The organism is Bacteroidota bacterium (assembly GCA_018266835.1).
In the GTDB taxonomy this organism is placed as follows: Bacteria; Bacteroidota; Ignavibacteria; order Tepidaquicellales; family Tepidaquicellaceae; genus JAFDZO01.
Map to the genome: position 1 here is coordinate 1,637,875 of JAFDZP010000002.1, position 57,671 is coordinate 1,695,545.

A 57,671-nucleotide genomic window follows, 5' to 3' on the forward strand; every position below is an offset into this window, starting at 1 on the left:
GGTTTATAAAGTTTTTATGCTCGATTATAAACGCGAAGAAAAAACATATTATGATCTGAAAGAAATTGCTGTCAATGAATATAAAGATATTCCTGATGTAATAAGGCGTCACATGTTTGAATCACTTGTTGATGTCGGATACAAAATTGTAATTAGCGGTAACAGTGAGTTTTATAAGGAGCTTTTTGATTATTACAAATTTTTTGTGGATAAGTATGATGAGGTCTTCGGCGATTCCTATCTTGACCACTCCAGGTATTTTTATATTACAACTCCCGCGCTTCATCTTAAAAAGTTTGAGTGGGCTAAAAATTTCATAGATAAGTTTAAAGAAAAACTGCCTCCTGTTCAGGAAGATTATCAGTATTTATATACTCTCGCAAATTATTATTTCAGTACTAAGGAATTTACTCATGCGCTGGAAGTCCTTGCAAAAATTAAGGATAATAAAAATCAGCATGCTCTCATTGCGAATAAACTTAAGATGCAAATACTGTACGAGCTGAAAGATTTTGAAACATTAATATATCTGATAGATTCTTACCGCCACTTCCTTAAAAATTATTGCAAGATTTTTATCGAGACAAACCCGAAAATTAATCTCAATTTTGTAAAATACTTAAAGAGACTTGTAGATATTCAGTCAGGAAAAAAAATAAAACCGGATGAACTGAAATTTGAAATCGAACATGAAAAAGTAATTACAAGCAGAAACTGGCTTATTGAAAAAGCAAAAGAGCTAATCTGATTTAAACGGTAAATATTAATTTGAAGAATTTAAAAAACATAACACTTCTGGTCATTCTTCTTTTAGTACCTGCAATTTATTTTATGAAGAAACCGGATAAATTTAATCCGATGCAAAACAACATAGAAAACAAATTAAATTATCTCGCGCTCGGCGATTCATACACAATAGGTGAATCTGTTCCGGATTCAGGGCGATTCCCTGTGCAGCTTGTAAATGCATTACAAAAAAACGGAGTTCTGTTTAACACTCCTGAAATTATTGCCACTACCGGCTGGACAACGGACGAACTTGCCGCTGCAATCAAGAAAAAAGAATCGCAATTATTAACGAAATATAATTTAGTCTCTCTTCTTATAGGAGTAAACAATCAATACAGGGGAAGAGATGCGGAAGAATACAGAGCACAGTTCAAAGATTTACTGAAGACGGCAATTGTGTTTGCCGGCGGAGATAAATCAAGAGTCTTTGTTGTTTCGATTCCTGACTGGGGAGTTACTCCTTTTGCCGAAGGAAGAGACAGAAAAAAAATCGGTGAGGAAATTGATTTGTATAATAAGATAAACAAAGAAGAGACACAAAAAGAAGGAATTGCTTACGTTGACATCACTCCGGAATCACGGAATGCTGCGACTGATAAAACCTTAGTTGCTTCAGACGGATTACATCCATCTGAAAAAATGTATAAGGAATGGGTTGATATGATTCTTCCACACGTTAAAAAAATGTTTTAATAAATTTACTTATGGATTTAGAACAACTGCGTCAATATTGTTTGTCAAAAAAAGCATGCGAGGAAACAACTCCTTTTGGTCCTGAAAATCTTGTGTATAAAGTAATGGGAAAGGTTTTTGCTATTACATCATTTGCAATTCCCTGCACTGTTAATTTAAAATGTGACCCTGAGTATGCTGCAGAACTGCGTGAGCAATATGAAGATATAGAACCTGGTTATCATATGAATAAGAAACACTGGAACACAGTAAGAGTGGATGGCAAACTGAACAAAAAAATGGTTGAGAAGTTAATTGATCACTCTTATGATTTGATATTAAAAAGTCTTCCGAAAAAACTGCAAGAGGAGTACGAGAAGTTATAGCATGTGAATTAACCACAGATAGCACAGATTATATTCACAAATTACACAGATAGTTTTAAAGGATATTTATACTTTATTAAGTCCTCTGTGAGCTCTGTGTGAAATCTCTGTGTAATCTGTGGTTAAAAAATCAGTCCAACAGTTTTCTGTCTTCATCTCTCGGGAAGTTAATCCACAGATAAAGCAGTCCGACGCCAACCCCAACAGAAGCCATCACAAGATTTGCATTTACAAAAAGATTAGTAGTAACGGAGAGCAGCGCTCCCATATCGCAAAGGACAAATGCAGCGATGTGAGCATTAAAGTAAGCAGCAACGAAATTATCCTTATTAACTTTCTTCAGCATATTTTTTCTTACATACAAAGAGCCTGTACATAATATAATTCCTGCGATTGTGATAGGTGTATTTAAAAAAGATTTTTCCGAATGCACATTGCTTGATGAAACAATCATACCGATAATATAAACTAAGGCAAGTCCCGTAATAATAACATAACCGAGCAGCTTTATTCTTCTGCTTACAATTATAAAATCAATTTGTTTAACCATTTCTGATTTTTCTGCCATAGTTCTTCTTTTTACTAAATTGTTTATCTATAAAATTAGCATTATTTTTATTAACATTTAATTCCATATTATAATACTTTTTGCGAGAGAATTCATTAAATACATCCGAAATTACCGATACAGATAAAGACTTCATTACTATCGTACGTCCACAGAATTTTTCAGAATTTTTAGGACAGGTTAAAGTAAAAGAAAATTTAAAAGTATTCATCGAGAGCTCAAAAATTCTCGGCGAATCGCTTGACCATGTTTTATTTACCGGTCCTCCCGGACTTGGTAAAACAACGCTTGCAAATATAATTGCAAACGAACTTAACGCAACCATTGTATGCACTTCAGGTCCCGTAATTGAAAAGCCCGGCGATCTTGCAGGGATGCTTACAAAACTAAGAGCAGGTGAGATATTATTCATAGATGAAATTCACAGAATACCAAAAGTAGTTGAAGAGTTTTTATATTCGGCAATGGAGGATTTTAAGCTTGATATAATGATTGATTCCGGTCCCGCTGCGCGAAGCATTCCGATCAAATTAGAAAAGTTTACATTAATAGGAGCAACAACCCGTCAGGGACTGCTTTCATCTCCGATGCTGGATAGGTTTGGTATCAACTGCCATCTCGATTATTATTCTTCAAACGAGTTAGTGAATATTGTTAAACGTTCTGCACGCTTAATGGGAATAGAAATATCGGACGACGGCGCAGAGGAAATTGCGCAGCGCTCACGGGCAACTCCGCGAATTGCAAACAGATTATTAAGAAGAACACGCGACTTTGCAATAGTAAAAGAAGACGGCAAAATCTCGAAATCAATTGCAGACTATGCGTTGACTTCGCTCGATATTGATAAATACGGTCTTGATAAAATGGATAAAAAAATCCTTGAGACAATCATTGTAAAATTCAACGGCGGTCCGGTGGGACTTTCTACTATAGCGGCATCTGTCGGTGAAGACCCCGGAACAATAGAAGATGTATATGAACCGTTCCTTATGATTGAAGGATTTATTAAGAGAACTCCGAAGGGAAGAGAGGCTACGCCGCTTGCATTTAAACATCTTGGGTTGAAATCAAATTCAAAAAAAGAATTGCCTTTATTTGATAATTAGTCTTATCAATTTTTATAATAACAATGAAAAATTTTAAATTCATAACTGCGCTTTTAGTATTGTTTGTACTGGCAACAAGCTGTTCTTATTTTAAAAGCACTACAACTAAGTCCAACGAAGAGTCACATAAAATAGAAGGCGAGGGCACGAAAGAAAAAGTACTTGAGAAAACTTCACAGGCAGATCTGAATTTTTACAATAAATATATAGAGGTTTCAAATAAGATTTCAGAAACAGCGGATGAACTGAATAAAAATTTCTTAACAACGGTTCCTGACCCATCAACGATTTCAAAAGGTTCTTTTATACTTGTAGTAGGAATGGATATACAGGTTAATAATCTGGAAAGGTTGTTGAAGGAATACAGACGTTCATATTATGAGGGCGGCGAGTTATCAAAACTTACCTCTGATAATCCTGCTATGAAAGAAGAAATTGAAACTTCTTTCAGAGAGTTATTGAAAACACTTGAATCGTATTATTCTATATCATCGCGGGTGACAAAGTTCTATAAAGATAAAGAATACAAAGATAACGTTTCAAAGGCAGCAGGATTTGATAAAGAAATGAAAGACTCGTACAAGCAGTATGATTCATTGTACACAAAGTTTAAAGAAACCGTTAAGAAGTATAAACCTGTAAAGGTAAGAAAGAATCCAGATGATTATACAAATAAGGATGAGAAAGCAGTTATTATAGTTCAGAACGCGTTAGAAAATACAATGGACGGCGCAGAAAATTTTTACAGCAAGTTTGAAAGCGTTAATAAGAATTCAAATGTTGACGGACTTCAGGCAGATATAGAAGAGTTTCAGAGAAAGTTCGACGCAGAGAAAAAGAAGATTGAATCAACGGAGTTTTCCGATAAAAGCCGTTATGTAAAATTCAGCTTTGAAGATTACTTCACAAAAATGACTCAGGGATTTATTGACGGAGTGATGAAATTTAACAAAGAGATGAAGAAGGGCAAAATGAACGACAGGGATTTCGGGCTTAGCTACGATAATGTTATAAGAAGCTATAACTACATGATTAACGCATATAATTCATCCATTACAACTGTAAATACTTTTAAAGTTTATTGATTTTTTTCGTGAACTTTAACGAAAAAATTTAAGTTATTTTCATTAAACAATTTTATGAATAAAAAACCTTCCGGTATTGCCCAGGCAATAATGATTTTTATAGTAGCTCTCGTAGTAGGGCTTACAATAAATGCCACGAGTGAAAAACGTGTTCCGTTGTTTACAAATTATACAGAGAAACTGAAAGCAGATAATACGGACAGTTTAACTAATTCTATAAAAGCCACAGGTGATTTTAAAAATAATCCGTACGATACAACTCAAAAGAAAACACCATTAAGCTACAGCAATAATCCAAATCTTACCAAAGAAGGTTTTATAAAACCTCAGAAAATAAAACTTGAGCTTGCCAAACTTCTTTATGATAAAAATGCTTTAATGATTGATGCAAGAAAGCCGGAAGATTATGCCCAGGGACATATAAAAGGCGCAATTAATATTTCGTACGAAGATTACCATTTTAAAGATAAGGATAAACTTCCTGAAAGACTTAAGGGCCTTAATAAAGACGGAATCATAATCTGCTATTGTAACGGAGGCGACTGCGATATGAGCATTGACCTTGCCTATGATATAGCGAAGCTTGGTTTTAATGCTATGAATATTTATCTCGGCGGTTATAAAGAGTGGGAAGCAGCGGGATATCCCGTTGAAAAATAATTTTAAAGTTAAATTTTAAATGAGAGATTTTCTTTCTTCTAGATATGTTCAGTTCGCGCTGCAGTTTATAATCGGTGCAGTATTTTTATATGCGTCATATAATAAGCTGTTCGACCAGGTGGGTTTTGCAAAATCGGTTTATGCTTATAAATTTCTTCCTGACTTTCTCGTAAACATTACAGCCATTATTGTTCCTTCATTGGAATTCATTGCTGGACTTTTTTTGATGTTCGGTTTGTTTAGAAAGGGGAGTTCGCTTATTATAATAATACTGCTAAGTGTGTTTTTAATTGCGCTTGTTCAGGCATATTTAAGGGGATTGGATATCGATTGCGGCTGTTTCGGCTCAAATCCGGAAGATAAAGTTACTTCTGCGGATTTATTAATCAGAATATTCGAAGATATATTGTTATTGCTGGGAGCAATTATTATTTTTAAGTTTAGCCGTTCAAAATACTATAAAAACGTAAATTATACGGATACTGAAATGAAAGTATCCCAAAATCAGGAGATATAAATATTATGAAATCAAAGGGTTCAAAAATATCGTTCTTCATGCTGGGACTTGTTGCGATATTTGCAATTATGTTTTCAGTCGTGAATAATTCCAAACTTGCTGCATCAATCAACGGACCGAGAATTGTGTTTGAAGAATCAAAACATGATTTCGGAAAAATCCCTTCGGGACCGCAGGTTGAATATATTTTTAAGTTCACCAATAAAGGTAATCAGTCACTTCACATCGAAAAAGTTCAGGCATCATGCGGATGTACAGGAACTGCAATGGGTGAAAAAATGGATTATGCAAAGGGTGAGTCAGGTGAAATAAAAGTTACATTCAATACTCAGGGAAGAGAAGGCAAGCAGGAAAAAACAATTATGGTTTACTCCAACGATGCAAAAGAGCCTCAAAAAGTTCTTAGCTTCACTGCTGAAATAGATCCTAACATGCAGTAAAAAATAAAATTTTAGTTTTACATTTCAGAGGCGGAGAAATTTTTCTTCGCCTTTTTTATTTTATAAAATTACTCACCTTCAACAAGCTTTAGAATATTTTCTTTCTTACTGCTAAGCTCAAAATTTCTTTCCTTCCATTTGCCCCGATAGAACCAATATGTAAGTACAAGACTTTTCAGTGCAACGGAGAGACATATTGCAATCCATATTCCGTTTAGTCCCCATATAGGCGCAAAGAGTGCGCACAGTGGAATTCTTAAAGTATTAAATATAAGTCCGATTGTTACCGGAGGGATGGTATCTCCCGCTCCCGAAAATGCTCCGTTTAATATTACATCAGCTGCGGAGAAAATCATAATCAGAGCATTGATTTTATTATAAGCTTCGGCAGCATCTATAACTGCAAGATCAGTTGTAAAAAATGTTGCAATGGTGCGGGCGAAAATAAAAAGAAGTATTCCATAAACTGACATTGCGGCAGTTCCGATTCCGCAAATCCTCCAAGCCAGCCGTTCGGCTTTATCTTTATTCCCTGCACCGATATTCTGCCCGATCAAAACTGTTGCAGCAAGTGAAAGACCTACACATATCTGATATGAAATTGACTCGGAACGATGACCGATACCCAGAGCTGCAAGTCCCGTTGTTCCAAACTCCGCAACAAATCTTGAAACGATTACATATATAAAAGAGAAAGCAAGACCGTTCAATGAAACAGGTAATCCGATTTTAAATGTATGCTTTAAAATCTTTTTATCAAATTTATACTCTCTGAATTTACCTATAAGATTTCTTTTTCTGAGTAAAATATATCCTATTATAAAAGCGGTTAAGTATGAAACTAAAGTTGAAAGCGCAGCGCCTTCCATTTCGAACCGGAGAAATCCGTTTACTCCGAATATAAACAGCGGTGCCAAAACAAAATTTAACGATACTGCCAGACTGATGAGATAGAACGGAGTCTTAGTATCACCCGTTCCTCTGTAAATAGCTGCAGTTGTTGAAAGTAAAGTAACACAAGGCATTCCTATAAGAAACGTAAGCAGGTAGTCATTTGTAAATCCTCTTTGTGCTGCATCGAGATTTATTATATCATATAGAAACGGCAGTACAGGTATTAAAAGAATTGTAATAAGTAATGTTTTGAAAAATGTATTGATGAGATTTTCAGTAGCAATTTTTCTTCCGGTATCACTTTCCTGAGCGCCGTATGACTGCGCAACAAGTGAGTTTGTACCTGTGGCTATTAGTTCACCTAAAGCAAGCGCTCCCCATACTAAAAAATTTGCAACAGTTATGGATGCAAGCTGAGTACTGCCGAGCTTTCCCACCCAGTAAGTATCTATTAAGGAGAAGGAGGATTTTACCAGTGTTTGTAAAACAGCGGGACCTGCGATTGCGAGTATTAATCTGTTATCTGAAAGCTTGCTTGTCAATTTATGAAAGATGAGGCTGTTAAAAATATCAAACATCTAAAATACCTCAATTAAAAACATTTGTAAATCTAAATTGATAATTGTTTTTATTCTTCTCATTTTTCGGTTAATGAATATTCTTTACCTCTTATCGCAGGTAGAGATTACGGGGGCGGAAACCTACGTAGAATCTCTGGCAAATTATTTATCCAAGTACGGCAATAATATTTTTATTGCTTCGGATACCTTTTCCCGTAAGGCAGAGGCAAAGATATTTAAAGTCCCGCTGCACCAGAGGGATTTCAGCACACGCCGAAACAACATCACTGAGATACAGAAAATAATAAAAGAAAATAATATTGATATAGTGCATGCAAACTCTCGCGCATCGGCATGGGTGGGACACTTTGCATGCAAGAGAGAGAAGATTCCTTTTATAGTTACCATCCATGGACTTAGCGGAATGAGGTTTTCAAAGAAGTTAGTACCTGCTCTCGGAGATAAAACGATTGCAGTCTCCGAGTATATTCGAGAAGTAACGATGAAGGATTTTAAAGTAAAGAAGAGCCAGATTGAACTGATACGCAACGGGCTTAACATTGATGAAATTATTGATAGAAGCAGGGAAGAAGTGAAGACTGTTTATAAAGACGAAAAGGATTTTCTTTTATCATATATAGGAAGGGGAACGGGTCCAAAAAAAGATATAGTTCTTGCTCTGGTGAATGAAATTATTCCTAAAGTAAAATCTGAGATTAAAAATTTAAAATTTCTTTTCATATGCCCCGGCACTCTGCACGATGAAATATTAAAGAGCATAGACAAAAAAAATAAAGAAGCGGGAGAGGAATATATAATAATTGATGACCATAAGAATGATGTTATGGCGACTCTTAATCAGACTGATATGGTAATTGCTGCAGGCAGAAGCGCAATTGAAAGTGTGCTGTTGAATAAGCCCGTCATTTTCTGGGGCGAGTCTTTATTTGGGGGAGTATTGAATGAACAAAGTCTGCCGCTTGCCCTTGAATCGAATTTCGGTGACAGCCGTGATGTTGAAAAAGTCCGGACTGATAAAATTGCAAAAGAAGTAACGAGCGCTATTAAAGAAAATATTAAGCTTCAACCGGCTGTTAAAGAAAAAATTGAAGAAGAGTATGGATTGACCGGCAATGCGGAGAAAGTCCTTACTTTATATAAAGCGGAAATCCTCAGTCATAATAAAAATATACTTGAAAAACCGCTACCGATTGTTCTTTATCACCGGGTTGTAAAAGATAATATTAAAGATAGCGTTGTCGGGATTTATGTGACGGAAAAAATTTTTGAAGAGCAGCTTGCGCATCTGCAAAAGAGTAAATTCAAAACAATTACATTTATAGATGTAAGTAAGGCATTAAAAGGGAATAAGACTCTTTCAGAAAAAAATATAATACTTACATTTGATGACGGATACGAAGATAACTATGATTCGGCTTTTCCTTTATTAAAGAAGTATAATTCAACTGCTGTAATTTTTTTAGTGACAGGTCAGGAAAGCAATGTTTGGGATTCGCATAAAAATGAGCCCGGAGCAAAGCTGCTTTCAAAAGGACAAGTTAAAGAAATGTATGAATATGGGATTGAATTCGGCGCGCATACATTAAATCATGCAAAACTGACAGAAGTAAAAAAAAACCAACTCTTAAAAGAAATATATAATTCCAAAGTATTCATTTGCAGAGAATTGCAGATTCCGGCCATTTCATTTGCCTATCCTTACGGTGAGTGTAATCAGATGACAAAAGAAGTCGTGAAGTCGTTGGGCTTTGAGTTTGGAGTTGCGACTGATTCCGGTCCTTTAAATTTCCTCAAAGATTTATACCAAATCCGCCGCCAGATTATTTTTTCACACACATCTTTATTCCAGTTCAAGAAGAAAATATCTAAGTGGTATCCCGCTTATAAAAAATTCAAATCAAAAAAATAGTTGTAAGACTTTCTTTATTTCCTTTCATTCTAAAACCTGTTTATTGAATCTTAAACATCGTTTAATTTTGCAGATTTGCAGTTAAAACATAGTCTGTTTACTAAAATCTCTAAGTAAACTATTTTCTGCAAAATAAAGTAAAAACTTTTCAAATCTATACAACCATTATATAAATATAATGGTTGTGCGGCGGCATATAAAACTTTCCTGCAAAATTATCCTGCAAATTAGTACTTGCTTTATATATATAGTCTTTACATATTGTATGCAAATTAACACTGCAAAATAATCTGCATAATAATTAATTCTGCAAAATAAGAATTCATGAAAGTAAGCAAATACTTTAAGATCAAAAAAATACCCGGCATCATTAAAAAACTGACCGGAGTAAGTGTTGAAAAATTTGAGGATCTCTTAAAGCACCTCACACCAATCTTTATTGATCTGGAAAAAAAGAGACTCTTCAAAAAATCCCGCAAGAGAGCCTTTGGCGGCGGAAGAAAACAGGACCTTGACCTTGACGACAAACTATTAATGCTTCTTATGTACAACCATTTATTTGTAACTCATGAATTTTTAGGCGCTCTCTTCAATCTGCATAACAGTAACGTAAGCAGACAGATCAATCATCTAGAGCCGTTACTTTCAAAAGTATATCAGGTTCCTGAAAGAAAGATAAAGCTTGCAGACTCTGTTTTATCTCAGTCACAGATTTTAGAAATTTTTGTAAATCTTGATGAAGCTGATAAGAAGGAAATGAATTACAGTCCTGTAGGAACAGATTATCCGCCGGTAAAATCAACCGGAACAGGCGGCAGTGATTTAAGAATTAACACTGAAGATAAGATAATCACACAAATAAAAGTTATACCAATAAAAAAATAAGAACTGAACTTATGAACACACAGAATACCATAGTGCACAAAGATTTACCGAATAAAGAGAAACTGAAAATAAATATTTAGCAGATAAAAATTTTATCAGGAAGTGTTAATAAGCTATATATAGAGTCGATGCTAAAAAAATTAACTCACATCTATAAAAAATGAACAAAGATTCTTTAGTAAGCAAAGTGGCAAACTCCAGCAGCTTCAGCCGTCACAGAAGCGAGCAGATATTCGACAGAATATTCGAGTTAATAAAGGAATCCCTTGTAAAGGATAAAGAATTCTCTGTTGATAATTTTGGAGAGTTCACGGTAGAGCACCGCGAAAGCATGAAGATTATGAATACGAAAGAAAATCAGGAAGTTTTGCTTCCCCCTAAAGACTATATAAATTTTACTCCATCAAAAAATTTATTAGACATAATAAATAAAAAATGACTAAAGAGCAGATAATAAGGAGTATCTCCGATGAGTTTAAGATAAGTGAGCTGGAATCCATTCAGTTTTATGAGAATGTATTTCAGTACATCGAAGGCTCTTTCCGTAAGAGCAAGAACTTAAACATTTCAGAATTCGGTAAATTCAACGTGATTGAAAGAACCGGGACTGACGGAGGTAAAGTTAATTCTGTGAAGTTTTCCCCATCAAAAAAACTTGCCACAGAGGTTAACTATAACTACAATAATCTCGCCAAAATTCTGTTTCGTGATATTGAAAGGAACATGAACAAGGAAAGAATTCTCTCTTTAGGCGAAGAAAATATTTACAGAGAAGAAGCTCCGGTTGAATCAGCTGAAGTTTTTGACAGATATACAGAAGAAGAAAAAGATTTTATTGAAGAGCAGGTTAATTTAACTTCTGCGAATAATAAAAATGCGGGTTTAAGTGATTTAGAGCAGCGCGTAAGAAAAATTGAAGCGTTCATAAATGTAATAAAGAAATTTTTTGAAGACGAAAAGCTTGGCGAAACATTATCAAAAGCAAAAACAGAAATAGTTCCGCCGCAGGCAGATTATGTAAAACGCGCAGAAGAAGATAAATTAAAAGATGAACAGTACAAAGCATCTATTTCGTCGCTTGAAGCAAAAATAAAAGAACTTGAAGCAAAGTTCAAAGAGTCCGAAGCTAAGAAAGTTGAGACAAGAACAGAAACAAAAGTTGAGACTAACACTGAAGAAAAGATTGTTGCCAGAGAAGAGAAAAAAGAACCTAAGATAGAGCTTCCGCCGATAGACGTTGTACCTCCTGTAATAGAAAAGACTATTGAGCCTGAAGCAAAAATTACACCTGAACCGATTGTTGAAGAGCCGAAAATTGAAGCTGAAGAAAAAACAGTAGCACCTGACTTAGGAAATTTAGTTGTAGAATCAGAATATACCGAAGAAGTAAAAACCACTGAAGAAGATAAGCCTGAGTTTGTTTCTGCCATAGATGTAATCGAGGAAAAAATTGCACCAGTTGAAGATTTTAAACTACCGGCTGAAGATTTTACAAAGCCGATTGAGGAATCACTTGACGCACCGGCAATTGAAAAGAAAATTGAAGAGAGACTTGCAGAGATAGTTAAAGCTCCGGGAAAGAAAACTCCTAAGGCAAAAGACCCGTCTACAAGCAATATTGATGATCTCTTAAAAACATTAGGAGTAGCAGATGAAGAAGAATACGAAGAAGAATACGAAGATGTAATAGAAGAAGAGCTGGTACAGGAAGTAAAGACAGAAGATATTGCAGATAAGTACTTTATTAAAACTGAAGCACCTGAAGAAGTTCTTCCTGAAGTTATTGAAGAAAAAATTGCTCCGGTTATTGAAGAAGAAGTTACACCTGTAATAGAAGAAAAAATTACACCTGTAATTGAAGAGAAAACGGAAGAAGTTGTTCCTGAAATAGTTGAGGGACAAAAGCTACCTGATACTCCTTTGGTAAGTGAGATTACTGATACAGAACTTCATGCAAAGGTTGATTCGCTTATACAGGAATTCAGAACTGAATCTTCAAAAATAAAAGAAGAAGAAGAGGAAAAAGAAAAGCAGCAGGAAATTGAAGAAAAGAAAGAAGCAGAGCCTGAAGTAATTGCACCTGTACCTGCAATGGATTCTGAAGAAGCACAGCTTTCAACAGCTTTATCTTCTATCTTCAATTCGATTCTTACCTCTGAAAATATTAAGAAGGAAGAGCCGAAGCAGACACCTATAATAAAAGAAGAAGTACAAAATCTTCATAATGAAATAGTAAAAAGTGAGAAACATCCGGAAACAACTGAACCAACTATAGAAGCTTCACAGCCTCCTGCAGAAGAGAAGAAGGATTTAAGCAATTCTTCTATCAGTGATATTTACTCAAGCGCAAAAAGCTTTAATGATATATTCGAACAGAAATCTGAAACAAAAGAAGAGAAAGAGCATGCAGAGGATTTAAACCAAATCCGTGAGATGCATGAAAAAACCGATACGAACGGCCACGATTTAACCGATACTTCAAACGGTCACAATTTACAAGATACCACAAATGGTCATAACTTAACTGATACAAACGGTCACGGTTTGAAAGATACAGCAGGTCTTGATATGTACGGACCGGGACTTACAGAAAGCGGAAAAGAGCACGACGTAAGAACATCAAAAATTTACACAAACGGTAATCCGCTGAAGCCATACGCAAACGGCAACGGAAAGAACGGTAACGGTGCATCAACATTAAATCAGGTACTTGAAGATAACGGTCTTCATAAAGAATCCAAGACGAGCATTTTCATAATTGCAATTATTATTGTAATAGCGCTTGGACTTTTATTCTTCGCGATTTTCAACTCAGGTATTATGGGTAAAGAAAATCCTTCATTAAAAGAAAAGAACTACGGACTGGTAAAGGTGAAAGATGTAAAGAATGAAAAATATTTTTACGATAACGGAAAAGATAAAGTTTACTTCCAGACAGAAAACGGTTTTACAATTCAGGCAGGTTCATTCAATGAAAAGGAAGCCGCAATAGAAAAATCTAAAATGCTGGCTGATAAGAAAATTGAAAATGTAAGAATTGAAGAACTTGAAAAAGACAATACAACATTTTTCAGAGTGAGAGTAGGAATGTTCAAAACTCTTGAAGAAGCAAAAAATTATTCAGAGAAGTTCTAATCTAAATTATTATAAGCTATGAAATATTTATCGTTAAAAGGCTTGGCAGTTTTAGCAGTAGCAATTGTTCCGATTGTGCTGAAGTTTAAATTGCATAAAAAAGATACACCGGTTGTGAATACACCAAGTATTCTTGTTGAGGCTGTTTAACTAACATTCAGCATTTCAACTTTATACATCAAAGCCGCAGTGGGTTAGCTGCGGCTTTTTTGTTTTATAAACCCAATTACAAAACAAGCAAGCACAGCTCCGCTGCTTATCCATAAGCATATCACACTGAACAAATCTCCGTGCTCAGTATAAAAAGTTTTCTCTTTTATAATGCCGATCTTTCCTGCGAAAGAAGCTCTCGTATTTATTTCCGTCTCTTCATATTTATTTCCGTAGGGGTCAATAAAATCTGAGATACCTGTATTGGCGCTTCTGGCAATCCATCTTCTGTTTTCCACAGCGCGTAAAATTGCAAACTGATTATGCTGATAGGTTCCAAATAGTTTTCCCCACCATGCATCGTTTGTTATTATGGTACAGAAGTCCGCTCCTTTTTTTACAAACTTGGAAAAATACTCCGGGTACACTGATTCATAACAAATTGCAGTATTAAACTGCACTCCGTTTTCCATAACAAAATTTACAGTGTCTTTGCCTATCTGCCACTGGCTTATACCGACACCCCAGGTAACAAAATCTTTAAGGAAGCCAAGAGTTTCCTGATAAGGAATTCTTTCCGCGCCGATTACTAATTTATTTTTTTTATAAATCTGGTATTCCTGCGGAGTTTTGTTTTTTTCAAAAAGCGCAGCTGCATTGTATGTGTCGTAAAAATTTCCTGAGCCGCCTCTCTTAGCATCGGGTGGGGCTTCAAGTGAGTCTTTATAAAATTTTACATAGGGTAATCCAATGAGTAACGGGGTGTTAATTGAATCAACAAGATTTTTAAATTTAAGATATTTTTCTTTATAGCTCTCCTGAAAAATTAAAAACGTAATTGCAGTCTCAGGCAAAATTATTAATTCCGTTTTAGGATTTTTATCCTTAAGTGTTTTAATCATATCGGTATACTCATTCACAAACTGCATTTGCTTACTTCCCCATTTTTCCCATGGGTCTCCGTTAGGCTGAACAACTCCCACGTTTACTTCTCCGTTTGTAAAAGCGTTAGAATATTTTGCAGGGCTTTTCATTATAAAAGTATATGCATCGGGAGCAAGATAAACTACTATGATTAAAATTATCAGTAGATAGCTTTTGATATTAAAATTCTGCCATCTTGCAGCGCGCTGTTTCTGAGCAAAATAAAACAGTAATATGCCTACTGTACAAATCCAGAACGTTAATCCGTAAACGCCTGTGTACTCTATAAACTGAATTTTAGCAAGGTTATATGTTTGAGAGTTACCGAACGTAAGCCAGGGAAAACTCAGTTGCGTTTGAGTGTGAAGATATTCGAACGCTACCCAGATGAATGGAAATGAAAGGAGATATAAATATTTATATCTGAAATTCTTTAACGAGCGGTAAACTTTATAGAAGGCTGCTGCAGGAAGCCAGAAGAACATAGGATGAGCTATAAGAGTAAGAACTCCCGCAACGATTAAAAATCTATCGGCATTGTGACGGAATCCGCTGAGGCACAACCACGAAACAGCTACAAGATTAAACCAGAAGAAAATTGCGTATGTTTTTCTGAGGACTTCGTTGTATGAGTTACACGTAATAATTTCTTTTATTAGAAGAATTATTCCTATGTAAATCAAAGGATAAAGATTGATAGGCGGAAAGGCAAGCCCGAAGCAAACCCCGCAAATGACTCGCAGCCAGAAGTCTTTAGTCTTAAATCTGTTGAGGAACTTTTTCAAATGTAACTTTTTTCATTCCCGCAAAGCTATTTGCTTGTTAAGGAGGCGGGAATCCATAAACATCAGAAATTAAAATATAATTATGTAAGAAGGGATTGAAAAATTTATGGGGAATTATTTAAAGGAATCTATTTGCAATATTTATTGTAAAATGTTTCCATAGCTGAATATGGGACAATGGGGTACTTTTCTCTATACATTCTTAAAAGTTCGGAATCAAAAAACGGTCGTCTTTTGGTAATTAACTCTCTAAACATTCTTTCTTTACAGTAAACAACTCTGAAAAAATAACTATCGTCATCTTCATTTTGAGTGCCATCATCGTATTTAAACCATGCTTGTATGGTATCTTGAGTTCTAACTAAAGACAAAGTATCTAAAAAAAACTTCACTTTTTCTTTTCCATTTATTTTTTCATCTAATAGAATCCATCTGCTCTCATTTCTATTTTCTTCCTTTAAGAAATCCTTACTTAATAAATCACTATCCCGTATTATAGGTTTTTGCAGTTCTTTTTTTTCTTCCTTATTACAACCGAAACTGATCAGTAATAACATTAAAGAAATTAATGAAAGAATTTTAAGATTTATTTTCATAGACTTTTATTTTGTAAAAAAAGTATTCATAAATCTCTTTGATTTACGGAAGTAGCTACTCCAGATTACCCAATAAACAGTTAAAGTAATAATATTTATTATAGTACTACTTAATATATTTGAAGAAGTGTCACTTAACTTTTTGTAATAAATGCTAGAGGTGATGGATGAATAAAGCAATAAATTTGAAAATATTACAGCAAGAATTGTAAAAAAAATATATTTATTAAATTCTTTTCTGAATTTAATATTTTTTGAAAAGAAAAGATAATGTACATATGATAAATATAAAAAAACTATTATTCTCACCATAAATGCAATATTAAGAAAAATGGAATTATAAGGGACTGAATTTTTATCAAGGTTGTCCTGAAAAATAGAAATTTCTCCTAAATTAGCAAAAGCACTCATTAGACTTAATACTAAGCATATAGAAAAAAATAAAAGCCATCCCTTTATACCTACTAAAGTTTCGTCTACAACAATTATTTTGTTAGACGCTTTACATTCACTACAAATAAAGTTTTTGCTTGCAATATCTTGATTAGTTATTTCAAAAGTTTTTTTGCATTTGAAACAAGTTCCTAACGAACCATTGAGAACGCATGTTCCTTCCCACTCGGCTGTATTTTCAAACATATATTTATTTTTTATCAAATTAGTTATAATTAATATGTTTTAAAATAGAAAACATTTTTATCTTAAATTTTAACTTTAATATCTCATCCATTCTGCTTATTTCTATTTATAACAAAAATTACTTATGAATAAATTTTCAGTCTCAGGCAATATTGTCGATGTTGTTAACAATAAAATTTTTCCCGGAACGATAAACGTATCGGGTGAGAAAATAGAATCAATCACAGAAACTCCCAACGAAAAATATAATAATTATATCATTCCGGGATTTGTAGATGCGCATGTTCACGTAGAGAGCTCAATGCTTATCCCTTCAGAATTTGCAAGACTTGCCGTTGTGCAGGGTACAGTTGCAACAGTTTCCGACCCGCATGAAATAGGAAACGTGCTCGGCATTGACGGAGTGCGTTATATGATTGCGAACGGGAAACTTGTTCCTTTCAAATTTTACTTCGGAGCATCGCCGTGTGTACCTGCCACAACTTTTGAAACTGCCGGAGCACACATTACACCTAATGACATAAGAAAATTGTTTGCAGAAGATAAGCTTGTTTATCTGAGTGAGATGATGAACTTCCCTGGAGTTCTTTACGGCGATAAAGAAGTGATGGAAAAGATTGCAATTGCTAAAGAGTTTGGCAAGCCGATTGACGGACACGCTCCCGGCTTACGAGGCGAAGATGCAAAAAAATATATTGAAGCTGGCATATCAACTGACCATGAATGTTTTACAATTGAGGAAGCGCATGATAAATTAAAATACGGGATGAAAATTTTAATACGCGAAGGCTCGGCTGCAAAAAATTATGATGCACTGCATACGCTTATTGATACTCACACGGATAAAACTATGTTCTGCAGCGATGATAAGCATCCGAACGATTTAGTCGTAGGGCATTTGAATCAGATTGCGGCGCGCTCAGTTGCAAAAGGTTATGACGTTATGAAGGTCCTTCAGTGCGCATGTGTAAATCCCGTGAAGCATTATAATCTGGAAGTGGGATTATTACAAGTTGGCGATTATGCTGACTTTGCCGTAGTAGAAGACTTAAAATCATTCAAAGTTGAACAGACTTATATTAATGGAAAACTTGTTGCTGATAAAGGAAAAACATTGATAGAACGCGTGCCTTCAACAATTGTAAATAATTTTAATACTGAGTATAAAAATCCCAATGACTTTCAGGTTAAAGCCGTGAAAGAGAATATAAGAGTTATAGAAGCGAATGAAGGACAGCTTATTACGAACGAACTTCACTATCCCATGAAATCAGAAGAAGGTTATTTAGTATCGGATGTTGAAAATGACGTGCTTAAGCTTGCAGTGGTTGAGAGGTATGGCAACACTCCGCCTGCAGTTGCATTCATTAAAAATTTCGGATTGAAGAAGGGAGCGATTGCATCGTGCGTTGCCCATGACTCGCATAATATAATTGCAGTCGGCGTTACGGATGAAGATATCTGCAATGCTGTGAACGGAATTATAAAACACAAAGGCGGTGTATCTGTTTCGCAGGGCGGAAGCACGGAAGTGCTCGGCCTGCCCGTTGCGGGAATAATGTCAAACGAAGACGGTTACACTGTTGCAGATAAATATACGGAGATTGATAAGCTCGCAAAGGAGCTTGGCACGCAGATGTATGCGCCATACATGACGCTTTCGTTCATGGCGCTGCTGGTGATTCCTGCATTGAAGCTCAGCGATAAAGGATTGTTTGACGGAAGCAAGTTTGAATTTACGCCGTTACAGTTTTGATAACCACCCCTAACCCCTCCTTGAAAAGCCGATCATTTATCAAAAGTCCCGCTTTAGCGGGAGAGGGGGACATTCTATAAAAAGTAGAGCTGCATTACATGCGGCTTTTTTATTCATAAAAAAATAATTCCATATACCTACTAATAGGGAAGATTCGTTTGAAAAGGAATTCATGATTCATTATTTTTGAAGTGTTTGAGTTGATGAACGTGGGCTCTCGAATAAAATTCATCTCAGACGAAAAATAAAAAACACCAGCATTGTAAAAACAATACTGATGGAGAGAAAATCCGTCAAAAACCCGTCATTTCAAAAAATTTTCTTTAACATCAATCTGAAGACGAGACAAAGATCCTTCAAAAAAGTTACTTTTTTATTACAGTCAAAATCTGAAATTAAAAAGAATCCGACTATTTCCCGACTTTGTAATAACGTTCCAAAGCTGGAGCATCGGAACGAGAGAATGAAAAAGCTCCGACTAACTTAATTCATCATTCATATTTCTGAATTCATAATTGATATCCATAAGCCCTTATGATAACTTTTGTTGTCCCGTTCCGTATCACTTTTTAACAGTAATTTTCAATCTTAAAAATTCACATGAAAAAAATTTTAATTATCGGCGGAACAGGATTCGTCGGCAGAATGGTCTCCGAACAGCTCTCACAGGATTCCAATTATGACTTAACTTTATTCAATCGCGGAAAAAGAAATCCCGACATCTTCCCGAATGTAAAACATATTCAGGGTGACAGGCTTACCGATGACATAAAAAAACTTGAAGGATTAAAATTCGATTGTGTAATAGATTTTGCAGGCATGTATCCTACAAATATAAATAACACTCTTGAAGTCCTAAAAGGAAACATCGGCAGATATATTTTTATTTCAACCTGTTCAGTTTATGATTTTGAAGCAGTTAACGGAATCATCAGTGAGGATTCGCAAGTTTACGGATGCACAGACGAGCAGCGTGACAGCAAGGACCTGCAATTCTACGGTCACAACAAAGCGGAGTGCGAGAGAGTTATTTTAAGCAAGGACTGGCTTGATGCAATTATTTTCCGTCCTGCGCTAATCTGCGGAAAGTATGACCCCACGGACAGATTTTACTGCTGGCTGTACAGAGCGAAGACACAGGATAAAATATTAATGCCGGAATCAGCAAGCTCACTTACCCAAAATACTTTTGCTCCTGACTTTGCCCACTTAATTATTAAGGCTATAGAGGCAGACGGTCATAGAAAAATTTATAATGCAGTTACACATGACCCTGTCAGTATTTTTGATGTTGTTAATACATGTTCGAAGTTAGTCGGCACGAATCCCGAGCTTGTAGTTAGGTCAGATAAATTTTTCGAAGAGAATAACCTACAGCCATGGATGGATATAGCAATGTGGCTTGGTAAAATGGATTTTGTATTCGATATGAAAAAAGCGCATGAGGATTTCAAGCCGCAGTTTCATTCGTTTGAAGAATCAGTGAAAGATACAATTCCTTTCTATGAAGAAAGAGGATGGCCTGTTCCTAAGTACGGACTGAGCATCGAGAAGGAAAAAGAGTTAATCGAAAAAGATTAATTTTTACCGGGAGGGAGACAGTGCTGAGGAAAAATATACTTTGTGTTTTCGTCTTTCATCCACTCAATTATTTTTATTATCCCAAAGTAGTTGAAAATAAAACCAAGCAACAAACCGATTATGTAATCAAACGGCGATGCTAAATTACTTTTAGATATGAAATAAAAGAAGTAACCTGCTCCGGGAAGAAATAACAAAATACTTGTTAGCATTCCCGGATTATAAATTGTTTTTGCTTTTATGTTGAACATTATTGTATGAGCAAAAAAATTACCGACTGAAATAAGCGTCACACCAATAGCAAACCAGATGTATTTTTCTCCAATGAAAATTGCTATAAAATAAACGGTCCATCCTAAGCACACGTTTACAATAAGAGCTGAATTTGTATTCAAAGGAAATCTATCTGGCATTCTGCTGCTGAATAATTTTTCATTTATCAATCCCGGAAAATAACCCGGATACCTGTACTCTTCAAACTGATGAAAGAAAAGTGATGCGAAATTGAACCACAGAATAAATTTCAGACTTCCAAAAAATTCCGGGTTTAGAATTAGATAAAACGCAGCAGAACAGCCGAAAATAAATCCGATATCGAACCAATGATTTCTGAGAAAATTCATTGAAGAAAATAGTTCTCTGTATTTGTATAATCAATAATTGTATTTTTCACTTTAGAAAAGAATCGGACTTTCCATACCTTTTTTACCCTTTTATTTATTATAGAAAATATTTAAAGTTGAATAATTCACCCTACTCAATTCGATTCACCAAGGTTTCTTTTTTCTAAACTCTAAACGGAGGTAAAAATGAAACGTCTTTCCTGCTTGGTACTTTTCTTACTTACGGCGTTTTCCATTTCCACAACATTTGCACAAACCCCGCAATATTATAATTATAATGTTACGGGTAATACGAACTCTTTTCCGTTTAATATACCCGGCGGTAAAGAGGTACAAGTATTATTTCTCCCCGGAGATTTTGCACAGCCTACTCCTGCACCGGCAGGAAACATAACTGCAGTTTCATTCAGACTTGCAGCGAATTTAGGTCCTTACACTTATACTAATTTTTACATAAAAATGGGTCAGACAAGTCTTACGACTTTTGATGCAGGTGTATGGTACTCCGGTCCGATGACACAGGTTTACCAGAGAGCATCTGTCAGTCTTGGCGGAAATGCTAACGAATGGATGACAATTAATTTAGATACGCCTTTTAATTATAATCCGGCGCAAAGTCTGGTTATTGAAGTAAATCAATGCGGTGCTGCCGGTGCTTCCGGATTCAGTACAGGTACAACAACCCTTACAGGATTCAGAAGAAACACTTCATTAACTACAAGTTCATGTCCTTTTGTATGGGGACAGCAAAGCGGTACGATGCCACATATGGGAGTAAATATTTCTTCAGGTCCGGTAATTTGTACTAAATATGCAAACACATTTTGCCCTTTAGCAACTTATCCTGTACTTCCTGCAATAACATATTTTAACTGCGCAGCCTGGATTGGTGATACATTATATGTTCAGGCACCAACAACAGCCGGGGCAGCTGCTACAACAATTTACAGATATACAGTAGGCGGCACATGGACAACAGGTGTTCCTTGCCCCGTTGGAGTAACTGCTGCATCAATGAACTCAGTCGGCGGAAAATTGTATCTCATCGGGGGAGGAACTACATCGGCAACTACGGGATCAAACAATGTTCAGCGATATGATCCTGCAACAGGAACATGGACTGCTATGGCACCATTGCCTGCTGCCTTATCGGCACACGGTTCTGTAGTTTGGGGCGATAGCGTAATATATGTTGTCGGTGGTCCTTATACAGGCGCGGCAACAAATCTTGATGTTCATTATTACAGAGTAGCTGCAAATACATGGGGTACAATCAGCGCATCTTTACCTTCCGGACAAGGAAGAAGAACTTTTGCCTTAAGTCTTGCTGCCGGAAATAAAATTGTAATGACATGCGGATTTAATACTGTTTATTTAAAATCTACTTATATCGGAACTATCGGTTCTAATGCCACTCAGCTGACATGGGCAGCGGGTCCTGACTTCCCTGTTGCACTAAGCAGACCATCAGGTTTTGCCTATGGAAACTACTCATTCTTATTGGGCGGTGATACAAATACTACAGCTGTTAAAAATGATAAGTTGTGGAGTTATAATGCTACAGGTGGTGCGTGGACACAAATGATAACTGCTAATCCTAGTCCTGTCTCTAATATCATGAATGGAGTAACTATAAAATGTGTTAACGATACTGTAAAGGTGTTTCAACCCGCAGGATATAATGCGGCATCTCTTGGTACAAATAATCTGATTATTACAGGCTGCGGTACAGTAACAGGGGTAGGTAATTCAAGTACAATCCCAAAGGAATATTCATTATCACAAAATTATCCTAACCCATTCAATCCAACAACAAAGATTGAATTCTCATTGCCAAAGGGCGAGTTTGTTGAGATGAGATTATATGATATACTTGGCAAGGAGGTTGCTATACTGGCACAAGGTGCGTTTGAACCAGGAAAGCATACTTTAGATCTGAACTTGTCTTATTTATCCAGCGGTACTTATTTCTATAGAATAACTGCAGGACAATTTACCGATACAAAGAAATTAATGCTTACTAAGTAATAAAATCTAATTTTTATCTATTGAGTTAATAAGGGGAACGAATAGTTCCCCTTTATATTTCTCTGAAAATTTTGTTAAAAATTGTTTATAATTCGTAAAACAAGTAAATCAGTTCTAATCCCTTATTCTCAAAACTATAATAAAAAACACTATGAGAAAAAAAATCACAATGTTGTTATTTGTAGTATTTATTGTCTTACCATTTTTATCTGTTAATGCGGATACAAAAAAAGGAATGCAGAATAGTCCTGTCTCGGATAGCTCTGCAACTCCTGATGCATACGGCTATAAATGGAAAGATAATACAGATGCAGGCGGACCTGCATATACTTTCAGAGATACTACATCTGGCCCAAGCGCAAACTGGACAAGAGTCACAGGACTTAGTGACGATAATAACGTGGGACCGTTTCAGTTAGGTTTTAATTTCAGATACTATTATTACAATGTATCCAGATTAAGAATCGGTTCGAACGGATATTTATTACTTGAATCCGGTTCAGATGTAAATACAAGTCCGCTAAATTCCGGTTTTCCTACAATTCCATTACCAACTGTACCTAATAATTATATAGCAGTATATGGAGCAGATTTAATTTTTGGTGTTGCAGCACAGCCCGGAAAATGCTACATCTATAGAAATAATGTCGACAGCGTTATAGTCACATGGTATGACGTTCCTTTATGGCAGCAGGCAGCCCCCGGATATAACGGAAGCCATACATTCCAGATTGTAATGACAAAGTCAGACTCTTCCATTACAATGCTTTATAAAAACATAGCAGGTACATTACAGCCGCCATCAAGCAATAATGCGCTTGTAATAGGTATTGAGAACATCACGGGTAATATCGGACTTCAAAGATATGCAGGCGTGGGACCAACACCTATTACCAATAGCATGGCTATAAAATACTATTATCCTCGTACAACAACTTATACAGTTAAAGATGCTGCAACATCATGGGTAGATAATGTTACAACGGGAGGTATATTTAAGAGGACAAATGATACTGTTACCGTAAATACAAGAATTGCAAATAATGGTAACGTACCGACAGGAGGCACTTTCCTGGCAAGTCTTTCTATAAAGAATGCATCGAATGTAGTAGTGTTTACGGATTCACTTACTGTTCCTGCACTCAATGCCGAGAAGGATACCCTTGTTTCCTTTGCAAAGAAATTTATTCCTACTACGGCAGGTAAGTACAGTATATCAGTAACAACTTTATTAACTGGAGATGCAGTTCCCAGCAATGATACAAAAACTCTTGAACTTAACGTTGTAACAAGAAGCTCACCATGGTACACTCTTGCCTATGATAACGGAACAAATACAGGCGGTATTTCATGGTCAGGCGGTACAGGCGCAGTTGCAATGTACTTTGTGCCACCGGTTTATCCTGCAAGAATTGATACGTTAAGATTCTTCATACCATCTAACGCAAGCAATGTTTCATTCTTCGGAAAAATTTACAGAGATGACGGACCGGGAGGATTACCGGGAACAGAACTTTATTCATCTTCTGCAATTACTCCAACGCTTAACGTATTCACTCCGATAGTTGTACCTGGAGCAATTACAATTAACAGCGGCGGCTTCTATGTTTCATGGGAAATGAACGGAGCAAGCATTCAGATTGGCGAAGATATTACAGCGCCTATTTCTAACAGAAGCTTTGAAGGACTTGGCGGTTCATTTGCACCTTATAGAAACGGTTCGACAAATGACCCGATGATAAGAGCTGTAATGAAGAATCCAAGTGTAAACGTTGTTAACATGAACACAGGTATTCCTGAGAAATTTTCATTATCACAGAATTATCCTAATCCGTTCAATCCTGTTACAATGATTAACTTTAACATTCCTGTTAATTCATTTGTGAAGTTATCTGTTTATGATATTCTTGGAAGAGAAATAAAGCAGATTGTTAATAACGATTTAACTCCGGGAAGTTATAGCGTAGATTTCGACGCATCGGCTTTAACAAGCGGAGTTTATTTCTATACATTGACAACAAACGGATTTGTTGATACGAAGAGAATGTTACTTGTAAAGTAAAAGAAGTAATAATAGAAGTATAAACAAAAAAGGGAGCGAAGAGCTCCCTTTTTGTTTTACATTAATACTAAATTAATACTAAAAATTTCTTAATTGAAATCCACACTGAATAAAATATCGCTGATTGTTTTTTCATTCTTAGCGAAGTTTGCAGTTGGTGTGTAAGCATAAACAACGTAGTTGCCATGGCTGCTTGCATCAATTGCGGACATAATAAGCATTGACATTTCCTGTCCGTTGATTTTTCCGACAGCGCCTACATAGTAAGCTTCGATGTCACCGATTTGTACAAAATGTGCTTCCCCTTCAGGTTCAAAATCGAAATCACCTAATGCCATTTCAAGTAATTCATCAGCAGAAATTTTATTGTTACCGAATACAACTGCAGTAGAGCCCATTGTTTTATCGGGACTCATGGTTGCTAATTTTGTATCTGTGTTTTCTGTTATTGTCCAGTCAGATGGAAGGCTGAAAGTCATTTTTCCGTCTGTAGATTTTAATTTTGTCCAGTCCGGTTCAGAAGGAGGTGTAACTTCTTTCTTTGGTTCGGATGATTTTTTTACTTCTTTCTTTTTTGTGGTTTCTTTTTGTGTTTCTGTGGTTTTTTTATCTTTCGATTCTGTGGTTGATGTTTTGTCTTCTTTTTTGCCGCAGCCGGAGATTAAAAATAGAAATAATACTACTAGTGCCAGAGTAGAATTGAGTTTCATTCTATGTTAGGGTTTAATTTATAAAAAGTAAATGAAAATAAGATATTCTGCAGATTATTGAAACTGTGTTCCATATCCGCAAGTCATATTTGTTTCGTTTTTTGTTCTACATTATTTCTGTATTTTAGTTCCGTTCAAAATTATTTTGCAGTTTTCATTCAAAAAAAGTTTAAGATATTATGAAACTTCTTTTTGTGAGCAGAGTTATATTAAAAAAACAAAAAATATACATGAAAAAAATCCTACTATCTCTTTTTGCTCTAATTCTTTTTTTAAATTTTTACTCAAACAGTTATTCTCAGAGTTTCGCGGTGGGTTACCGGGTCGGTTCAGGTTCATTTAAACCATTGGATTTTGTTATAGGCAGATATAATGATACCCGCACAGCCATTCTTACAAAAAAAATGGACAAGATATCATCTATATCCGGAGTTGTTTACAGCGTTGGGTATAATTTTGGCGAGGGAGGATTTGAACTCGAAATTCCGAACCTGAAATCCGAAACTGTGAGCTCTGAAACTTCAACTCAGATAAGAGAAGTTTACATGAAAATGACAGGTCTGGAATTTAATTTCTCCTATGGAAAACAAGTGTTTCAGGAGGGTTCACTATTCGGATTTATCGGCGGTGCATTAAGTGTCGATAAAGCTGATGCTTCAGTTTTCACAAGAATCTATGATAAAACAGGGACTGCCGGAGAATTTAAAGAAGTAAAAGCAGATGGCTCAGTAAATATGGGAATAGGACCTTTTGTCGGAGTTCACTTATTATTCCCGTCAGTCATTATTTTTGGCGAAGTAAGACCATTTTATAAATTTTCTATTACAAGCGCAGATTTCTTTGATGTAAATGCTGCATTAAATCCTAATACTTGGTATAATGACGATATAGATGATACCAAAGGAAGCATGAATTATTTAGGTGTGAACGCTAAAATTGGTATTACCGTAGCAATTTTTTAAATAAAGATAGATTTGTTTATATTTTAAAGCCGGTCAGGTTAAGCCTTTCCGGCTTTTTTATTGTAAAACCTATCTCCTGCTATTCCGTAGATATTAAAAATAAAATTCAAAAAATTTTTCATTAGTCTGTCCCCATTTGTAAATCTCAATCGTTAATAGTATATAAATCATCTAAATGATTTAAAATTTTTCAAAATCTAAACATTTAACCAAAATGACAGCAAAAGATAATTCCCTCAACTGGTTTGAAATCCCTGCAACAGATATCAATCGTGCAGCAAAATTTTACGAAACAATTTTTTCAGCAGAAATGCCACGAATGGAAATGGGCGGCTCAATGGCATTCTTTCCTGCCGATATGATGAACGGGAAAGTCGGCGGTGCAGTTGTTCAAAGTGATATGCATAAACCTTCTGCAGACGGCGCAGTAATTTATCTTAATGCAAACCCTGATTTGGATATTGCATTAGGCAAAGTAGAAAAAGCCGGCGGTAAAGTTGTAATGCCAAAAACTAAAATCACTGATGAAATCGGCTTCATGGCTTTCTTCATAGATACAGAGGGAAATAAAGTCGGTATGCATTCAAATAAATAAATGCTAAAATCATGAAAGAATTTTTATTGCTCTTCAGAGGAAGAGATACTCAGCCGGGAGCATCACCCGAGCAAATTCAGGCACAGACACAAAAATGGATGGACTGGATAAACGGTGTTGCAAACGACGGAAAATATAAAGGCGGTCATCCATTAACTGATACGGGAAGAACGATATCCGGTACAAAGAAGGTCATTACTGACGGTCCGTTTATGGAAGGGAAAGAAATGCTTGCGGGATACATTATGGTTTCGGTGAATGATTATGATGAAGCTGTTGCAATTGCAAATAACTGTCCCATACTCGACGGAGAAACCGGAAGTGTGGAAGTGAGAGAAGTAAGAAAAATGTAAAACTAATTGGAAGCTTCGTCTGAAAACGTAAACAAATTAACCGACCATCTTTTTCGCCATGAAGCGGGAAAGATGGTTGCTGTTTTAACGCGTATCTTCGGTCTCTCGCAGATTGAAATTGCTGAAGATATCGTGCAGGATGCGTTTGCCCAAGCGCTGAAAGAATGGAAATTCAAAACTCCTCCCAATCCATCCGCATGGCTGATGATGACAGCCAAGAATAAAGCAATAGATTTATTAAGACGTGAGAGATATAAAGAAAATTATACATTAGAGTCAGCAGCACAGCTTCGTAATGAATATACATCTGTTCCCATAATTGAAAACCTTTTTATGCATAATGAGATAAAAGACAGCCAGCTTAGGATGATTTTTGCATGCTGTCATCCTTCATTAGCTGAAGCGGATCAGATAGCATTCACGCTGAAAATCTGCTCAGGTTTCAGTGTGGATGAAATTGCTGCAGCATTGCTTTCAAATACCGAGACAATTAAAAAGAGAATCCAAAGGGCAAGAAAACTGATTTCGGAAAAAGATATAAAATTTGATATTCCTCTTGGAAATAAATTAAAGAAAAGATTGGATGTAGCTTTACACTCAATTTATCTTTTGTTTAACGAAGGTTACAACTCAAGCAATAAGAGTGATCTGATAAGACAGGATTTGTGTGAAGAAGCAATCCGTCTGGCATTAATGCTTTCTGAAAATGAATTTATAAATCAGCCAAAGTGTTCGGCTCTTGTTGCCTTAATGAGTCTGCTGGCATCAAGATTTGAATCGCGTCTTGATTCTAACGGAGAGATAATTCTACTGGAAGAACAGGACAGGAGTAAATGGAACACAGAATTAATTAATATAGGATTGTACTATCTGAATAAGTCTTCAGAGGGAAACGAAATAAGCGATTATCATATCGAGGCTGCAATCGTAGCTGAGCATTCAATCGCAAAAAGTTTCAATGAAACGAACTGGAATAGAATACTTCAGCTGTATGATATATTAAGTAAAATTAATTCCTCTCCTGTAGTTTTACTTAATAGAGCAATTGTTATTGGGAAATTATCGGGAGCGGCTAAGGCAATAGAGGAAATAAATTTAATTCCCGGTGTTGAAAAATATCTTAAGTCAAACCACTTATTTTCTGCGGTTCTGGGTGAAATGTATAAACAGGAAAACAATTCAGAGGAAGCAAAAAAATATTTTGAAATGGCATATGATTTAACAAATTCTGAAACCGAGAAGAAACTTATTCAAAAGAAAATAAATTTATTACAATAATTTATTCAACCAATTCTTCTTTATCTCCGTTTATTACAATTGCCTGCCCGTCCTTTAAAGTTATGTACTTTATATTATTATCAATGTAATACATTACTAATTCATCGATTAAATCAGTTTCGGGATGGTTTGATTTATAGTGCGGCGCAATTGAATAGGGAAGTATGCCAAGCCCGTTCCATATTGGTTGTTCATTATACATTTTCTTGACATACTTTATATCATCTACAATATCCAGACCTTCGAGTGTTTCTGAAAGCACAACTATTCCGGCACTGTAACCGCCATAAGCTATCTTATCTTCTCTGATAAGCTGCACAAGTATTTCATCGAAGCCGCTCATTTTCATTGCATGACGCAGAAGAAATACGTTTCCTCCGGGAATCCATACGGCATCAAAATCATTCATAACAGTTTTTAATTCTTCTTGTCTTCCAAAATATTTTCTCAGATCAATTTCACTTCCTTTGATTCCAATTCTATTTAGGTTCTCAATCTGTTGCAGTCTGCCGGCTTCTCTATCTTCCGCAGGAAAATAATCTCTTGCATTCAGAATGATTGCAGTATTTTTATCACCTTGAATCATTTCGGCAAATTTTGCCGGGTGATTCCCTAAATGAAACGAAGATAAGTAAAGTCTCATAAGCTCTAAAGTATAATTTCTTCTTTATCTCCGTTAATTACAATTGCCTGCCCGTCCATAAGAGTTTTATAATGTATGTTTTCTGCTATGAAATACTCTACAACTTTATCCATCGATTCAGATTTTCCATGCTGTGACTTGTAGTGCGGCGCAATACAATATGGAAGTACATTTAATCCTTCATATATACATTGTTCATTATAAGTTGATGAGACTTTTGTATCATCATCGGCAATTTCAAGTCCCCGAAGCGATGGAGCCAAAACAACAACTCCCGCGCTGTAACCGGCATAAACAATTTTATCTTCGTTTAACATATTTTTGATAATCACATCAAAGCCGCTATCGTACATTGCCCTCCGAAGAAGAAATGAATCTCCGCCCGGAATCCATAGAGTATCGTATTCCATCAGCTGTGCTTCAAGACTTTCTTTATCGCCGTAATATTTTCTTAAATCAATCTCTTCGGGAGTAAGTCCGATTTTTTCTAAATCGTGGAATTCCTCATGAAGCGCGTGATGTCTTTCTTTTTCGTGAAAGTAATCATGGGCATTTAATATAACTGCAGCACGTTTATTTCCTGTTACTAATCCAGAAAATTTTTCCGGTTCATTACCGAGACGAAATGATGATAAATATAATCGCATATTTTAAAATAGAAAGGAATTTACTCTTAATAAATGGTATTAATTCCATTTAGCGTTTTGCATCTTACTTGTTTTTACAAAAGAGAAGTAATATTATTTTATAAATAAAAATTATGCAAACATATATTGAAATCCGTTCAACAAAAATTCCTGCATTAGGTTACGGTACGTTCCTTCTCCCGGGAAAAGAATGTCTCGACGGAGTTGCCGATGCATTGAACATTGGCTACCGGCATATCGACACTGCTCAGGCTTATAAAAACGAAGAAGAAGTTGGTACTGCTATAAAAAATACATCTGTTAAACGTGATGAAATATTTGTAACAACAAAAGTGACTCCGCGTAATTTTTCGGTTGAAAATTTTCTTCCTTCAGTAGAAGAAAGCCTTCAAAAATTGCAGATGGACTCTGTTGACATGCTGCTTCTTCACTGGCCATCGGATGATGAAACAAACAAAATAGCTGTCGAGCAGTTAGCAATAGCTCAGCAGAAGGGTTATGCAAAACTAATCGGGGTAAGCAATTTCACTCTAAGCCAGATGTATACTGCATTAAAGCAGGCAGATATCTGCTGCAGTCAGGTTGAGTATCATCCGTACTTCGCTCAGAAAAAAGTTCTTCCTTATGTTCATAGCCACAATATGTTTCTCACTGCATACAGACCTTTGGCTGATGGAAAAATTCTCAAAGATGAACTTATCATTTCATTGGCAGAAAAATGTAATCACTCTCCTGCACAGATTGTTTTACGATGGTTCCTTCAGCAGAAAGATGTTGCTACAATTCCGAAAGCTTCCGATGAAAAACATCGCAGAGATAATTTCGATATCTTTGATTTTGAACTAAGCGATGATGATATGAAAGAAATAACCGGACTTGATACAGGCAAGAGAATGGTTGACCCTCCTTTTGCTCCCAAGTGGGATGATTAACCTATCTGCTTAGTTTTGTGAATGAAGAATTTTCGTCGGTAACACCTTTATCCATAATTATATAATAAGGGATATCAGCAGGAAGTTTTTCTTTCCCGCAGATGAAAAGAATCTTTGAAAGCATTACGCCTTCTTCGCAATTTTGCATGACCACTGTTGCGCTTTGGCAGTCACGGGCAGGGAAGCCGTTCTTCGGATTAAATATGTGATGATACCTTATTCCGTTTATTATGCTGTACCTTTCATAGTCACCGCTTGTAAGCACAGCACAGTCTTCAACTTCAATTCGCTTTACAATGTTTAGGTTTTCACGCGGGTCTTTCACTCCAATTATCCATTTACTGCCGTCACTTTTTCTTCCGCTTGCGTAAATATCGCCGCCGCCGTTAATCAGGAAATTTTTAACTCCTCTCCCATGTAAAATCATTACTGCTCTGTTCAATGCATAACCTTTCGCTATTCCACCCAAATCTATTTTCAATCCTTTTTTAAGAAATGATATTGTAGTATCATTGGGATTCAGCGCCAAATTTTTGTAACCGACGTATGTAAGAAGATGTTTTATAAGAGATGAGTCGGGCGGAGTTTTTAACGGATGGTCAGAATTAAATCCCCAGTAATCTGTCAGCGGTCCCACTGTAATATCAAAGTAGCCGTCGTACAGTTCGGAGTATATAATACTTCTCTTTATTAATTCGTAAAGTTCAAAACTGATTTTCACTGGGAAGGAAGCAGCGTTGTTGTTCACGTAACTCATTTCAGTTGAGTCTTTGTAGTTGCTTGCAAATTTTTCTATGCGTTCAATTTCTTTGAAGGCATAATAAATTGCCTTCCTGCATGAATCTATGCTTCCGTGAATTGCAGTTATCTCAAACTCCGTTCCCATCAGCTGCTTGCTTGCAGACATTTCAAATGATACAGCAGTATCCTGAGAAAATGCATATGAATAAAATGAAATAAAAAATAAAATAAAAAATAATATTGCGGACTTCATAGGTTACTCGGCAAAAATATGAAGCTCGTTTGGAATGCATGTAAGAAAATCACCGGCTTTGGTAATAGCTTTCATCTTACTGCAGATTTTATGTCTGCAATCAGAATCCATTATCTTAACGCCGCTCTCTGAAATATTTATTTTTGTAATTCCTGCTTTACCTGTAAAACTGTAATTACCATAGGAGAGTGGGTCAATTTGTTTTATGATCTGTCCTTTTTGCATAACGAAAATCTTCGATGCATTATTATCAGATTTTGTAAATAGTCTTACCCGTACAGGATTAGAAATTAAAGAAGGCAGCTTCAGTGTACTTCTTATTTCTTTCAATCCTTGACTTAAATTATCATTTGAATTTGTAAAATCTATGAGTCTTCCGTTTTTTACTAATACAATATCACCGACTGCATTTCCTGAGACAGAATACTCCGCATATTTTAAATTTGTAGTTTGAAAGTTTCCTTCCTTTGCAAATTTTTCCAGCATGGCAGATGCCTTATCGGGGTTATCAGTTATTACTTCAAGAGAAAAATTTTCTTCAGTTGAAGATGTTATTCCTGTCTTTGTTAATGCTTTTAAAGCAGAGGGCAGGATTGTCCCCGCAGCAACTGCCATTGATGATGCTATTAAAAAACTTCTTCTGTTCATTTTTATAATTAAAATCTTTATAGTAAAATTTTAAATCCTATTGAAAATAAATATGCATACATCTCACTGAGACGTGTTGCCCAGTCAGGTGAATCTGTATGTCTGTGATAAAATCCTATGCTGGAAATAAGAGAAACTTTCTCGTTATTTAAAAAAGGAAGATCCAGACTTTTGTTTCCCTTTACTTCAAGATCGAGTGAGAGCTGATTAGTATTTCCGGAATTCAACTTTCCGTCTACTGTCATCAGTTCTTCGGGAGCGGCGTACTCAGGCTTAAAGAAATATGCTTTCGTCTGAAAATACTGTCTGAAGCCCAGTGAAATATTTGTGTAGTTGCTTACATGGGTTTTGTATTCAATATCGAATGTATGCGACTTTATATCCCATGTATCCCAGTAATATCTGTAACCGAGAAGCAGTGTCGAGAGCTTTGTAACTCCAAAGTTCATTCTTAGCCCGGCAGCCTTGCGAACTCGTACATCCGGTTCAATAGGTTCAAGAGTTCTTAAAGTACTTCCGTCAAGAATTCTTACAACCTGATAGCCGTCAAGCATGTAACCGTTTACGTTTATATAGGAGAAATCAAGCTGGCTTATAATTTTCTTCGAGAGAATTTGCGTCACTCCTAAATTTATTGTTGTTGTATTTCTATCCTTCGTCCATGTTCTTGTCTGAGGAAAAACTTTATCCCAGTTGCCTGCGTAGCCGATCTGAAAAATTGTGTTCTTCTTTGCAAATGGCATTATAAGATTTGCGGCAAAAGTTTTTGATGAGTAGTCGTGCTCTGTACTATACATACCGTCAACTGAAACCGTCGCTCCGAAAACATCTCTTGTTAATCCTAAGTTAAGCTGATGCCTTAATTCATCGGGAGTGTTATCGCCGCCGCCTGTTGTTGTCTTTGTTGCAGAGGTTACTCCATCGACTCTGAAAAGCATTTGCATCGTTGCCGAACTTATTGCATCTACTAAATAAGATGCATTCACACTTGTTTTGCTATCCAGATTTTTAGTGATACTTATAGAAGGGTAAATTACTATCAGTCTGAAATTATCGAAGTATGAATTCATATTTACCTGCAGTTCATCCTCAGTTGGCTGCTGCGCAAAAAGAAATACGGGCAAACATAAAAATAATATTACAGCAAACCATTTACCCACAGCCGCATCCTCCGCCTTCAGTACCGTTTCCTCCTTCCGAGCCTTCACGGATATTTATATAGTGGTCTTTGATTCCTTTCCGTATCGGGTTCTCATCGAATATCATATTCGGGTCAGCAAGCCTTTCTCTTTCATATGGCTGAACCACTACACAGCCTGAGGTAGTAAAGAGTAATGCTATGATTATAAATAAAATTGTTTTCATTTTGTAATGTCTCATTTTTAATTCCCTCTGTCCCAAAGTTTTCCGTGGCATTGATAGCATGAGTTTGCCCATGTGTTCACTCCGTTTATAAGAGTGACTTTACCTGCTAAATCTAATGAGTGGCAAGTAAGGCAGTCATCGATATTATTATTTCTTCCAACTGATTTATGAAGAAATCCGCCGTAAGAAGAGTTGTGGTCTGAAGGAACATTAGGCTTTGATGCAGTAGGGAACGGTCCGTCGCATGAATAGAATACTATAGAGAAAATAAATCCGATAACAAATAAATATATTAAGCTTAATTTCATAAATAAGTTTAGAGTATCTTCTTTACTATTAATAAAATACAGTAATGCAGATAAAAATTTTACGCAGCTATATAATTACAAAAACTTGTCCGGAAATTTATTTCTTATGGATGTGATGAGCGCGGAGAATTACTATTGTGTGACAATCAAAATTACTTTTGGTTTAACGCAAAGAAAAGACATTTATAAATCCTGTTTTGAATGGTGTTAAATTTTTGATTAAAAATTAAACATCCGGTTTACCCTGAGAAAAATTTTGTTCAGTTTTCTTTTTGCTAATGATTCCTGAATTTTTCTTGGTATAAAGTTAAGTATTAAATAACTAAAGTCATTTCTTGCTACTCTTTTATCTAACATAATATTATTGCCTTTTCCATTTTTTGAGAAGATTTATTTTGTTCATTGAACTTATACAAGATATACTTAATGTCTTTTCCATACAAAAAGAAATCGATTAAAAATCCTGTAAATCCTAACAAAATTCCTACGTTATATCATTGATAAACATTAGTTTATTTATTAAAATTGTCACCTTAAAAATTCATGAGTAATGGTTAGATTAAATTAGTAATGAATTCAGCTTTTCTGAATTTCCGACTTTAAATTCTCTGGCAAATTTCTCATTTTTACAAAACATTTAAAACAGAAAGGATTTACAATTTTGGCATTACAAAGAACGCTTTGCATTATAAAACCAGATGCAGTTAAAAAGAACGTTTCCGGCTCAATTCTTCAGATGATACTTGATTCCGGCTTTAAAGTAAAAGGCATGAAACTCGTTCAGCTTTCCGAAGCTCAGGCAGGAAAGTTTTACGAAGTTCACAAAGAAAGACCATTTTATAAAGACTTAGTTTCTTTCATGACTTCAGGTCCTGTTATTCCGATTGCATTAGAAAAAGAAAACGGAATACTTGCATGGAGAACTTTAATCGGCGCAACAGATCCTGCTGAAGCTGAAGAAGGAACTATCAGGAAAAAATTCGCAGCATCAAAAGGTGAAAATGCAGTTCACGGTTCAGACTCAGAAGAGAACGGCAAGCTTGAAATTGCATTCTTCTTCCCGGAAAGCGAACTCGTTTAATTTTATTATAAAGAACTAAGTTTCGCAGGTTCTTAAAGCCCGATTTTATATCGGGCTTTTTTATTTTATATAGATTATTTTGAAGCATTGACCTCAAAAATTCTAAATATAATTCTTCTCATCTTTTTATTTTCATGCGGCTATGCTGCAATGGACCCTTTCAATATAAATTACTCTCAGAACGAAAAAGTCATCGATGCAAATCCCGATGACTGGGACTCAAAAGGCTTCAAGGAATTTTCTAATACAAACCAGCGCGATACTCTCCGTAATAAAGTAAAGTTTCAATTTTCATGGGATGAGCAAAATCTTTACGGTATCTTTATTGTCTATGATAAACAAATTATCAAAGTCGTAAAGGGAATGGATAATCCCGATTTATTTCTTAACGATGCTATTGAACTTTACCTTGATACTAAGAACGACGATGTAAAGAACAGAATGGATATTAACGATTACCAGTTTATCATTGATGCACTTGGTGACTTTGTAATTTTCAAAGGCGATAAGAACGAAATAAAAGATACTGCAAACTATACAGTACCTAAAGATTTCGGCACTGCAAACATTGTTACCAATGTAAAAACTTCGTTGATAGGCAGCGTTAACGATAACTCAGATAAAGACTCTTTGTACATCATTGAATTTGCCATTCCATTTTCAAGCATAGGAGTCATACCCTCCGAAGGATACAATATGAAGTTGGATGTCTGTATAGATGACCGTGATTCAAAAAAGCTTTCCGATACTGTGAATACAAACGGAGTAGTCGGTGAAATGAGCTTCATAGACTGGAGCGGCAAAACTGATTTTGGCTACCCAAGTGACTGGAGGCAAGTCCGCCTCGATGGTCATCCTAATTTTATAAATGTTATCAATAAAAAATTCAGCAAGTCATGGCTGATGATTTTCGGACTTACGATTATAATTTCCTTCGTAGTAATTTTTATTCTGTTCAGAAGAATAAATAAGCTGAAAAATATTCCGGTCAGAGGGGAAATAACAGAGTCAGCTTTAATTCATGTCATTGAACATGAACCCACAGAAGAACCGAATGAACTTCCTCATAAAGAATTATTTGAAAGAGCGAGGAAGTACATCGAGCAAAATATAGATAACAAAGTTTTAGCCGAAACTCTGGCTAAAGAGCTTGCCTTAAGTCTTCGTCAGCTTCAGAGATTTTTTAAAGAAGAGCTCGATACAACTCCGACGAGTTTTATTACTCTCATCAAATTAGAAAAAGCAGCCGAACTGCTGAAAGCCGGAAAGAACGTAACCGAGGCGGCGTTCTCAACAGGATTTAATGACTCATCTTATTTCTCCAGGGTATTTAAAAAGTACTTCGGAGTTCCTCCAAGCGATTATAAATAATGTAATAAGTAGTAAGTATACAGTAGAAAGAAATAGTCACATTATTGTAACATTTGCTGCGACCTGACAGTATTGAAAACTTTCAGATCAAAAAATTTTATGAAATTGATGAGTTTTTGACGGATTTTGTGATGCTTAGTGTTGTAAAAACAATATTGATGATTTTTGAAATTCGTCTTATATAATTTAACCACCCCCTTAATCCCCCTCCTTGTAAAGGAGGGGGAAACATTGGTAATCTTTTAAAATGAGGGGTTTTGACGTATTTTGTGTATTCATCTAATTCCATTTATAAAATCTTATCCTCCCCCTCCTTTACAAGGAAGGGGACTGAGGGGGCGGTATCATTTAACATCAAAATTTTTTAAAAATGTCGGGTTTTTGACGGATTTTGTTTTGCTTAGTGTTGTAAAAACAATATTGATGATTTTTGAAATTCGTCATTGGGTCCTGATAGGATTAAAGACCTGTCAGATCATAGTGTCGCCACGAATTTTTGGACAAAATCTCACGAATTCCTGGACTTTGTCCCTTTTTTCTACCCTTTTTTAGTGAAATATTTCCATTTCCTTCAAAAACCGCACAAACTCGCTTCCAAAATGAACCATTTTCCAAAAATGCAAAAAAGCCATTTTTAAATCAGTTTTAAACTTTGTCCGTTTTTTCGTGAGATTTGGAGTGTTATAAATTCCCATTTTTCTCATTTGTCCAATTTTTCGTGTCCCGCCGTTTTTGCTAACTGTTTAAAAAATAAAGTACTTAAAAATTGTCGAAGTCCATTTATTCACCGCCCCCCTATGTCAAAACAATTTTAAATGTTGGGTTTTGGTCGGATTTTTTGATTTTAAGCTGAAATCAAAGAATTTGATAATTTTTCTGCAAAATACTACAAAAATTGCACTTTTTTAAAGATACATTCTTTTAAATCTTTATATACAATATTGCCGCTAAAAAGTAACATTTTTGTTGCATTTTTGCATTTCCAATTTATTTTTAATGCTTTTTGTACGGTAGCTCAGCAAATTCCCCTGCGAATCATTCCTGTTTTATTCTTTCTTAATATATAGAGAACGGATAAAGTCTTCAAGTTCAACTTCCTCATTACTACTAATAGGTAAATAAAGATACAAAATTCAAAAAACCGATTGTGCGAATCTTGGCTTCAATCCTTAGATTATGTGGATTTAAAATTACGTCAACCTTTAAAATAACGTAAAAAATGCATTTTGTCGCTTTTGTACATAATAAAGTCACAATACTTAATGAATCAGGCCTCCTGAAAAATGTATTTTTGAATAAGATTTTTAACCTTTCAATTCCATGCGATACGAAAATTTTCTCCTAACATATTCAGTAGCAACTATTCTCGCAATTTTAATTGCGGCGCTCGTTTTTGCAGAAAGGCAGTCCTTTCTGTTTCTTGGCTCCCTGTCAAATTTATTTATTGCAGCAGTTTCATTGAAATTGAAATTCCGTAACGCCTTCACGCCGTTCGGAGTAATGACTGCAGTAACAATTCTTTTAATAACATTAATTATACTTTTATGAAAAGTAAATTTTATCTCTTCTCCCTTTTATTATTAGCAGGCACTCTCCTTTCGTTTATTATAAAAGGAGATTTTAAAAATTATGAGCCCGCTAATAAAAATGAAAAATATGCAAAAGAAAAATATGAAAAAGAAGAACACGAACAATTTGAAAATGAAAAATCTGAAAATGAAGAAGCCGAGTTGAAATACAGAACCGTAACGGTAATCTCTCCCGAAAAGCAAAATCAAATCTGGGATAACTTAGATGCGATGCACAAGAATAAAACATTTTCAGAAGATAGAATCTATTCACCCTGGTATGCAACAGGACCGGTTGGAATCCGTGATATGTATTCTCCTGATTACCTTCATAAATACTCAGGCAGATGTATGATGGTTGATTTTGACCGCAACGGAAATTTCTGGGTAGGCTCTGCGCATGGAGGTTTATGGGCAGGTCCATATATTTTATATCCTATTCCGGTATCGGAAGGACTTAACACATTAAAGATAGGAGCTTTTGCTACACATCCTTCACATGATTCAGATTATTTTGTAGGCACAGGATTATTCCGTCCTTTTAATGATGACCCGGGAACAGGACTATGGAGATGGACGGGGAGCGGACCTTCGTTTGTTCATCAGAATTTACCTGACCCGAACATATCATGGTTCAGCTCAATAAAAATTCATGCAGGCAATCCGAATATTGTACTTGCTGCTTCATCAAACGGAATTTTCAGAACATCGGATAATGGAACGTCATGGAATAAAATCATTTGCGGTGATACAAATACAGGTGACCCTTCACAAAGATTTTCTGATTTACAGTCTGACCCTTCTAATCCCGATATAATGTACGCCGTGAGGAACAGTTTTTTTATAAGAGGAGGAATTTATAAATCAACTAATGCAGGACTTAACTGGACAAGTCTTCCTACAGGAATAACAAATATCGGTAACTCAAAAATTGCAATTTGTAAAAATAATCCGGCTCTGCTATTTGCTAACATCACATATTCAAATTACAGGACATCCGGAGTTTACAAAAGTACGAATGCAGGCGCTTCATGGACGGTAGATTCTTCATCTGCTTTAAGAGGCATACTTGGCAATCAGGGATTTAACAACTGCGGAATAACTGTATGCCCAAATGACCCCAGCATTGTTATTGCAGGCGGACAGGGAATGGCTCGCTCAACAAACGGCGGCACTGCGTGGACTCAGGTAAGCGGAAGTTTTGTACATGCCGATGTAACATCGTTTGCATGGAAAAATAATGATGAAGTGTGGAGTACATCTGATGGAGGATTGTTTAAATCTACAGATAAAGGTGCAACATGGACTACTCCCGATAACATAATGATGGTATCGGAAATTTTATTCCTTGCAATCAGTCCCTCGTTTGAACTTGACCAGGCAATAGGGGTTGAGCACAACGGAGTATGCGTTACGCATAGTTTAGGTAATGATTACAGAATGACATTCGGAGGCGATGGCTCAGGTGTAGCGTTCAATCCGTTTGATACAAAAAAAGTTTATTGTAATGTGGGAGCTTTTCTTACGGGTTTACCGTTCAGATTTTTCAAAAGCAGTCAGGGCGGAGACTTCGATACATGGAGTGATATTTCAAGCAACATACTTAATCCGTGCGGCTACTGGTATCAGAGTATTAAAACAGATAAACAATCTCCTCCGAATTTATATACAAGCGTCTGTACTACCGTATGGAAATCTACCAACGATGGTGACTCATGGATAAATCTGAATACTCCTTCCTCATACATAACGGATAAAATTATAACTGTGAATGATAACGGAGTAGTGTTTGCAATTCCGAACGATACAAACTCAGCAGGCACAGGTAAGCTTTTAGTTTACAGCGGAAGCACATGGAGCGACAGAACTCCTCCCGGTACAGGCGCGAGCCAGATACAGAGAGTAAAAGTTCATCCGAGAAATCAGAATACTATCTTTGCATTGACAAGCGGAACGAATTCAGTAAGCCATAAGATATTCCGTTCAACAAATCTTGGTGTGAACTGGACTAACATAACCGGTACAGGACTGGATGATGTACCTATGGCAGATATGATTGCGCATCCGACTGACCCGAATAAATTTTATGTAGGTACGCAGGGATTTGGATTCTTCGGAACAACAAACGGCGGCACAAACTGGTATCCGTGGAATAACGGAGCGCAGAAAAGTGTGAGAGTAACTGAGATGGCATTTATAGATAGCGGATTTGTATCAGACCATTTTATTATCTATGCAGCTACTTACGGCAGAGGAGTTTACATCAGAGATTTAAGCGATGACCCTTCAGGAATTGGAAGCAATAATACAGTTGTTGATAGCTATCAGCTCAGACAAAATTATCCTAATCCTTTTAATCCGACAACTACAATAGAATTCAATATGAAAAAATCAGGCATTGCAAAGATGGAAGTTTTTGACCTAACGGGAAAATTAGTTGCGACAATTGTTGACGGATACAGGCAGGAAGGAAGGCAGAATGCTAAGTTCAGCGGATACGGTCTGGCATCAGGAGTGTATTTTTATAAATTCACCGCAGACAGTTTTACAGATATTAAAAAGATGATGCTTGTGAAGTAGGTGTTCTTTAATAGTTGTTCGTTAATCGTTATTCGCAAAACTAATTAAAAATTATTACAAAATAAAACTTAATATGAAATCAAAATTCACAGCACTACTTCTGTTGGTTTTCTTATTTTCTTCTCTCCCTTTGTTTGCCCAGTTGAACACTCCCACAATTGCAGTATCAAATATCACATGGGGAAGTTTTACTTTAACACTTACAAATACTTCGCCGGGAATACAAAACACGAGATGGATAATTAGAGAAACAGGCGGAGACACGGTAATGGATACGTGGTGGAACCAATGCGATACCTCGGGCTCGTGGATATCTTTTCCGTTCACAGCTGACCAGTATGACCTGACAACAAAAAATATTATCGGATGTAAACCCGGGCAGCAATACACTGCCAATGCTTTATACAATAACGGAGCAGTATGGTCGCCATCAAGCAATGTGATAAATTTCACAACAGGAGCAGAACCTGCCCTGACAGGTACTGATACCATTCATGTCGTTCTTTGGGGGCACTCACTTTTAGATTACGGTGACCAGTGTATGCTTAAGTCTTTGATAAGGTGCGGCAATGAAGATTATAATTACGCTGATAACATCGCACACATGCTGCAGACTGCATTGAGGATGTCAACAGGTAAGAAAATTTCTGTGATTAACAGAGGAGTGAACGGTTCGCAGCACTCGGATTGGTACAACGATTATTACAATGAATATTTAGCGGGCGGAAGATATGCCGACCATAATTCATATCCCATTGTTGTTTTCTTCTTCGGCGCAAACAATGCTCACAACGGATATCCTGTTGCAAGCTTCGGGAATGATATGAGAAATTATATTTCATTCTTAAATAATCTTGGCGTGAAAGTTGTTTATAATTCTATTCATCACACAAAAGAAAGTTTTGTAGATGCAGGTTCGCAGATTGCTTACAGAAATATGTGGAATACAGTAATGAATGAGAACAGCGGAAATCCTAAAGTGAGAAGGGGACTGGATTTGTATTCATTATTCAGTTCCAATGAAAGCAGATTCCTCGGAGCAGATAAAGTTCATCCGGATTTATCGGAAGGAATGATTGAAGTTGCAAGGCAGCTTGCGCCGATAGTGCAGAGTGTAACAAGCGTAAAGAAGATAGAAGGATTTGTACCGAACATGTTTGAGCTGAATCAGAATTTTCCTAACCCTTTTAATCCTACAACAACAATAAGGTACAGCATACAAAAATCTGCATTTGTAAATCTGATTGTGTATGATATGAACGGAAAAGAAGTTGAAAAATTAGTTTCAGAAAATCAGGGCAACGGGTATTACGAAGTAAATTTTAATGCAGATAAACTTGCAAGCGGAATTTATTTTTACAAGCTTGAAACACAGGATTTCATCGCAACAAAAAAAATGTCCCTTCTAAAATAAAATCATGCACGAAAAAGCATTAGTAATATGCTCCCTCCGATAGACTAACAATAACTCCTGTTTGTAAAATACAGACAGGAGTTTTTTATTGATACTGATAAGCTTGTTTTGGTTTATCGTAAAGTTCGTAGCATTTTTCAATCAGCCATTCTTTGCTTGGTATGAACTCATCTTTTTCAATTCTGTTCTTTAAATATTCTGCATCAAAGTTGCTGGAGTTCTCTTTGAATTTTATTAATTTTTCTACGGAATTCAGAAACAGCATTTCGGATTCTATTCTTTTTTTACTTAACATTTTACTTGCCCTGTACTGTTTTTTGAACAATATTATTTTATCAAGACAATCGACAAAATTCCTCATCTCATATAAAGATCTGACCTGAAGGTTATTAATTCTTTCTTCGAACGTTCTGTTATTAGTTTTTATTTTATCCAGCGATATTAAAACTTTATCAAAAGAATAATTTAAAAAATGATAATGGGCTTCGGTCATATACTTCATATCATCTCTGTCATCAGGCGGCAGGAACTTTATATAGGACAAAAGATTTTTGATTTTATGTTTGTTTTTCAGAGTATCATAATTAGAGAGCATATTGAAGAAACTTCCTGTTATAAAAAATTGTGATTTGCTGTTTACAAAAAGTTTCTTTTCAAGAATTGTTTCCTGGAGATTAAGATATTCTTTTGAAAACTCTTCTGTGTTTTTTACTACTTTACGTTTAACAATACAGTATGATTTCAAACAAGCCATATGATAATCTATATCATCCACGCTCATCTTATTAATATTCTCAAATACTATTTTTTTGTAGTTATAATATTTTTCTTTGTTATCTATATCGTGAATAGCATCAAAAAAATAATTTAGTAATTGCAGATAAGAATCATATTTATTGAAAGGCTTTATCAAATTGAATAGATTATTCAATAATTCTGAATCATGAATTTTACTGAATATACTATTTGTATTGTTTGAGTAAGCTCCTGAATATGTAAAATTACTTGCGCTTACAGATATAAGCTCTGCAATATAAAAATTTGTTATGGCGGTTACTATTTTTGTCAGACGGGCAACATAATCTTCAATATTTTCCTTCTTTTTTTTCTTTCCAAAAAACATTGTATAGTTTGCATTTTCAATTTCCAGTAAATATTGCTTTAGAAAAGTATTTGAATCTAAATCAACAAATTGATCAATCTGTGTAACCATCTTATCACTTTGAAGCTTGAAAATATTTTTCAGGGATCTTTTTCTTAACTCTTCAAGAAAAACAATATCGGGAAAAATTTCATTTTTCTCAAAAGAAATTTGCCTGAGAAAATTTAGAACAAGTCTATGCAAGGAACTTAAACCTTCATTTATTTTCCCATAAGAAAACTTTTCAGACGGATATAATTTAGAAAAAATCTTCTCCCGTGTAAAATTAATATCAGTAAATAAGGGATAGTAAATTCTAATTATAGAATATAGTTCAACAAGCTTTTTTCTTCTATTAAAGTATGTTGAATCTAAATATTGACCGAAAGCTTCAAGCTCATCGGGATTGAATGTTTTAATTACATCGATAAAATGGCATTTAATCATTTTTACCCCTCATTTTACTTTTCTAACATTAAATTATGTATTTTTGTTTTAAAAATCCACAAAATAATCAATTACCCTACTTGTTCTGTTTTATTTTTTTTAAGATTTAGCTTTGCTATTATATACAAACATCTTGATATTTGGTACAACTAATTAAAATTAAATTAGTATGAAGACAATAAAAATTTTTTCGCTGGCAAGCGCCCTTTTCATTCTTTCAATTTTTTCATCTACTTTCAGTTATGCTAATGTAACAGATTTTCCAAATACTGTTTCAGTATCTGAAAGTGATCATGTTGAATATGTCTATATAGACGGAGTTAAATATAAATACACTTACACTGATGACGGCAGAATAATAATTTCAGAATCAGAAGATTAATTTTTTATAATCACCCCTAAATAAAATAAAGGACTAACTATGTTCAAATGCTGGATTTACATCTCAGGGGAAAACATCAGTAGTAATAATACTGAAGGATTACTATCTGATAAAGATGAGGTTTATAAAAGTAAGAGTGTAAAAGAAAATGAAATTAAAAGAATAGACTCATACTTTCCGGATATGAGAAAACTCAATTTCTTTAATAGGTTTGTAAATTTTTAGTAATAATAAAAGGTATATACGTCTGTTGCCGAAGGTTTTGTGCCACTCCCCCTTTGCCAGCAGATTAAAGAAAAAAGGCTTATCTCTTACCGGTAAGCCTTTTTTATTTATGTTTAAATTTTTTGTGATTTTATTTTGGCGGTGCAGGAGGAATAATATTAAGGCTTCTTACAATCGCCTCTACAATGGGTCTGTATTGATCAAAATATTGTTTCTTTATCTGAGCGTTTACCGAAAGCTTATCTGTCTTAAGGAAAATAAAAAATCTTAAATTAGTAGAGCCCGCTACAGTCTTCGGTTCGTTTTCATATGCAGTTAATGCGCTGTCATTCATCTGAAATGTATTCTTGAACTCAGCTGCATTGTAATCTTTACCTTCATTATCCAGTGATATAAAAATATTTGCAGTACCGTTTTCTTTTGCAGTAGTGTCGGTTAATATTACACCCTTAAATTTCTCCACACTCTTATCGATGTTTCTCATATCAATAACTTTCCAGTTTTGAGGATAACTCATTCGTAAGCCAAGTTCACCCTCACTGAAACCTTTCTTTAATGAATCAGGAATGCTGTAATTGCCTGTGACATTTTTCAGTGAATCAACCTTCTTTAAGCTATCGTTATTTGCCTGCAGCTTACGTAATGAATCTAATTGGCGTGTTGCATCATTTGTAAGATTTGAATCCTGCGGAATATTTATCTTCGGTCTTGTTATCTTCGGAGCCCTGATAATATTTTTCTTTATTACAGGAGGCTGTACTTTATCAGTCGGTGTTCCGTCTTCTTTTGGTTCTTCCTTAGGTTTATTCGGGTCTTCGTATTCTTTGAAATTTATTTTTACAGGAATATCATTTATAACTATTAGTCTCTTTTCCTGTTCGATTGTCTTTGTTTCAGTTTTCCCGTAGAAATTATAGAAAAGCAGCGAGCATATACAAGCGAATACAACTGCAGATATAATACCAATCGTCATATTTTTTCTGTAAAGCAGTCTGTTCAGATGGAAAGGATTTTTCTTCCCTATCTTCTGCTCAAGGAGCTCATCTTCTGTTAAAGGAATTAGCGGCTCATCAGGTCTGCCCAGATCAACGGGCATAATGAGATTTTCTACATCGGGATTTGGAGTAAAAGATACAGGCTGTACTAACTGCCCGTTTTCATCTTTTTTTTTTTCTACGATTAATTCGCCGGTGCTAGGATCAATTGAGATTATAATTTCTACCTCTTGAATCTCTTCGCCCTGCTTAGGATGGAGATACAAACGATTGCTTTGTGTTTCCGTAAGGGACTTTGTATCCTTTACGGAACAATCAATATTAACACCTTTTTTTGTCTTAACTCTTATTCTTAATAAATTTTCATTTATTAAGTTTATCTGGTAATTGCTTTCACCTGAGGCGGCAGCTGGTACAGCTGGCTTAACCTGTTCTTTTTTCTCTTCAGTTTTTAATTCTTCCTGATTTTGTTCTTCTGTATTTACAGGTTCAGAAACTTCGGAAGTTTTAGTTTTTTCTTCTTTTATATCTTCAGTTACAACTTTCGGCGCAATGTTGTTAAGATTTTTAACTTCACCGGCTTCATATGCATTTATGTCGTCCAGAATTCTTTGCTCAAGAGTTTTAGTTTCTTCGTGTTTTATATCTTTTTCGTCGGTATTTTCTGTCAAATTATCGTTCATTTACTAAAGCCTTAAATTTAGTCATCTTAAACTTAAGATTAAATTCATTCTTTAATATTTTTAATTCAAAAAAGGGTTGTTAAGTTCCATCAGTTTACGATTATTTTTCAATAAGTTTTCAAATTTCTGAAGATTTTTGCAAATTCTGCATTTTTGAGGGGGCGCTCTTGTCCCGGCAAAGCCGGGACTCCTCAGCAGAAAGAGACAGGTTTTATCTGTCTCTTTCTGCTGAGGACTGAATCTTCGATTCAGAAGAGCGCCCTCCTTCACCCAAAATAGTATATCAATTATTGAATTTAATCTCTCGCCTTTTCTTCCGAATTTTATTCAAACAATTATAATACTATGAACTACGCAGACTTAAGAAGAGAGTACATATCAAAAGATTTTGATATCAAAGACACCGATAAAAATCCGTTCGTTCAGTTTGAAACATGGTTCAGCGAAGCAATGGAAATAGATAAAGACGATACTAATGCATTTGTTCTTTCAACATGTTCAAAAGATGGAAAACCTTCATCAAGAATTATGCTGCTAAAAGGAGTTGATGATAAGGGTTTTGTTTTCTATACAAATTACCTCGGAAGAAAAAGCAAAGAGCTTTTAGAAAATCCTAACGCATCAATTTTATTTTTCTTTAAAGAGCTTCACAGGCAAATCAGAATCGAAGGCAGGATTGAAAAAGTAAGCAGAGAAGAATCTGCTGAGTATTTTCATTCACGACCTGTTGAAAGTCAGATAGGTGCATGGACTTCAATCCAAAGTTCAAAAATCGAAAGCAGAAAAACTCTTGAAGAAAAATTCGAGAAGTATTCAAAAGAATTTAACGGAAATGAAGTTCCGCTTCCTGATTTCTGGGGAGGCTTCAGACTCATTCCCGATTACTTTGAATTCTGGCAGGGAAGAGAAAGCAGGCTTCACGACAGAATAAGCTACGAAAAAGAAAACGGCAGCTGGAATTTATCCCGCTTATCTCCGTAAATTTTAATATCATTTTAAATTATACACCAAATTCCCCCTCTTTAACAAGGGGGGAATATAATTATCTTCAGAGAATAGATTGCTTCTTTTTTTCTTATAATCTATTTTTGATTTAGTTAAAAATTCCGTCCGCCGAAAACTCCTCACCCCGCAGAGGAGAAAAACTATTTTCCAAAATTTTCAATTCACATTTTATGAAAAAGATTTTTCTTATTCTGGTTTTATTCATTTATTCAAATTCTTTTTCGCAATGGTCGCGGGCTAATGCCGGAGTTGACGGCGGAGTAATTTTTTCCATTTATGCTATGCCTTCCTCAAATACTCTCTATTGCGGAAGCAACGGCAGCGGAGTGTTTAAATCAACCAATGCGGGAGATAACTGGGCTCCGGTTAATATCGGAATATCTGAATACGGCTTCTATCCCACATGCTTTGCTTCCGTTGGAAGTACTGTCTTTATGGGAGCAAGTTATTCCGCATCTAACGGCGGAGGAATGTACAGAACAACTGACGGTGCAGCAACGTGGCAGAAAATAAATTCAGGACTTAATGGAAAAGCTCTGGATATAAATAAAAGTACTACACGAAACTCAGATGTCTTTATTACAACTGATAGCGGAGTTTACCGCTCAACCAATAACGGCAGCAACTGGGTTCATCTCACGGCATCAATAAATCCCGTACCAAAAGCGGACGGAATATTCTTCAAAGGCGATACACTATATATAGGGACAAATCAGGGAGTTTTTTATTCAACAGGAAATTATTCATCATGGACTTCAGCAACAGCCGGCTCACCCGGAGGTCCCGCAACTTCATTTGCATACTACAACGGAAATTTATACAGCACATTTTTCGGAAGCGGTGTTTTTGTTTCTTCAAACAATGGCGCAAACTGGAGTGCTGCAAACTATAACCTTACAGGTAATCTTCTTAACTTAAGATGTGTTTATGTTTTTAATAATTCCCTTTACGTTTCCTGTAACGGCGGAGTATTTATGCTCGGAAGCAATACATGGAACTCAATGAGTACGGGACTTCCGACAGATTATCCTTATTTCTATTGGCTCACATCAGTTCCCGGAAAGTTAATCACATGCACTTATGCAAAAGGAGTTTATGTAAGTTCAAATAACGGAGCATCATGGAATCAAAAAATTTCGGGACTTACATCTGGTTACGTTAATGCAAAAAAAATAATTGCGTCGGGAAATATTTTGTATGCGGCGACTTCCAATAACGGAGTATATAAATCCACTGATAACGGAATAAACTGGTTTACCGTAAATAACGGTAACTCTCTTGCCTGCAATAATATCTGTTCTATCGATTCAAGACTATATGCTCTCTCCGATGGAGGAGTATTTTACACAACGGATGGCGGCAGCAGCTGGACATCTCTTAATAACGGATTATCAGGCAACGATTTAAAAGTTTACAGTATCATGAAATCCGGTGCAACTTTATTCATAGGAACATACAACGGCATTTTCAATTCTACAAATGACGGGCAGACATGGATCGCAAATTCCTTTCACGGAACACAAAAATTAGTTGTTACAATGAATCAGATCAACGGAGTTCTCTTCGCAGGCTGCTCTCCTTCAACTCCTTCTCTTAGTAAGTCTACTGACGGCGGAAACACATGGAGCACAGTTGCATATTTCAGTTTTCAGGCTGAAGTTTTTGATATCTATATTGACGGAACGAGTATCTATCTTGGCACAGGACATGGAGTTCACCGTTCAACAAATAACGGACTTAACTGGACAGTTTTAAATAACGGACTTGGCGCTGACCCGTATGTTTCATCTATAATACGAGTCGGTTCTGCGCTCTTCTGCACTCAGATGTTCGGTGGCAGAGGCTTGTTCCGTTCCTATGATAATGGCGCAAATTGGGTAGATGTAACGGGTTTATATTTTATTTTTTCAGATTTCAATGATGTTATTAATTTTAACAATAATATTTTCGTTGCAACGTCATCTGCAATATATTATCAGCCGCAAAGCCAGCTAACAAGTGTAAGAGGAATGAGCGGAACAGTTTCATCATTCAGTCTTCAGCAGAATTATCCTAATCCGTTTAATCCGGCTACTACTATAAAATATTCCATAAAACAGAACGAATTTGTAACTCTTAATGTTTTTGATTTAGCGGGCAGAATTGTAAGCACTTTAATAAATGATTACAAAACAGCAGGAGAGTATAGTATTAACTTTAATGCGGCTAACCTCCCTTCAGGAATTTATTTTTACACTCTAAAAGCAGGAGATTTTTCAGAAACAAGAAAAATGATTTTAATGAAATAAGATTGCGGTTTCACTTTCAGTGAACAAACAAAAAAGACCTTTACCGGAAACGATAAAGGTCTTTTTGTCTTTAAAAGTAATTTGAAGAATTTTATTTTATCAGTGACATCTTTTTCACTTCGCTGTATCCACCGCTTTCTAATTTATAAAAATAAACTCCGCTTGATAAATTTGCGCCGTTAAACTTAACTGAATAACTTCCTGCTGCTTTTGTTCCTTCCACTAAATTAGCAACTTCCTTCCCGGATAAATCAAAAACCTTTAATGTAACGAAAGATTTTTCTTTTATATCGAAAGAAATATAAGTCTCCGGATTAAATGGATTTGGATAATTCTGCTTCAATATAAAACCCGAAACAGCCTGATTGTTATTATTCACTCCGCTTGGCAGATTTGAAATATCTAGCTCAAACATGCTTCTGCCATGCGTAGCTGCAATAAGTTTTGCAGATGACTGGTGATAAACTAAATCAAATACAGGTGAGTTAGGCAATCCCGTTCCCAGCTGAGTCCATATAGCGCCAAGTCTGGTAGTATAATAAACTCCTGCATCTGTGCCAACAAACAATGTTGAATCTTTATTATAATCTATTATTAAAGAGTTAGCAGGAACATTTAATAAATTATTTGAAATATTTGTCCAACTTTGCCCGTAATTTACAGTTCTGAAAATATGCGTATTGTTCAGATCCATATTGAATCCGCTTAACGTTACATATGCAATCGCAGGATTTCTTTTGTCCACGACAACATCTGTAACATATCTCAATGGAAGTCCGCCGGAAACATCAATCCAGTTTGTTCCTGAATTAGTTGTAACCATTACCCTTCCGTCATCAGCTCCCGTGTAAATTACTCTCTGCGAAGAAGGTAGCACGGCATTTGACATACATGTAATTGTTCCTAGTCTTCCGTTAGCGCCTTTTGTTAAATCAGGACTGATAACACTCCATGTCTCCCCTTTATCAGTAGATTTATTTAAAACGTAAGAACCGAAATAAACTATGTTTGGATTTTGAATATCAAGCATGTAAGGCGATGACCAGTTCGTTCTGGTCAGGTCAAGTCCTCCGCCTATACCGGAAAAATTATTTCCGCCGTCATCGCTTCTGCCTATTCCTCCGTTTTGCGACTCCATATAAATTACATTTGAGTTCGTGTAATCAACTGCGCAATGAAAACCGTCGCCTCCATATAAAACACTCCATCCTGCAGGACCCGGATTTACCGAACCATGCGAGCCGTTATCCTGAGTTCCGCCATATCTCTTGATAGGATTTATAAAATCTATACATGCAGCGTAATATTGCGTAATAGGCAGGTCATATTTTTTGCTCCAGTTAGTTCCGCCGTTGCTTGTTGTAAAAATTCCACCGTCGTTACCGAGAATCATTGACTGATTATTTGTTGGATTTATCCACAAGCAATGCTGGTCAGGATGCTGCTGATCAAAAGAACCTGAATAAGCATTTGTAAGATTCGTCCAGCTTACTCCCGCGTTTGTTGTTCTGAAAACATCCACGCTTCCTATGTAAAGTGTGTTAGCGTTAGAGGGCGCAGTTTCAATAAGTCCGAAGTACCAGTCAAATCCTGAAGACTCCACGCCTGTTATTGGCAAGGTTGTCCAGTTCAATCCTTTGTTCGTAGATTTATAAACTCCGCTTATATTGTTGCCGTTTGTTGTTCTGTAAATTGCATGTATTATAGATGAGTTTGCTTTCGCTACATTAATATTTATACGTCCTGTTGTTGCAGATGGAGCAGGAAGTCCGTTTGATGCGCCGAGTAAAGTCCAGTTAGCTCCTCCGTTGCTCGAGCGGTACAATCCGCTTGATAATCCTCCCGTGCTTGAAATTGATGGAGGTCTTATTCTTTCCCACATTGCTGCATATACAATGTTCACATCTGTATAATCAATTCCCACATCAATTGCAGAGGTAGAATCACTTACAAATAAAACTTTGTTCCACGTCTGCCCTGCATCTGTTGATTTATATATTCCTTTGTTAACACTTTTGGAACGGTATCCCATTCCTCCTGCATAAACTATATTTGAATTTAAAGGATGAACTTTTATTGATGATACATTCAGCACTTCAGATAATCCAATAACACCCCATGTATCGCCTTTGTTAGTGGATTTTAAAATTCCGTATCCCGGATAACAATCGATTGCAGAGTTTGCCTCTCCCGTTCCTGCATAAATTATATTAGAGTTGTTCGGGTCCATTTCAAGACTGCTCATTCCCAGTGCGGGAGCAAAATCTGTTTTAGCAGTCCAGTTCACTCCGCCGTTAGTAGTTTTGAAAATTCCGCCGGCTGCTGCGCCGATGATGATTATGCTGGGATTAGCAGGGTCAGAAGTAATACATGTTACTCTTCCGCCGATGTTTGTCGGTCCGATAGGATTCCATGCTACAGTAAGACTGCTTGCATCAATCAAATCGTTTTTCTTCTTCATCGCATCGAAATATTTTTCGACAGGTATATCTTCTAACGGATATGCTCTTTGAGTATAAAACCATTCGGAAGGTTCAGTCTTTGCATGCTCCGATTCTTCCTTTTGTTCTTCGTTTTTTTGTACAGAATTTGTCTGAGGGGGTGAAGGAAACTTGTAAAATAATAGTGCGGCCAGCAGGAAAATTCCTGCAATAGAAATTATACTTTTCATGAGGTTAGTTTTTTAAAGATATATAATATCCGTAATTATTTAAACTCACTTACCTTCGAAAGCAGCCACTGTTTTTCAGCAGTCACTTCCTTTTTGATTCGTGCTTCAATATCATCTTTTTTCTTTTCTCCGTTTTTAATGCGTATCATTTCTCTTACGAAGTTTGTGAAGTTTGTAATAAGCACGCGGACATTTTCAGGAACGGATTTATCGCGTTTAATGGTATGCTTGAATGAATCAATTAAAGAGTAACTTGCATCAACTTCATTAAGCTCGTAATAATTTTTTAAAGTGAGATTTTTTATCAGGTATTTATGAAGTGAAAAACTGAAGTTAATTTTTAAAAGCGCTTCAAGTGATTCTGAATATCTTTTTTTCGAAAACTCAATATTTGCCAGACAATAATTATAAACATCATCCTTCAATTCTTTCTTCATCTTATCTTTAAAATCATTGATGAATTTTTCGGCAAATTTTATTTCTCCCAGACGAAGCGCCGTTGTTACAATATTAATGAAAAGAAACTCCGAAAAGATTATTCCATATAATTTTCTCTTTAGAATTTCTTTCTGGAGATTAAATAATTCATTAAGATAGTTTACATTTCCTTTCTCAAGCATTTCTGTAGCATAATTAGTAAGCGTAGTATATATAGAAGGAAGTGCAGTTTCCTGAATTTTAGCGTAAAGTTTTTCTTTGTTGTGTTTCAAAGAATAATAATACTTTTCTTCGCCGCTTATATAAAGCAGAAGTTCGGTGTAATATAAATCAAAAAGATTTTCTTTCCCGGAATAGTTTTCAGCAGCAAAGCTGTTTATTTCTTTAAAAAACGGAAGCGAAAAATTATTATCGGTGAAGCTGCGTTTTTCCTTAAACCTCTCAATGAATTTGTGAATAAAAGTAAGCGCAAAATAATTTGAGAGGCATTCTATCTCTTCATCAAAAAGCAAAATTGCTTTTTTCCTTTCCCTGTAGAAATAAAAAGATTTTATTGCTTGTATAAGCTCAAATTTTTGCCTGTAATACTGGTTGTCTTTTCTTTTACAGCTCTCAAGTTTTTTGTTGAGTTCTTTACTCTTTATTTCAAAAAGAGCTTCGGAATTTCTGTTTTCAAGCTCCTCAAGTACTCTTTTCCCGACTGCCTGTTCATCGTTGATAAAATTATTGATAGCAAGATAATCCAGAACAAGCTTCATTGTTTCTGAAACAAGCTTTCTCATTCTTGCATCATTGTATTTTTCAGACGGGTAAATTAATTTAAAAATATTTTGCCTTGTAAAATCTTCTGCTTCAAAATCAGGATAATATTTTTTTATTGCCGCAAAAAATTTAAGAATATATTCGCCCGATGTATTTAAATAAGGTGACTGTAAAAATTTTTCAAACTCTTTTATCTCGTGCTTAGAAAAAGTTTTCAGCAGTAAAATTAATTTTGTGTCATTCATATAATGTTACTCACAAATTTCAAAAAGTTTCTTTGGAAATAGCAGTTTTATTGGGTAAATTTTGTAGTTTTACAATTGAAGACGGTAAATTAATTTAACGATTTTAGCGTACATGATAAAGTATATTTTAATTTTTTTAATTGCTGCTTCCTCCCTGAAAGCGCAATGGTTACAATCCACAGGTATTCCTGCCAATCATTTAGTTTACTCAATGGCCTCCTGCAACGGCAAAATGTTTGCAGGTACGGGTGTTGGTATTCTTACAACAGGAGGACTGTCAGTTTCAACCGATAATGGAATTACATGGACAAGTGTAGATATGAACTGGAGCGGACAATCCGCCGTAATGAGCCTGGCAGTAAAAGATAATTATATTTTCGCAGGTACATACGAAGACGATTTGTTTATTTCAAGTAATGCAGGAGTGAACTGGACTCATGTTTTCCTGAATAATTCCGGCGGAGTTTTTGAAATAGGCATATCAGGAAATAACGTTGTTTGTTACACAAATGGAACAGGACCTATCTGGGCTTCCACTAATATGGGAGCAAACTGGGCGATTATCAATTCCTCAGCTATAGCTCTTGTGAATGATTTTCTCACACATGACAACACATTGTTTGCCGGATGCAGTAATGGATTGGGATACTCAACTAATAACGGAATTAACTGGGATACGGCAGGCAACCATGGATTACCTTCTAACCCTGATCATACTAAACCAATAAGTGGTATTACTTATCACAACGGAAAAATATTTGGAAGCTGTATTCAAAAAATTTTCTATTCAGCAGATAATGGAAATAACTGGACACAGGTAACAGCCGGAGTGCCCGCCTACTCTAATATTTATTCAATGATATCTTACGGAGGTAAAATTTTTGCAGGCTTGACAGGAACAAGCGACGCAACTAAAGGTGTCTTAGTATCTTCTAACGAAGGTGCAAGCTGGGCATTGATGAATCAGGGATTCAGTTCTGTACCAAACATTAGAGTGCTTATGATTAATAGTGAGTTTATGCTCGCCGGCGCTTATACAGGCGGAGTGTACAGAATACCATTATCAACTATAACCGATATCGGTAATTCACCGGAAATCGTAAAACAATTTTCTTTGAAGCAAAATTACCCTAATCCATTTAATCCTGAAACGATAATAAATTTTGTAATTAACAAAAAAGATTTTATAAGTTTGAAAGTTTATGATAATAACGGGAAATTAGTCGCTTCATTGGTAAATAAAGTATTGGAAGCGGGAAGTTATTCTTATAATTTTAATGCGCAGAGTCTTCCATCAGGAGTTTATCTTTATAAACTGGAATCACCGGGTTTTTCCGATTCAAAAAAAATGCTTCTTATTAAATAATTTGTAAAGTAATTATAAGACCTTCTTTTAAATGTTTAAATTAATTCTAAATTGTTTTGCTGTTTTGTTTATATCAGCTTCTTCTCTGTCAGCTCAATGGGTACAGTCCACAGGAATTCCTCAAAGTCATGTCGTCTATTCCATTATACAATGCAGCGGAAAATTATTTGCAGCTACGGGAGTAGTTAATCTGGAATATGGAGCTATACTTTCTTCAACGGATAACGGAGTAAGCTGGGGCAATGTAGATGTAAATCAACCCAATTTATCGGCAGTTATGTGCCTGGTAGTAAAAGGTACCTACATTTTTGCCGGAACCTACAGAGACGGCTTGCTCATCTCAAGCAATGCAGGTAATAACTGGATAAGAACAGATGTAACTACAGCCGGTTCAATTTTTCAAATAACTATTTGCGGTAACAATATCGTTTGCTATACAACAGGCAACGGACCTTCAAGAATATCAACTGATAATGGTGCTACATGGAATACTGTGAGTGAAAATGTTCTGAAATATGTTAATAGTTTTTTAACTATAGGAAACACTTTTTATGCCGGAGCAGAAAAAGGTTTAGCATTTTCTATAGATGACGGACTAACCTGGTCACTCGCAGCAAACAATGGAATACCATTCGATGGAAACGGTCAGAAGCTTATATATAGTCTTGTTTCACATGACGGCAAAATTTTTGCAAACTGTCAGCAAAAAATCTTTTATACAACCGATAACGGGAATAACTGGATAGCTACTAATATTTCACTTAGTAACTTCGGAAGAGTGTATTCAATGATTTCTTATAACGGAAAAATATTCGGTTCGATGTACGGACTCAGCGATACTGCGCGCGGAGTGATAACTACAACTAATAATGGTATAAACTGGTCAAATTTAAATACCGGAATGCCGGGTCCTCCGAGCGTTCGCTCATTATTTATAAATAATGAGTTTTTGCTGGCGGGAACTTATTCAGGTACAATCTATAGAATGCCGTTATCTGCTGTAACCGGATTAAATAATTCACCGGAAATTGTAAAACATTTTTCTTTGCAGCAAAACTATCCGAATCCCTTTAATCCCGAGACGAAAATAAATTTTGTAATTAATAAAAAAGATCTTGTAAGTTTAAAAGTTTATGGCAGTGATGGGAAGTTAGTTTTTTCATTGGTGAATAAAGAAGTAGAGGTGGGAAATTATTCGTTTACATTCAGTGGAGAAAATCTTCCTTCGGGAATATATTTTTATGAACTGAAAGCGGGAGCAATATCCGATACGAAGAAAATGATATTGGTGAAATAACCGAAAAAGTAAAGTACAAAGAAATTAATATTTCATCATATCAATTTCTTCGCCGGAGAGAGTAAACATTTTCTTCATGCATTCGGCAGTCATGCATGAGTGCGAAGGCAGAATTCCGAGTACATCACCGATTTTTGTTTCCTCAAATAATTCATCGGAAGCCTTTATAATTCCGTGCTCCTGTGAGAGTGAGCTTACATAACTCTTTTTATCGGGAGCGTCCCATCCGGTATCATTAAGATTTACAACATAACCAAAAGCAGTTGTTCCATTCTCCATAACGAAAGAATCCTTTGAGAAATGTATTCCGCCGCCGTAAATTAAAATTTCTCTTCTCCCTTCATTTTTAGCAACTACCGGACAAGCCACTGCTACTGCAATTTGTTCTATATCACAGACTCCGTTACTCCACTGCTGCAAATCATAGAATGCAAAATTCCCCGGGCGAATTTCATCCGCTCCTTTAAAATTTTTCATTAAACTGCACGAAGGTGTATCTCCAATGGAAATTAACATATCAGGATAATCTTTTAAGTAAGATTTTTTCAATTCAGTTAAAATTGATAAACCTTCTTCATGAATTTTTCTTACCTCTTCGACTGACTTAGCTTTATATGTATGTCCCGAATGAGCAAGAAATCCTTTGAAAATTAACGCATCGTTTTTCTCTTTTAAAATTTCGTCAATTAAATTTTTATCCTTCGGGTCAATTCCTGCTCTGTGAGTACCCGTATCAATCTTTATAAAAAATCCAACTGGGTGCTTAAGATTTTCGTTTATAAATTTTACTGAATCAATTTCCGTAATTAATAAATTCAGATTTATTTTTTCTGCCAATGAATTTATTCTGTTTATCTCAAGGATGTTGACAGGAAACGCTACCGTAATATCGCGCCAGAAGGCATTTGCAAAATACTCTGCCATTCTGAGTGAAGAGACCGTGATTTTATCAACTCCAAATTCCCTGTACCATTTACCTATTTCAATTGCCTGATGTGTTTTGAAGTGAGGGCGAAAAATTAAATTATTCTTCTTCGCCTTATCTGACATGAACTTAATATTTGCTAAACATTTCTGTTTATCAACTAATAAAGTCGGAACAGTGATTTTCATTTCGTTATTTTACTTTCATTGCCGAGCTCTTTCAGCATCTCCCATGAATAAATTCCGGTGTTGTGTCCGTCCTTCCACGTGACCTGCACTCCATAGTTTCCGATTTTTTCAATTTTATCAATTTCATAAAATCCCGCTGCTTTGAACGGAGCCTTCAACGGAATGTATGTATCGAATATAACTGATTCACCCTTGCAGTGAACGCAGGGACATTCATCTCTTAAATTTTTGAGAGTAATTTCTGAAACCGAATCATCGCCCCATGTAACCTGTAAAGAATTGTTTTCGGTTTTGTTTATCTTTTTCGGAAACAGCATTATATTTTGAACCTTCCTACAAATTTATTTGAATTGTTCCACTTTGCCTGATAGTCATACTTCACATAAAATA

The 57,671-nt window shown here is 35.7% G+C and carries 51 protein-coding genes (2 of these 51 only partly in view); 30 read left to right on the forward strand and 21 right to left on the reverse strand.

Features of this window, described 5'->3' with window-relative positions; all coding sequences use genetic code 11:
• From JST55_08935 to JST55_08945, 3 genes are all read left to right on the forward strand, one after another.
• Nucleotides 1–748: the 3' portion of a hypothetical protein gene (locus JST55_08935; GenBank protein MBS1493623.1), read on the forward strand. The gene continues 689 nt to the left of window position 1, outside the view; the window shows 748 of its 1,437 coding nt (coding positions 690–1,437); the start codon falls outside the window, past its left edge; the stop codon is at nucleotides 746–748.
• Nucleotides 749–831: 83 nt separating this feature from the next.
• Nucleotides 832–1,482 carry an SGNH/GDSL hydrolase family protein gene (locus JST55_08940; protein MBS1493624.1) on the forward strand — a complete coding sequence of 217 codons (651 nt, stop codon included), beginning with the start codon at nucleotides 832–834 and terminating at the stop codon, nucleotides 1,480–1,482.
• Between the two features lie 11 nt (nucleotides 1,483–1,493).
• The gene (locus JST55_08945; GenBank protein ID MBS1493625.1) at nucleotides 1,494–1,847 is read left to right on the forward strand and encodes an MmcQ/YjbR family DNA-binding protein; all 354 of its coding nucleotides are present in this window, start codon (nucleotides 1,494–1,496) and stop codon (nucleotides 1,845–1,847) included.
• A gap of 130 nt (nucleotides 1,848–1,977) precedes the next feature.
• On the opposite strand, the gene JST55_08950 is transcribed toward JST55_08945, so the two are convergent.
• Nucleotides 1,978–2,415 (reverse strand): hypothetical protein, encoded by a 438-nt coding sequence (locus JST55_08950; protein MBS1493626.1) that lies wholly within the window; start codon nucleotides 2,413–2,415, stop codon nucleotides 1,978–1,980.
• A gap of 80 nt (nucleotides 2,416–2,495) precedes the next feature.
• Here JST55_08950 and ruvB point away from each other — a divergent pair, with 80 nt between their 5' ends.
• The 5 genes from ruvB to JST55_08975 are packed head-to-tail and all read left to right on the forward strand — an operon-like array spanning nucleotide 2,496 to nucleotide 6,226.
• On the forward strand, nucleotides 2,496–3,524 hold the full coding sequence (ruvB, locus tag JST55_08955) for a Holliday junction branch migration DNA helicase RuvB (GenBank protein ID MBS1493627.1): 1,029 nt from the start codon (nucleotides 2,496–2,498) through the stop codon (nucleotides 3,522–3,524).
• Between the two features lie 23 nt (nucleotides 3,525–3,547).
• On the forward strand, nucleotides 3,548–4,609 hold the full coding sequence (locus JST55_08960) for a DUF3829 domain-containing protein (GenBank protein ID MBS1493628.1): 1,062 nt from the start codon (nucleotides 3,548–3,550) through the stop codon (nucleotides 4,607–4,609).
• Between the two features lie 54 nt (nucleotides 4,610–4,663).
• Nucleotides 4,664–5,269 carry a rhodanese-like domain-containing protein gene (locus tag JST55_08965; GenBank protein MBS1493629.1) on the forward strand — a complete coding sequence of 202 codons (606 nt, stop codon included), beginning with the start codon at nucleotides 4,664–4,666 and terminating at the stop codon, nucleotides 5,267–5,269.
• 19 nt (nucleotides 5,270–5,288) lie between these two features.
• Entirely contained in the window at nucleotides 5,289–5,786 is a 498-nt protein-coding gene (locus tag JST55_08970; protein ID MBS1493630.1) for a DoxX family membrane protein, read from the forward strand.
• 5 nt (nucleotides 5,787–5,791) lie between these two features.
• Nucleotides 5,792–6,226, forward strand: coding sequence for a DUF1573 domain-containing protein (locus JST55_08975; GenBank protein MBS1493631.1), 435 nt, complete (start codon nucleotides 5,792–5,794; stop codon nucleotides 6,224–6,226).
• 68 nt (nucleotides 6,227–6,294) lie between these two features.
• Here the strand turns inward: JST55_08975 and JST55_08980 are convergent, their stop codons facing one another.
• Entirely contained in the window at nucleotides 6,295–7,662 is a 1,368-nt protein-coding gene (locus JST55_08980; protein MBS1493632.1) for an MATE family efflux transporter, read from the reverse strand.
• Between the two features lie 109 nt (nucleotides 7,663–7,771).
• Between JST55_08980 and JST55_08985 the strand changes: the two genes are divergently transcribed.
• From JST55_08985 to JST55_09000, 4 genes are all read left to right on the forward strand, one after another.
• Nucleotides 7,772–9,610 carry a polysaccharide deacetylase family protein gene (locus tag JST55_08985; protein MBS1493633.1) on the forward strand — a complete coding sequence of 613 codons (1,839 nt, stop codon included), beginning with the start codon at nucleotides 7,772–7,774 and terminating at the stop codon, nucleotides 9,608–9,610.
• 324 nt (nucleotides 9,611–9,934) lie between these two features.
• Nucleotides 9,935–10,495 (forward strand): transposase family protein, encoded by a 561-nt coding sequence (locus JST55_08990; protein ID MBS1493634.1) that lies wholly within the window; start codon nucleotides 9,935–9,937, stop codon nucleotides 10,493–10,495.
• A gap of 160 nt (nucleotides 10,496–10,655) precedes the next feature.
• The gene (locus JST55_08995; protein ID MBS1493635.1) at nucleotides 10,656–10,934 is read left to right on the forward strand and encodes an HU family DNA-binding protein; all 279 of its coding nucleotides are present in this window, start codon (nucleotides 10,656–10,658) and stop codon (nucleotides 10,932–10,934) included.
• The gene (locus tag JST55_09000) at nucleotides 10,931–13,630 is read left to right on the forward strand and encodes an SPOR domain-containing protein (GenBank protein ID MBS1493636.1); all 2,700 of its coding nucleotides are present in this window, start codon (nucleotides 10,931–10,933) and stop codon (nucleotides 13,628–13,630) included. Before JST55_08995 ends, JST55_09000 begins: the two co-directional genes overlap by 4 nt.
• Nucleotides 13,631–13,824: 194 nt before the next feature.
• On the opposite strand, the gene lnt is transcribed toward JST55_09000, so the two are convergent.
• The 3 genes from lnt to JST55_09015 form a co-directional block, all read right to left on the reverse strand.
• Entirely contained in the window at nucleotides 13,825–15,489 is a 1,665-nt protein-coding gene (gene lnt / locus JST55_09005) for an apolipoprotein N-acyltransferase (protein ID MBS1493637.1), read from the reverse strand.
• 128 nt (nucleotides 15,490–15,617) lie between these two features.
• The gene (locus tag JST55_09010; protein MBS1493638.1) at nucleotides 15,618–16,085 is read right to left on the reverse strand and encodes a hypothetical protein; all 468 of its coding nucleotides are present in this window, start codon (nucleotides 16,083–16,085) and stop codon (nucleotides 15,618–15,620) included.
• 6 nt (nucleotides 16,086–16,091) lie between these two features.
• Complete coding sequence (locus JST55_09015) at nucleotides 16,092–16,724, reverse strand: DUF2569 family protein (GenBank protein MBS1493639.1); 633 nt, start codon at nucleotides 16,722–16,724, stop codon at nucleotides 16,092–16,094.
• A 124-nt stretch (nucleotides 16,725–16,848) separates the two neighbouring features.
• Between JST55_09015 and ade the strand changes: the two genes are divergently transcribed.
• Both ade and JST55_09025 read left to right on the forward strand, forming a co-directional pair.
• Nucleotides 16,849–18,480: an adenine deaminase gene (ade, locus tag JST55_09020; GenBank protein MBS1493640.1), complete on the forward strand. Its 1,632-nt coding sequence runs from the start codon at nucleotides 16,849–16,851 to the stop codon at nucleotides 18,478–18,480.
• Nucleotides 18,481–19,080: 600 nt separating this feature from the next.
• Nucleotides 19,081–20,061 carry an NAD-dependent epimerase/dehydratase family protein gene (locus tag JST55_09025; protein MBS1493641.1) on the forward strand — a complete coding sequence of 327 codons (981 nt, stop codon included), beginning with the start codon at nucleotides 19,081–19,083 and terminating at the stop codon, nucleotides 20,059–20,061.
• Here JST55_09025 and JST55_09030 read toward each other — a convergent pair.
• Nucleotides 20,058–20,684 carry an HXXEE domain-containing protein gene (locus tag JST55_09030; protein ID MBS1493642.1) on the reverse strand — a complete coding sequence of 209 codons (627 nt, stop codon included), beginning with the start codon at nucleotides 20,682–20,684 and terminating at the stop codon, nucleotides 20,058–20,060. The genes JST55_09025 and JST55_09030 overlap by 4 nt on opposite strands.
• A 186-nt stretch (nucleotides 20,685–20,870) precedes the next feature.
• Here JST55_09030 and JST55_09035 point away from each other — a divergent pair, with 186 nt between their 5' ends.
• Together JST55_09035 and JST55_09040 are read left to right on the forward strand one after the other, a co-directional pair.
• Nucleotides 20,871–22,712: a T9SS type A sorting domain-containing protein gene (locus JST55_09035; protein ID MBS1493643.1), complete on the forward strand. Its 1,842-nt coding sequence runs from the start codon at nucleotides 20,871–20,873 to the stop codon at nucleotides 22,710–22,712.
• Nucleotides 22,713–22,863: 151 nt separating this feature from the next.
• Nucleotides 22,864–24,774 carry a T9SS type A sorting domain-containing protein gene (locus JST55_09040; GenBank protein ID MBS1493644.1) on the forward strand — a complete coding sequence of 637 codons (1,911 nt, stop codon included), beginning with the start codon at nucleotides 22,864–22,866 and terminating at the stop codon, nucleotides 24,772–24,774.
• 89 nt (nucleotides 24,775–24,863) lie between these two features.
• On the opposite strand, the gene JST55_09045 is transcribed toward JST55_09040, so the two are convergent.
• Nucleotides 24,864–25,484, reverse strand: a complete 621-nt coding sequence (locus tag JST55_09045; protein ID MBS1493645.1) for a hypothetical protein — start codon at nucleotides 25,482–25,484, stop codon at nucleotides 24,864–24,866.
• A gap of 230 nt (nucleotides 25,485–25,714) precedes the next feature.
• Here JST55_09045 and JST55_09050 point away from each other — a divergent pair, with 230 nt between their 5' ends.
• The 4 genes from JST55_09050 to JST55_09065 all read left to right on the forward strand — a co-directional run bounded on the left by JST55_09050 (nucleotide 25,715) and on the right by JST55_09065 (nucleotide 28,672).
• Nucleotides 25,715–26,446 carry a hypothetical protein gene (locus tag JST55_09050; GenBank protein ID MBS1493646.1) on the forward strand — a complete coding sequence of 244 codons (732 nt, stop codon included), beginning with the start codon at nucleotides 25,715–25,717 and terminating at the stop codon, nucleotides 26,444–26,446.
• A gap of 214 nt (nucleotides 26,447–26,660) precedes the next feature.
• Nucleotides 26,661–27,041, forward strand: a complete 381-nt coding sequence (locus tag JST55_09055) for a VOC family protein (GenBank protein ID MBS1493647.1) — start codon at nucleotides 26,661–26,663, stop codon at nucleotides 27,039–27,041.
• 11 nt (nucleotides 27,042–27,052) lie between these two features.
• Nucleotides 27,053–27,394, forward strand: a complete 342-nt coding sequence (locus JST55_09060; GenBank protein ID MBS1493648.1) for a hypothetical protein — start codon at nucleotides 27,053–27,055, stop codon at nucleotides 27,392–27,394.
• A 6-nt stretch (nucleotides 27,395–27,400) separates the two neighbouring features.
• A complete protein-coding gene (locus JST55_09065; GenBank protein ID MBS1493649.1) occupies nucleotides 27,401–28,672 on the forward strand; it encodes a sigma-70 family RNA polymerase sigma factor in 1,272 nt (423 codons plus the stop codon).
• A gap of 1 nt (nucleotide 28,673) precedes the next feature.
• On the opposite strand, the gene JST55_09070 is transcribed toward JST55_09065, so the two are convergent.
• Nucleotides 28,674–29,315: a Type 1 glutamine amidotransferase-like domain-containing protein gene (locus JST55_09070; GenBank protein MBS1493650.1), complete on the reverse strand. Its 642-nt coding sequence runs from the start codon at nucleotides 29,313–29,315 to the stop codon at nucleotides 28,674–28,676.
• A 5-nt stretch (nucleotides 29,316–29,320) separates the two neighbouring features.
• Nucleotides 29,321–29,962, reverse strand: coding sequence for a Type 1 glutamine amidotransferase-like domain-containing protein (locus tag JST55_09075; GenBank protein ID MBS1493651.1), 642 nt, complete (start codon nucleotides 29,960–29,962; stop codon nucleotides 29,321–29,323).
• Between the two features lie 113 nt (nucleotides 29,963–30,075).
• Here JST55_09075 and JST55_09080 point away from each other — a divergent pair, with 113 nt between their 5' ends.
• Nucleotides 30,076–30,894, forward strand: coding sequence for an aldo/keto reductase (locus JST55_09080; GenBank protein ID MBS1493652.1), 819 nt, complete (start codon nucleotides 30,076–30,078; stop codon nucleotides 30,892–30,894).
• Between the two features lies 1 nt (nucleotide 30,895).
• Here JST55_09080 and JST55_09085 read toward each other — a convergent pair whose 3' ends face one another.
• The 5 genes from JST55_09085 to JST55_09105 are packed head-to-tail and all read right to left on the reverse strand — an operon-like array spanning nucleotide 30,896 to nucleotide 34,209.
• Complete coding sequence (locus tag JST55_09085; protein MBS1493653.1) at nucleotides 30,896–31,888, reverse strand: FAD:protein FMN transferase; 993 nt, start codon at nucleotides 31,886–31,888, stop codon at nucleotides 30,896–30,898.
• Between the two features lie 3 nt (nucleotides 31,889–31,891).
• On the reverse strand, nucleotides 31,892–32,536 hold the full coding sequence (locus JST55_09090; GenBank protein MBS1493654.1) for a NusG domain II-containing protein: 645 nt from the start codon (nucleotides 32,534–32,536) through the stop codon (nucleotides 31,892–31,894).
• A 17-nt stretch (nucleotides 32,537–32,553) separates the two neighbouring features.
• Nucleotides 32,554–33,660 carry a DUF3570 domain-containing protein gene (locus tag JST55_09095; GenBank protein MBS1493655.1) on the reverse strand — a complete coding sequence of 369 codons (1,107 nt, stop codon included), beginning with the start codon at nucleotides 33,658–33,660 and terminating at the stop codon, nucleotides 32,554–32,556.
• 28 nt (nucleotides 33,661–33,688) lie between these two features.
• Complete coding sequence (locus JST55_09100) at nucleotides 33,689–33,901, reverse strand: DUF4266 domain-containing protein (protein ID MBS1493656.1); 213 nt, start codon at nucleotides 33,899–33,901, stop codon at nucleotides 33,689–33,691.
• A 17-nt stretch (nucleotides 33,902–33,918) separates the two neighbouring features.
• Complete coding sequence (locus JST55_09105) at nucleotides 33,919–34,209, reverse strand: hypothetical protein (GenBank protein ID MBS1493657.1); 291 nt, start codon at nucleotides 34,207–34,209, stop codon at nucleotides 33,919–33,921.
• 661 nt (nucleotides 34,210–34,870) lie between these two features.
• On the opposite strand from JST55_09105, the gene ndk reads away from it, so the two are divergent.
• The 4 genes from ndk (at nucleotide 34,871) to JST55_09125 (ending at nucleotide 42,223) form a co-directional block, all read left to right on the forward strand.
• Nucleotides 34,871–35,290: a nucleoside-diphosphate kinase gene (gene ndk / locus JST55_09110; GenBank protein ID MBS1493658.1), complete on the forward strand. Its 420-nt coding sequence runs from the start codon at nucleotides 34,871–34,873 to the stop codon at nucleotides 35,288–35,290.
• Between the two features lie 87 nt (nucleotides 35,291–35,377).
• A complete protein-coding gene (locus JST55_09115) occupies nucleotides 35,378–36,661 on the forward strand; it encodes a helix-turn-helix domain-containing protein (GenBank protein ID MBS1493659.1) in 1,284 nt (427 codons plus the stop codon).
• Nucleotides 36,662–38,205: 1,544 nt separating this feature from the next.
• The gene (locus JST55_09120) at nucleotides 38,206–40,809 is read left to right on the forward strand and encodes a T9SS type A sorting domain-containing protein (GenBank protein ID MBS1493660.1); all 2,604 of its coding nucleotides are present in this window, start codon (nucleotides 38,206–38,208) and stop codon (nucleotides 40,807–40,809) included.
• A 73-nt stretch (nucleotides 40,810–40,882) separates the two neighbouring features.
• Nucleotides 40,883–42,223: a T9SS type A sorting domain-containing protein gene (locus tag JST55_09125; GenBank protein MBS1493661.1), complete on the forward strand. Its 1,341-nt coding sequence runs from the start codon at nucleotides 40,883–40,885 to the stop codon at nucleotides 42,221–42,223.
• A gap of 85 nt (nucleotides 42,224–42,308) precedes the next feature.
• Here JST55_09125 and JST55_09130 read toward each other — a convergent pair whose 3' ends face one another.
• Complete coding sequence (locus JST55_09130) at nucleotides 42,309–43,811, reverse strand: hypothetical protein (GenBank protein ID MBS1493662.1); 1,503 nt, start codon at nucleotides 43,809–43,811, stop codon at nucleotides 42,309–42,311.
• 169 nt (nucleotides 43,812–43,980) lie between these two features.
• Between JST55_09130 and JST55_09135 the strand changes: the two genes are divergently transcribed.
• Nucleotides 43,981–44,193: a hypothetical protein gene (locus JST55_09135; protein MBS1493663.1), complete on the forward strand. Its 213-nt coding sequence runs from the start codon at nucleotides 43,981–43,983 to the stop codon at nucleotides 44,191–44,193.
• Nucleotides 44,194–44,548: 355 nt separating this feature from the next.
• On the opposite strand, the gene JST55_09140 is transcribed toward JST55_09135, so the two are convergent.
• A complete protein-coding gene (locus JST55_09140; GenBank protein MBS1493664.1) occupies nucleotides 44,549–46,096 on the reverse strand; it encodes a hypothetical protein in 1,548 nt (515 codons plus the stop codon).
• A gap of 345 nt (nucleotides 46,097–46,441) precedes the next feature.
• Between JST55_09140 and pdxH the strand changes: the two genes are divergently transcribed.
• Together pdxH and JST55_09150 are read left to right on the forward strand one after the other, a co-directional pair.
• Nucleotides 46,442–47,077, forward strand: a complete 636-nt coding sequence (gene pdxH, locus JST55_09145) for a pyridoxamine 5'-phosphate oxidase (protein MBS1493665.1) — start codon at nucleotides 46,442–46,444, stop codon at nucleotides 47,075–47,077.
• A gap of 194 nt (nucleotides 47,078–47,271) precedes the next feature.
• The gene (locus JST55_09150; protein ID MBS1493666.1) at nucleotides 47,272–49,389 is read left to right on the forward strand and encodes a T9SS type A sorting domain-containing protein; all 2,118 of its coding nucleotides are present in this window, start codon (nucleotides 47,272–47,274) and stop codon (nucleotides 49,387–49,389) included.
• Between the two features lie 91 nt (nucleotides 49,390–49,480).
• Here the strand turns inward: JST55_09150 and JST55_09155 are convergent, their stop codons facing one another.
• Nucleotides 49,481–52,060 carry a T9SS type A sorting domain-containing protein gene (locus tag JST55_09155; GenBank protein MBS1493667.1) on the reverse strand — a complete coding sequence of 860 codons (2,580 nt, stop codon included), beginning with the start codon at nucleotides 52,058–52,060 and terminating at the stop codon, nucleotides 49,481–49,483.
• A 35-nt stretch (nucleotides 52,061–52,095) separates the two neighbouring features.
• Nucleotides 52,096–53,505, reverse strand: coding sequence for a hypothetical protein (locus JST55_09160; protein ID MBS1493668.1), 1,410 nt, complete (start codon nucleotides 53,503–53,505; stop codon nucleotides 52,096–52,098).
• A 112-nt stretch (nucleotides 53,506–53,617) separates the two neighbouring features.
• Here JST55_09160 and JST55_09165 point away from each other — a divergent pair, with 112 nt between their 5' ends.
• Nucleotides 53,618–54,871, forward strand: coding sequence for a T9SS type A sorting domain-containing protein (locus JST55_09165; GenBank protein ID MBS1493669.1), 1,254 nt, complete (start codon nucleotides 53,618–53,620; stop codon nucleotides 54,869–54,871).
• 31 nt (nucleotides 54,872–54,902) lie between these two features.
• On the forward strand, nucleotides 54,903–56,168 hold the full coding sequence (locus JST55_09170; GenBank protein MBS1493670.1) for a T9SS type A sorting domain-containing protein: 1,266 nt from the start codon (nucleotides 54,903–54,905) through the stop codon (nucleotides 56,166–56,168).
• A 24-nt stretch (nucleotides 56,169–56,192) separates the two neighbouring features.
• Here JST55_09170 and JST55_09175 read toward each other — a convergent pair whose 3' ends face one another.
• The 3 genes in view from JST55_09175 to JST55_09185 are tightly spaced (at most 2 nt apart) and all read right to left on the reverse strand, a layout consistent with a single transcriptional unit that may run on beyond the window.
• Nucleotides 56,193–57,281 carry an alanine racemase gene (locus JST55_09175; protein MBS1493671.1) on the reverse strand — a complete coding sequence of 363 codons (1,089 nt, stop codon included), beginning with the start codon at nucleotides 57,279–57,281 and terminating at the stop codon, nucleotides 56,193–56,195.
• Nucleotides 57,278–57,595 (reverse strand): DUF971 domain-containing protein, encoded by a 318-nt coding sequence (locus JST55_09180; protein ID MBS1493672.1) that lies wholly within the window; start codon nucleotides 57,593–57,595, stop codon nucleotides 57,278–57,280. The genes JST55_09175 and JST55_09180 overlap by 4 nt, the downstream gene beginning before the upstream one ends.
• Nucleotides 57,596–57,597: 2 nt before the next feature.
• Nucleotides 57,598–57,671: the final stretch of a hypothetical protein gene (locus tag JST55_09185; GenBank protein MBS1493673.1), read on the reverse strand. It continues 268 nt past the right edge of the window; only the last 74 of its 342 coding nucleotides appear in the window; the start codon falls outside the window, past its right edge — the gene reads right to left on this strand; it ends in the stop codon at nucleotides 57,598–57,600.

What these genes read in the sequence shown, in the direction of transcription:
- JST55_08945 (MBS1493625.1), top strand. Translation starts at nt 1,494, where the DNA reads ATGGATTTAGAACAACTGCGTCAATATTGTTTGTCAAAAAAAGCATGC.
- JST55_09175 (MBS1493671.1), bottom strand. Translation starts at nt 57,281, where the DNA reads ATGAAAATCACTGTTCCGACTTTATTAGTTGATAAACAGAAATGTTTA.
- JST55_09135 (MBS1493663.1), top strand. Translation starts at nt 43,981, where the DNA reads ATGAAGACAATAAAAATTTTTTCGCTGGCAAGCGCCCTTTTCATTCTT.
- JST55_09030 (MBS1493642.1), bottom strand. Translation starts at nt 20,684, where the DNA reads ATGAATTTTCTCAGAAATCATTGGTTCGATATCGGATTTATTTTCGGC.
- JST55_09080 (MBS1493652.1), top strand. Translation starts at nt 30,076, where the DNA reads ATGCAAACATATATTGAAATCCGTTCAACAAAAATTCCTGCATTAGGT.
- JST55_09085 (MBS1493653.1), bottom strand. Translation starts at nt 31,888, where the DNA reads ATGAAGTCCGCAATATTATTTTTTATTTTATTTTTTATTTCATTTTAT.
- JST55_09170 (MBS1493670.1), top strand. Translation starts at nt 54,903, where the DNA reads ATGTTTAAATTAATTCTAAATTGTTTTGCTGTTTTGTTTATATCAGCT.
- JST55_08985 (MBS1493633.1), top strand. Translation starts at nt 7,772, where the DNA reads ATGAATATTCTTTACCTCTTATCGCAGGTAGAGATTACGGGGGCGGAA.
- JST55_09150 (MBS1493666.1), top strand. Translation starts at nt 47,272, where the DNA reads ATGAAAAAGATTTTTCTTATTCTGGTTTTATTCATTTATTCAAATTCT.
- JST55_09040 (MBS1493644.1), top strand. Translation starts at nt 22,864, where the DNA reads ATGAGAAAAAAAATCACAATGTTGTTATTTGTAGTATTTATTGTCTTA.
- JST55_09140 (MBS1493664.1), bottom strand. Translation starts at nt 46,096, where the DNA reads ATGAACGATAATTTGACAGAAAATACCGACGAAAAAGATATAAAACAC.
- JST55_09070 (MBS1493650.1), bottom strand. Translation starts at nt 29,315, where the DNA reads ATGAGACTTTACTTATCTTCGTTTCATTTAGGGAATCACCCGGCAAAA.
- JST55_09130 (MBS1493662.1), bottom strand. Translation starts at nt 43,811, where the DNA reads ATGATTAAATGCCATTTTATCGATGTAATTAAAACATTCAATCCCGAT.
- JST55_08975 (MBS1493631.1), top strand. Translation starts at nt 5,792, where the DNA reads ATGAAATCAAAGGGTTCAAAAATATCGTTCTTCATGCTGGGACTTGTT.
- JST55_09035 (MBS1493643.1), top strand. Translation starts at nt 20,871, where the DNA reads ATGAAACGTCTTTCCTGCTTGGTACTTTTCTTACTTACGGCGTTTTCC.
- JST55_09160 (MBS1493668.1), bottom strand. Translation starts at nt 53,505, where the DNA reads ATGAATGACACAAAATTAATTTTACTGCTGAAAACTTTTTCTAAGCAC.
- JST55_09045 (MBS1493645.1), bottom strand. Translation starts at nt 25,484, where the DNA reads ATGAAACTCAATTCTACTCTGGCACTAGTAGTATTATTTCTATTTTTA.
- JST55_08940 (MBS1493624.1), top strand. Translation starts at nt 832, where the DNA reads ATGAAGAAACCGGATAAATTTAATCCGATGCAAAACAACATAGAAAAC.
- JST55_09000 (MBS1493636.1), top strand. Translation starts at nt 10,931, where the DNA reads ATGACTAAAGAGCAGATAATAAGGAGTATCTCCGATGAGTTTAAGATA.
- JST55_08990 (MBS1493634.1), top strand. Translation starts at nt 9,935, where the DNA reads ATGAAAGTAAGCAAATACTTTAAGATCAAAAAAATACCCGGCATCATT.
- JST55_09090 (MBS1493654.1), bottom strand. Translation starts at nt 32,536, where the DNA reads ATGAACAGAAGAAGTTTTTTAATAGCATCATCAATGGCAGTTGCTGCG.
- JST55_09165 (MBS1493669.1), top strand. Translation starts at nt 53,618, where the DNA reads ATGATAAAGTATATTTTAATTTTTTTAATTGCTGCTTCCTCCCTGAAA.
- JST55_09075 (MBS1493651.1), bottom strand. Translation starts at nt 29,962, where the DNA reads ATGCGATTATATTTATCATCATTTCGTCTCGGTAATGAACCGGAAAAA.
- JST55_08950 (MBS1493626.1), bottom strand. Translation starts at nt 2,415, where the DNA reads ATGGCAGAAAAATCAGAAATGGTTAAACAAATTGATTTTATAATTGTA.
- ade (MBS1493640.1), top strand. Translation starts at nt 16,849, where the DNA reads ATGAATAAATTTTCAGTCTCAGGCAATATTGTCGATGTTGTTAACAAT.
- JST55_09050 (MBS1493646.1), top strand. Translation starts at nt 25,715, where the DNA reads ATGAAAAAAATCCTACTATCTCTTTTTGCTCTAATTCTTTTTTTAAAT.
- JST55_09060 (MBS1493648.1), top strand. Translation starts at nt 27,053, where the DNA reads ATGAAAGAATTTTTATTGCTCTTCAGAGGAAGAGATACTCAGCCGGGA.
- JST55_09055 (MBS1493647.1), top strand. Translation starts at nt 26,661, where the DNA reads ATGACAGCAAAAGATAATTCCCTCAACTGGTTTGAAATCCCTGCAACA.
- JST55_08960 (MBS1493628.1), top strand. Translation starts at nt 3,548, where the DNA reads ATGAAAAATTTTAAATTCATAACTGCGCTTTTAGTATTGTTTGTACTG.
- JST55_09125 (MBS1493661.1), top strand. Translation starts at nt 40,883, where the DNA reads ATGAAATCAAAATTCACAGCACTACTTCTGTTGGTTTTCTTATTTTCT.
- JST55_09105 (MBS1493657.1), bottom strand. Translation starts at nt 34,209, where the DNA reads ATGAAATTAAGCTTAATATATTTATTTGTTATCGGATTTATTTTCTCT.
- JST55_08965 (MBS1493629.1), top strand. Translation starts at nt 4,664, where the DNA reads ATGAATAAAAAACCTTCCGGTATTGCCCAGGCAATAATGATTTTTATA.
- JST55_09025 (MBS1493641.1), top strand. Translation starts at nt 19,081, where the DNA reads ATGAAAAAAATTTTAATTATCGGCGGAACAGGATTCGTCGGCAGAATG.
- JST55_09155 (MBS1493667.1), bottom strand. Translation starts at nt 52,060, where the DNA reads ATGAAAAGTATAATTTCTATTGCAGGAATTTTCCTGCTGGCCGCACTA.
- JST55_09015 (MBS1493639.1), bottom strand. Translation starts at nt 16,724, where the DNA reads ATGTTTGAAAATACAGCCGAGTGGGAAGGAACATGCGTTCTCAATGGT.
- JST55_08995 (MBS1493635.1), top strand. Translation starts at nt 10,656, where the DNA reads ATGAACAAAGATTCTTTAGTAAGCAAAGTGGCAAACTCCAGCAGCTTC.
- JST55_09010 (MBS1493638.1), bottom strand. Translation starts at nt 16,085, where the DNA reads ATGAAAATAAATCTTAAAATTCTTTCATTAATTTCTTTAATGTTATTA.
- JST55_09120 (MBS1493660.1), top strand. Translation starts at nt 38,206, where the DNA reads ATGAAAAGTAAATTTTATCTCTTCTCCCTTTTATTATTAGCAGGCACT.
- JST55_08970 (MBS1493630.1), top strand. Translation starts at nt 5,289, where the DNA reads ATGAGAGATTTTCTTTCTTCTAGATATGTTCAGTTCGCGCTGCAGTTT.
- JST55_09100 (MBS1493656.1), bottom strand. Translation starts at nt 33,901, where the DNA reads ATGAAAACAATTTTATTTATAATCATAGCATTACTCTTTACTACCTCA.
- pdxH (MBS1493665.1), top strand. Translation starts at nt 46,442, where the DNA reads ATGAACTACGCAGACTTAAGAAGAGAGTACATATCAAAAGATTTTGAT.